A 55,409-nucleotide genomic window follows, 5' to 3' on the forward strand; every position below is an offset into this window, starting at 1 on the left:
TAAGATCACCGACGGCGACAAGCTGGCCGGCCGCCACGGCAACAAGGGCGTCATCTCCAAGATCCTGCCGGTCGAGGACATGCCGTTCCTGGAGGACGGCACCCCGGTCGACATCATCCTCAACCCCTTGGGCGTGCCCGGCCGAATGAACGTCGGCCAGGTGCTGGAGACTCACCTGGGGTGGATCGCCGCCCGAGGCTGGGACATCTCCGGCGTTCAGGAAGCCTGGGCCGAGCGGCTGCGCGACAAGGGCTTCGAGAAGGTCGCCCCGCGTACCAACATGGCCACGCCGGTCTTCGACGGCGCCCACGAGGAGGAGATCGTCGGTCTCCTCGACAACACCATCGCCAACCGCGACGGCGACCGCATGGTGCAGCAGAGCGGTAAGGCCAAGCTGTTCGACGGCCGCTCCGGCGAGCCGTTCCCGTACCCGATCGCGGTCGGCTACATCTACATCCTCAAGCTGCTCCACCTGGTCGATGACAAGATCCACGCCCGGTCGACCGGCCCCTACTCCATGATCACCCAGCAGCCGCTCGGCGGTAAGGCCCAGTTCGGTGGCCAGCGCTTCGGTGAGATGGAGGTCTGGGCTCTGGAGGCGTACGGCGCCGCCTACGCGCTCCAGGAGCTGCTGACGATCAAGTCTGACGACGTCCTGGGCCGCGTGAAGGTCTACGAGGCGATCGTCAAGGGCGAGAACATCCCCGAGCCGGGCATCCCGGAGTCCTTCAAGGTCCTCATCAAGGAAATGCAGTCGCTGTGCCTGAACGTCGAGGTGCTCTCCAGCGACGGCATGTCCATCGAGATGCGAGACACAGACGAGGACGTCTTCCGCGCGGCGGAGGAGCTCGGTATCGATCTGTCCCGGCGTGAGCCGAGCAGCGTGGAAGAAGTCTGAGGGGGAGATCGCAGAAAATGCTAGACGTCAACTTCTTCGACGAGCTCAGGATCGGCCTTGCGACGGCCGACGACATTCGTCAGTGGTCGCACGGCGAGGTCAAGAAGCCGGAGACCATCAACTACCGCACCCTCAAGCCGGAAAAGGACGGACTCTTCTGCGAGAAGATCTTCGGCCCGACCCGCGACTGGGAGTGCTACTGCGGCAAGTACAAGCGCGTCCGGTTCAAGGGCATCATCTGTGAGCGCTGTGGCGTCGAGGTGACTCGCGCCAAGGTGCGTCGTGAGCGGATGGGCCACATCGAGCTGGCCGCGCCCGTCACGCACATCTGGTACTTCAAGGGCGTCCCGTCGCGCCTCGGTTACCTGCTCGACCTGGCTCCGAAGGACCTGGAGAAGGTCATCTACTTCGCGGCTTACATGATCACGCATGTCGACACCGAGATGCGTGAGCGTGACCTGCCGTCGCTGGAGGCGAAGATCTCCGTCGAGCGGCAGCACATCGAGCAGCGCCGTGACGCCGACGTCGAGGCCAGGCAGAAGAAGCTCGAAGGCGACCTCGGTGAGCTTGAGGCCGCGGGCGCCAAGGGCGACCAGCGCCGCAAGGTCCGTGAGGGCGCCGAGCGCGAGATGCGTCAGCTTCGCGACCGGGCCCAGCGCGAGCTGGACCGGCTCGACGAGGTGTGGAGCCGCTTCAAGAACCTCAAGGTCCAGGACCTTGAGGGCGACGAGCTGCTCTACCGCGAGATGCGCGACCGCTTTGGCCGCTACTTCAAGGGCGGCATGGGCGCTCAGGCGATCCAGGACCGCCTGATCAGCTTCGACCTCGACGTCGAGTCGGAGAACCTGCGCGAGACGATCCGCAGCGGCAAGGGCCAGAAGAAGGCCCGCGCGCTCAAGCGGCTCAAGGTCGTGTCGGCGTTCCTCAACACCACCAACTCGCCGCGTGGCATGGTGCTCGACTGCATCCCGGTCATCCCGCCGGACCTGCGCCCGATGGTGCAGCTCGACGGTGGCCGGTTCGCGACCTCCGACCTGAACGACCTGTACCGCCGGGTCATCAACCGGAACAACCGCCTCAAGCGTCTGCTCGACCTCGGCGCGCCCGAGATCATCGTGAACAACGAGAAGCGGATGCTCCAGGAGGCCGTCGACGCGCTGTTCGACAACGGCCGTCGTGGTCGCCCGGTCACCGGTCCCGGCAACCGTCCCCTCAAGTCCCTCAGCGACATGCTGAAGGGCAAGCAGGGCCGGTTCCGCCAGAACCTGCTGGGCAAGCGAGTCGACTACTCCGGCCGTTCGGTCATCGTCGTCGGCCCGCAGCTCAAGCTGCACCAGTGCGGCCTGCCCAAGCAGATGGCGCTGGAGCTGTTCAAGCCGTTCGTGATGAAGAGGCTGGTCGATCTCAACCACGCCCAGAACATCAAGTCGGCCAAGCGGATGGTCGAGCGGGCTCGTCCGGTCGTGTGGGACGTGCTCGAAGAGGTCATCACCGAGCACCCCGTGCTGCTCAACCGCGCTCCGACGCTCCACCGTCTGGGCATCCAGGCGTTCGAGCCGCAGCTGGTCGAGGGCAAGGCCATCCAGATCCACCCGCTCGTCTGCACCGCGTTCAACGCGGACTTCGACGGCGACCAGATGGCCGTGCACCTGCCGCTGTCGGCTGAGGCCCAGGCCGAGGCGCGCATCCTGATGCTCTCGACCAACAACATCCTCAAGCCGGCCGACGGCAAGCCCGTGACGATGCCCACCCAGGACATGGTCATCGGCCTCTACTGGCTGACCACCCAGAAGGACGGCGCGGCGGGCGAGAGCCGGGTCTTCGGCTCGATCGCCGAGGCTCAGATGGCCTTCGACCGTCACGAGCTGGACATCCAGGCGAAGATCCAGATCCGGCTCAAGGACGTCCTGCCGCCCCGCGAGTGGGTCGCGCCGGAGGGCTGGGAGCAGGGTGACCCGATCCGTCTGGAGACGACGTTCGGCCGGTGCCTGTTCAACCAGACGCTGCCGGCGAGCTACCCGTTCGTCAACTTCCAGGTCGGCAAGAAGCAGCTGTCCGTCATCGTCAACGAGCTGGCCGAGACCTATCCCAAGGTCGACGTGGCCAACTCGCTTGACGCGCTGAAGGACGCCGGCTTCCGCTGGGCGACCCGCTCCGGCGTCACGATCTCGATCGACGACGTCGTCGCGCCGCCCAACAAGGCCACCATCATGGAGAACTACGAGCGCCGGGCCGACAAGGTCCAGCGTGAGTACGAGCGCGGTCTGATCACCGACGAGGAGCGCCGTCAGGAGCTCATCGAGATCTGGACGCACGCCACGGCCGACGTCGAGACCGACATGGTCAACGCCTTCCCGGCGACCAACCCGGTCTGGATGATGGTCAACTCCGGTGCCCGAGGCAACAAGATGCAGGTGCGTCAGATCGCCGGCATCCGTGGCCTGGTGTCCAACACCAAGGGTGAGACGATCCCGCGTCCGATCAAGGCCTCGTTCCGTGAGGGCCTGTCGGTGCTGGAGTACTTCATCTCCACCCACGGACAGCGGAAGGGTCTGGCCGACACCGCCCTGCGTACCGCCGACTCGGGTTACCTGACCCGTCGTCTGGTGGACGTGGCGCAGGACGTCATCGTGCGTGAGATCGACTGTGGCACCGACCGCGGGGTCCCGCTGCACGTCGCCGATCGGGACGCGTCGGGCAACCTGGTCAAGGCGGAGAACGCCGAGTCCAACGTGCACGGTCGCATCCTGGCCGAGGACGTCGAGGTCGACGGCAAGGTCATCGTGGCGGCGGGTGTCGACATCAACGACATTCACGTCACCGCGCTGGTCGACGCCGGCATCGAGACCGTCCGCACGCGGAGCGCGCTCGTCTGCGAGGCCAAGATCGGCGTCTGCGCGACCTGCTACGGCCGCTCGCTGGCGACCGGCAAGCTCGTCGACGTCGGCGAGGCGGTCGGCATCATCGCCGCCCAGTCGATCGGTGAGCCTGGCACGCAGCTGACGATGCGTACCTTCCACACCGGTGGTGTGGCGGGCGCCGACATCACCCACGGTCTGCCCCGTGTCCAGGAGCTCTTCGAGGCGCGCATCCCCAAGGGTGTCGCCCCGATCTCCGAGGCCGAGGGCAGGGTCCGCATCGACGAGACCGACAAGGCTCGCAAGATCGTCATCGCGCCGGACGACGGCTCGGAGGAGATCGCGTACCCGGTCTCGATGCGTTCGCGCCTGCTCATCTCGGACGGCCAGCGCGTGACGGTCGGCCAGCAGCTGGTCGCCGGTGCGGTCAACCCCAACGAGGTGCTGCGCATCCTCGGCCCGCGGGCCGTGCAGCTGCACCTGGTGGCCGAGGTCCAGCAGGTGTACCGCTCGCAGGGTGTGTCGATCCACGACAAGCACATCGAGATCATCGTGCGGCAGATGCTCAAGCGCGTGAACGTGCTGGAGTCCGGCGAGACCGACCTGCTGCCCGGCGAGCTCGTCGAGCGCCCGCGCTTCGAGCAGATGAACCGCGAGACGGTGGCGGAAGGCGGCTCCCCGGCCGCCGGTCGTCCGGTGCTCATGGGCATCACGAAGGCGTCGCTCGCCACCGAGTCGTGGCTGTCGGCGGCCTCCTTCCAGGAGACGACCAGGGTCCTGACGGACGCGGCGATCCACGCCAAGTCCGACTCGCTCCTGGGCCTGAAGGAGAACGTCATCATCGGTAAGCTCATCCCGGCCGGTACGGGCATGCCCCAATACCGCAACATCCGGGTCGAGCCCACCGAAGAGGCCAAGGCGGCCATGTACACCGTTGGTGGATACGACGGTTCCGCGGCCGACTACACCTTCGGCACCGGCAGCGGCGAGGCCGTTCCGCTGGAGGAGTACGACTTCGGTCAGTACAACCGCTAGTCAGCTCTTCGAAGCACCGCGTCCGGATCTTGGTGATCCGGGCGCGGTGCTTTGTTTTGTCGTTACGGCCAGCCCGGTGGGCCCCACCCGCCATACGGGGCCGGGCTCCCTCCAGGGGCACGCTCCTCCGGCTTACGGGGCTGGGCGCCGCTACGTGCGCGCTCTGGGCCGTCTGGGTGGTCGGGGGGGTAGCCGGGACCACTCCACGGGTCCCGATGCCTGGTGCGCCCATCCAGCGCGCGCACGGCCATGCGCCGGCCATCCTGGTGAACCGCGACCAAATACTCCGCGGGCCGGATATCATGAGCGTGGAGCAGTAGCCGGGCATGTATCGAAGAGGGCCCAGCGACCAGCGGTAGTGGCAAAAGCGTGTCCGCTTTGTCGCGCTGCTTTGACGTGTCGCATGGGCCTGGGTAGTCTAGAGCTTCGTGCCCGTCGTTAGCGGGCTCTCGACTGTGCGCTCATATACGGGAGCGCCAGACGGCTTCCTGGCTCGTTGTCCCTGCGGATGTGTCTGTGCGAAGAGCGCGACACGCCCGAGCGCGGGGGCGCCGAGACGGGGAAAACCAGCAGGTCATGACACCGGCAGAACCTGCGAAATGCACAAGACGTATTACCGGCCAGCACGAAACGGAGTGGCAGTGCCCACTATTCAGCAGTTGGTCCGCAAGGGCCGGCAGGACAAGGTCGCCAAGACCAAGACTCCTGCCCTAAGGGCGAATCCGCAGCGTCGAGGTGTGTGCCAGCGCGTTTACACCACGACCCCTAAGAAGCCCAACTCGGCACTGCGCAAGGTGGCCCGTGTTCGGCTCACCAACGGCATCGAGGTCACGGCTTACATCCCCGGAGTGGGCCACAACCTGCAGGAGCACTCCATCGTGCTCGTGCGCGGCGGTCGTGTGAAGGACCTGCCGGGTGTCCGCTACAAGATCATTCGCGGCTCGCTGGACACCCAGGGTGTCCGCAACCGCAAGCAGGCTCGCAGCAAGTACGGCGCGAAGAGGGAGAAGAGCTAACTATGCCTCGCAAGGGTTCTCCCGGCCGCCGTCAGCTCATGTCTGACCCGGTCTACAGCTCGCCGCTGGTCACCGCTCTGATCAACAAGGTGCTCCTGGACGGCAAGCGTTCCATCGCGCAGTCGATCGTGTACGGCGCCCTTGAGGGCTGCAGGGACAAGACGGGCAACGACCCGGTCGTCACCCTGAAGCGCGCGCTTGACAACGTCAAGCCGACCCTCGAGGTTCGCAGCCGTCGTGTTGGTGGCGCGACCTACCAGGTGCCGGTCGAGGTGCGCGCAGCGCGCAGCACGACCCTGGCCCTGCGCTGGCTGGTGCAGTACTCCCGCGCCCGCCGCGAGAAGACCATGACCGAGCGCCTCATGAACGAGCTCCTCGACGCCAGCAATGGCCTCGGAGCGAGTGTCAAGAAGCGCGAGGACACCCACAAGATGGCCGAGTCCAACAAGGCCTTCGCCCACTACCGCTGGTAATCCGGCGGGTTTCGACGAGACGACGAGGACGCGAGAGAAGTGGCCGCAACGACCGCTCTAGACCTGGCAAAGGTCCGAAACATCGGGATCATCGCCCATATCGACGCGGGTAAGACCACCACGACTGAGCGCATCCTGTTCTACACCGGCATCAACTACAAGATCGGTGAAGTCCACGATGGCGCAGCCACCATGGACTGGATGGAGCAGGAGCAGGAGCGTGGCATCACGATCACGTCCGCTGCGACGACCTGCGAGTGGGACGGTCACACGATCAATCTCATCGACACCCCGGGTCACGTCGACTTCACTATCGAAGTCGAGCGCAACCTGCGCGTCCTCGACGGCGCCGTAACCGTCTTCGACGGTGTGGCGGGTGTCGAGCCGCAGTCGGAGATGGTGTGGCGGCAGGCTGACCGCTACAACGTCCCGCGCATCTGCTTCGTGAACAAGATGGACCGCGTCGGCGCGGAGTTCCACCGCTGCGTCGACATGATGGTCACCCGCCTGGCTGCCACCCCGGCGGTCGTTCAGCTTCCCTGGGGCGTCGAGGCCGGTTTCAAGGGCGTCATCGACCTGGTGAAGATGAAGGGCCTGCTCTGGAGCGAGGACGCGGCCAAGGGCGAGATGTACGACGTCGTCGACATCCCGGCCGACCACGCCGAGGCTGCTCGCGAGTGGCGTGACAAGCTCGTCGAGACGATCGCCGAGAACGACGACGAGTTGATGGAGCTCTTCCTCGAGGCCGTCGAGCCCACCGAGGAGCAGCTGGTCGCGGGGATCCGCCGCGCCACGCTGTCCGGCGCCGTCAACCCGGTCCTCACCGGCACCGCGTTCAAGAACAAGGGCGTACAGCCCCTGCTCGACGCGGTCGTCGCCTACCTCCCCGCGCCGATCGACATTCCCGCCATCGCGGGCCACGCGGTCGGCAACGAGGAGAAGGTCATCGAGCGTCACGCGGACCCGAGCGAGCCGTTCTCCGCGCTGGCATTCAAGATCGCGAGCGACCCGCACCTGGGCAAGATCACCTACATCCGCATCTACTCGGGCACGCTCGAGACCGGTTCACAGGTTGTCAACTCTGTGAAGGGTAAGAAGGAGCGGATCGGCAAGATCTACCAGATGCACGCCAACAAGCGCGAAGAGCGCCCGTCGGCGATCGCTGGGCAGATCGTCGCCGTCATGGGTCTCAAGGACACCACGACCGGTGACACCCTGTCCGACCCGGCCAACCAGGTCGTGCTCGAGTCGATGACGTTCCCGGCTCCGGTCATCAACGTCGCGATCGAGCCCAAGACCAAGGGCGACCAGGAGAAGCTGTCGACCGCGATCCAGCGGCTGGCCGAGGAGGACCCGTCCTTTCAGGTCCGTCGTGACGATGAGACCGGCCAGACGGTCATCTGGGGCATGGGCGAGCTTCACCTTGAGATCCTCGTCGACCGTATGCGTCGCGAGTTCAAGGTCGAGGCCAACGTCGGCCGCCCGCAGGTGGCCTACCGCGAGACCATCCGCCGCACGGTGGACAAGGTCGACTACACCCACAAGAAGCAGACGGGTGGGTCCGGCCAGTTCGCGCGGGTCATCATCAAGCTCGAACCGCTGGGCGAAGGCAACGACGGCTACGAGTTCGAGAACAAGGTCACGGGTGGCCGGGTCCCGAGGGAGTACATCCCCTCGGTCGACGCGGGTGCCCAGGAGGCCGCCGAGTTCGGCGTGCTGGCCGGCTACCCGATGGTGGGCGTGAAGGTGACGCTGATCGACGGTGCCGCGCACGACGTCGACTCCTCGGAAATGGCCTTCAAGATCGCCGGCTCGATGGCCTTCAAGGAGGCCGCTCGCAAGGCCGACGCTGTACTTCTCGAACCGATGATGGCCGTCGAGGTCACCACGCCCGAGGACTACATGGGTGACGTCATCGGTGACCTCAACGGTCGCCGCGGGCAGATCCAGGCGATGGACGAGCGGGCTGGCGCCCGTATCGTCTCGGCGCTCGTACCGCTTTCTGAGATGTTCGGCTACGTGGGCGACCTGCGTAGCAAGACGCAGGGGCGCGCGAGCTACAGCATGCAGTTCGACTCCTACTCGGAGGTGCCCCCGGGCATCGCCAAGGAGATCGTCGCGAAGGTCCGGGGCGATTAGTCCCGGAACCCCCGGCCGGGCCTAGCCCAGCCGTCAAGAGGCTTCGGCCTCTGGTGGGGCGGTGCGAGCCGCCTCACCGCCTAGGGGTTCGGGATCACCCGGGCCCGAGTGTGTAGACGAAGTCAGACAGATTCTCAAGGAGAACCAGTGGGCAAGGCCAAGTTCGAGCGGAACAAGCCGCACATGAACATCGGCACCATTGGGCACATCGACCACGGTAAGACCACGCTCACCGCGGCGATCACCAAGGTGCTTCACGACCGTTTCCCCGAGCTGAACAAGGCGACGCCGTTCGACAAGATCGACAAGGCGCCCGAGGAGAAGGCCCGCGGGATTACGATCTCCATCGCGCACGTCGAGTACCAGACCGAGAAGCGTCACTACGCTCACGTGGACTGCCCTGGTCACGCCGACTACGTGAAGAACATGATCACCGGTGCCGCGCAGATGGACGGTGCGATCCTCGTGGTCGCCGCCACTGACGGCCCGATGCCGCAGACGAAGGAGCACGTCCTCCTGGCCCGCCAGGTCGGCGTCCCCTACATCGTCGTAGCCCTCAACAAGGCCGACATGGTCGACGACGAGGAGATCCTGGAGCTCGTCGAGCTCGAGGTCCGTGAGCTGCTCTCGGCTCAGGAGTTCCCCGGCGATGACCTTCCGGTCGTTCGCGTCTCCGCGCTCAAGGCTCTTGAGGGCGACTCGAAGTGGGCCGACAGCATCATCGAGCTGATGGACGCGGTCGACGAGAACGTGCCCGAGCCGCCCCGTGAGACGGACAAGCCGTTCCTCATGCCGGTCGAGGACGTCTTCTCGATCACCGGTCGCGGCACGGTCGTCACCGGCCGTATCGAGCGCGGTGTCGTCAAGACCAACGAGCAGGTCGACATCATCGGCATCAAGCCGGAGAAGACGACCACCACGGTCACCAGCATCGAGATGTTCAACAAGATCCTCGACGAGGGTCACGCGGGCGACAACGCCGCGCTGCTGCTTCGCGGCATCAAGCGCGACGACGTCGAGCGCGGCCAGTGCATCATCAAGCCGGGCACGACCACCCCGCACACCGAGTTCAACGGCCAGGTCTACATCCTGTCGAAGGACGAGGGCGGCCGCCACACGCCGTTCTTCAACAACTACCGCCCGCAGTTCTACTTCCGTACGACTGACGTGACCGGTGTCGTGCACCTCCCCGAGGGCACCGAGATGGTCATGCCGGGCGACAACACCGAAATGCGCGTTGAGCTGATCCAGCCCATCGCCATGGAGGACGGTCTCAAGTTCGCGATCCGTGAGGGTGGCCGCACCGTCGGCGCCGGCCGGGTCATCAAGATTATCAAGTAGCACGATCGCGGGGCGGCGGTCGTCCCTCGGATATCGAGGTCGACCGCCGCACTACGAGAGGGCAGAAGTCCCTACGGCTTCCGCCCTCAGGCTCCACGGGAAAGCCGTGATCTCGCAGTGGCTTCGGAGTGACCGAAGTAACTGCCGGATCACGGAAGAAAACGGCAGATCATCAACGTCTGTCACGTGGGGCTGTGCGGGCTCGTCCTGCACGAATAGCGGCAACAGGCCGCACGATACTTTTTCAGACGACAGCGAAGGACACCGAGGCCACTATGGCGGGACAAAAGATCCGCATCCGGCTTAAGGCCTATGACCACGAGGTCATCGATAGCTCGGCCAAGAAGATTGTCGAGACGGTGACGCGGACTGGCGCGAAGGTCGCGGGCCCGGTGCCGCTGCCGACCGAGAAGAACGTGTACTGCGTCATCCGCTCGCCGCACAAGTACAAGGACAGCCGCGAGCACTTCGAGATGCGCACGCACAAGCGGCTGATTGACATCATCGACCCGACGCCCAAGACCGTCGACTCGCTCATGCGGCTCGACCTCCCCGCGGGCGTCGACATTTCGATCAAGCTCTGAGGGAACGCACTGACATGGCTAAGACGATCAAGGGCGTCCTGGGCAAGAAGCTCGGCATGACCCAGGTCTTCGACACGGACAACCGGATGGTTCCGGTGACCGTGGTCGAGGCCGGTCCGTGCGTGGTTACCAGGGTCCGTACCGCCGACAAGGATGGCTATTCGGCCGTCCAGCTCGGCTTCGGACAGGTCGACCCACGGAAGGTCAACAAGCCGCTCGGCGACTACCTGCGTAAGCACGACATCACCCCGCGCCGTTACTTCGCGGAGATCCGCACCGACGACGCCAGCGACTACACCCTGGGCCAGGAACTCCTGGCCGACACCTTCGAGGCCGGCCAGTTCGTCGATGTGACGGGCAAGAGCAAGGGCAAGGGCTTCGCCGGTGTCATGAAGCGACACGGCTTCAAGGGCCTGAGCGCGTCGCACGGTACGCAGCGCAAGCACCGCTCGCCGGGTTCCATCGGTGGCTGCGCCACCCCGGGCCGCGTATTCAAGGGTCTTCGCATGGCTGGTCGGATGGGTAACGTCCGCACCACCGTGCAGAGCCTCAAGGTTCACGCCGTCGACGTCGAGAACGGTCTCATCCTGATCAAGGGTGCGATCCCCGGCGCCAACGGCAGCCTGGTCCTCGTCCGTACCGCTGCCAAGAAGGGGGCTGCCAAGTGACCAGCATTGACGTCCTCGACGCCAGCGGTTCCAAGGCCGGCACCGTCGACCTGCCCGAAGACATCTTCGGCGCCAAGGTCAACATTCCGCTGATCCACCAGGTGGTCGTGGCCCAGCTCGCCGCTCGCCGGCAGGGCACCCACAAGGCCAAGACCCGTGGTGAGGTCAGGGGCGGCGGCAAGAAGCCGTACCGCCAGAAGGGCACCGGTCGCGCCCGTCAGGGCTCGACCCGCGCGCCGCAGTTCACCGGTGGTGGCGTCGTCCACGGCCCGGTGCCGCGCGACTACTCGCAGCGGACGCCCAAGAAGATGAAGGTCGCCGCCCTGCGTGGCGCCCTGTCCGACAGGGCGAGCGGCGGTCGCGTGCATGTCGTGAGCGGTCTGGTCACCGGCGAGACGCCGAAGACCAAGGCGGCTCTCGAGGCCCTGCGTAAGATCACCCAGTCCAGGACCGTTCTCCTCGTCGTCGACGAGGCCGACGAGCTGACCTGGCTGAGCCTGCGCAACGCTCCCGAGGTCCACCTGCTGGACTCCGGGCAGCTCAACACCTACGACGTGCTCGTGCACGACGACGTGGTCTTCACCCAGGAGGCGTACGACCAGGTCGTGGCGCGGCTGTCGGCAGGGTCGGCCACTGCGAATGAAGGGGCTGACGCCTGATGGAGAAGATCGCCGACCCGCGCGACATCATCATCAAGCCGGTCGTCTCTGAGAAGAGCTACGGCCTGATCGATGAGAACAACAAGTACACGTTCCTGGTGCGCAATACCGCGAACAAGACCCAGGTCAAGATCGCTGTTGAGCAGATCTTCGGGGTCAAGGTCACCAGCGTGAACACGATCAACCGGACGGGCAAGCGCAAGCGCACCCGCACCGGTTTCGGCAAGCGTCCCGACACCAAGCGCGCCATTGTGAGCCTGGTCGAGGGCGATCGGATCGACATCTTCGGTCAGATCGGCTAGCAGCCATAGAAGTGGGCGGGCCGTAGGGCTTGCCAAGGGTAGAGACCGTCGCACGTTCGTGCGGCGGGCTCACCCATGTAACCGACGAAGGATGAACGAAAAAGATGGGCATCCGTAAGTACAAGCCGACGACTCCGGGTCGCCGCGGCTCGAGTGTCTCGGACTTCTCCGAGATCACCCGCAGCACGCCCGAAAAGTCGTTGCTTGCGCCCCTTCACAGCAAGGGCGGCCGCAACGTACACGGCCGGGTCACCGCTCGCCACCAAGGCGGCGGTCACAAGCGCGCCTACCGGATCATCGACTTCCGGAGGCATGACAAGGACGGCATCCCGGCGAAGGTCGCTCACATCGAGTACGACCCCAACCGCACCGCCAACATCGCTCTGCTGCACTACGCCGACGGCGAGAAGCGCTACATCATCGCGCCGACCGGCCTCAAGCAGGGCGACCGCATCGAGAACGGCGCCGGTGCCGACATCAAGCCGGGCAACTGCCTGCCGCTGCGCAACATCCCGACGGGTACCTTCATCCACGCGGTGGAGCTCCGTCCGGGCGGCGGCGCCAAGCTCGGCCGCTCCGCGGGCGCTCAGATCCAGCTGCTCGCCAAGGAAGGCCAGTACGCCACGCTGCGTATGCCGTCCGGCGAAATGCGCATGGTCGACGTGCGCTGCCGGGCTTCGGTGGGTCAGGTCGGCAACGCCGAGCAGGCCAACATCAACTGGGGCAAGGCCGGCCGTATGAGGTGGAAGGGCAAGCGCCCGACCGTCCGTGGTGTCGCCATGAACCCGGTCGACCACCCGCACGGTGGTGGTGAGGGTAAGACCTCCGGCGGTCGCCACCCGGTGAACCCGAAGGGCAAGCCCGAGGGCCGCACCCGCCAGGCCAACAAGTCCAGCGACCGGCTGATCATCCGCCGCCGGAGCAAGAGGAAGAAGCGGTAGGAGCAGCCGATATGCCACGTAGCCTTAAGAAGGGTCCCTTCGTGGACCTCCACCTCGCCAAGAAGGTGGATGTCCAGAACGAGAAGGGCACCAAGACCGTTATCAAGACGTGGTCGCGGCGCTCCATGATCGTGCCGGACATGCTCGGGCACACGATCGCCGTGCACGACGGCCGCAAGCACGTCCCGGTGTTCGTCACCGAGTCGATGATCGGCCACAAGCTGGGAGAGTTCGCCCCGACGCGTACCTTCCGCAGCCACGTCAAGGAAGATCGCCGCAGCCGGCGATAGACGCCTTCAGAAGCAGTTAAGAGGAGTAAGCGATGGAAGCCAGGGCTCAGGCGCGGTTCGTCCGCGTCACGCCCCTCAAGGCCCGCCGCGTGGTGGACCTTATTCGCGGGCTGCCCGCTTCGGAGGCGCAGGCCGTGCTGCAGTTCGCTCCCCAGTCGGCGAGCGAACCGATCTACAAGGTGCTCTCGAGCGCCATGGCAAATGCAGAGCACAACTTCGATCTCGACCCCCAGTCGCTCTTCGTGAGCCGCGCGTGGGTCGATGAGGGCCCGACGCTGAAGCGGTTCCGTCCGCGTGCCCAGGGTCGTGCCTATCGGATCAACAAGCGGACGAGCCACATCACTGTGATCGTGGAGTCCCGCGAGCCGAAGGGAAGGACCCGATAGTGGGCCAGAAGGTTAACCCGCACGGGTTCCGCCTCGGCATCACGACCGACTTCAAGAGCCGGTGGTACGCCGACAAGCTGTACAAGTCGTACGTCGCTGAGGACGTGGCGATCCGTCGCATGCTGCAAAAGGGCATGGAGCGGGCCGGCATCTCCAAGGTGGAGATCGAGCGCACGACCGACCGCGTTCAGGTCGACATCCACACCGCCCGGCCGGGCATCGTCATCGGCCGTCGCGGCGCGGAGGCCGACCGCATCCGCGGTGACCTGGAGAAGCTGACCAAGAAGCAGGTCCAGCTCAACATCCTCGAGGTGAAGAACCCCGAGATCGACGCCCAGCTCGTCGCGCAGGGTGTCGCCGAGCAGCTCTCCAGCCGTGTCTCGTTCCGTCGTGCCATGCGCAAGGCCATGCAGTCGGCCATGAAGAGCGGCGCCAAGGGCATCCGGGTGCAGTGCTCCGGCCGTCTTGGCGGCGCTGAGATGTCGAGGTCGGAGTTCTACCGCGAGGGCCGTGTGCCGCTGCACACGCTCCGCGCGGACATCGACTACGGCTTCTACGAGGCCCGCACCACCTTCGGCCGTATCGGCGTGAAGGTATGGATCTACAAGGGCGAGGCGCCCACCAGCCGCGCCGAGCGCGAGGCGGCCGCTGCCGGTGCCCGTGCCGGCCAGCGTCGTGACCGTGACGACCGCCGCGGTGGCGGCGGCGCAGGTGGCGGCGGCGGCGAGCGTCCGCGCCGTGGTGGCGCCGGTGGCGCCCGTCGCGGTGGCGGCCGTGGGGACCGCGCCCCCAGGACTGAGGCGGCCGCACAGGCTGCCCCCGAGACCGGCCCGGCTGCGCAGCCGGGTGCTGAAGGGAGCTGACCATGCTGATCCCGCGCAGGGTCAAGCACCGCAAGCAGCACCGGCCCGACCGCAGCGGTGCCGCCAAGGGCGGCACCAGGGTCGTGTTCGGCGAGTTCGGCATCCAGGCGATTGAGCACTCCTACGTGACCAACCGCCAGATCGAGTCGGCTCGTATTGCGATGACCCGTCACATCAAGCGTGGTGGAAAGGTGTGGATCAACATCTACCCCGACCGCCCGCTGACCAAGAAGCCGGCTGAGACCCGCATGGGTTCCGGTAAGGGTTCGCCCGAGTGGTGGATCGCCAACGTCAAGCCGGGTCGCGTCATGTTCGAGCTTTCCGGTGTCGCCGAGTCGGTTGCCCGCGAGGCGCTCACTCGCGCGATCCACAAGCTGCCCATGAAGTGCAAGATCGTTAAGCGTGAAGTTGGTGAGGCGTGATGGCTAAGGGCCTGACCGCCGGCGAGCTGCGAGTCGAGGACGAGGACACCCTGGTCCAGAAGCTCAAGGAAGCCAAGGAGGAGCTGTTCAACCTCCGCTTCCAGGCAGCGACCGGACAGTTGGAGAGCCACGGGCGGCTGCGTGCCGTCCGCCGCGAGATCGCCCGTATCTACACCGTGATGCGCGAGCGCGAGCTTGGCATCATCACGGTTGAGAAGGAGACGAGCGATGGCTGAGACCGAGACCACAGAGACCACCGAGACGAACGACGACTCGCGGAATTTCCGCAAGGTCCGTGAGGGCCTGGTCGTCAGCGACAAGATGGATAAGACCGTCGTCGTCGCCGTCGAGGACCGTGTCAAGCACCGTCTGTACGGCAAGGTCATTCGCCGTACGACCAAGTACAAGGCACACGACGAGGCCAACGCCTGTGGCGTCGGCGACCGTGTGCTTCTGATGGAGACCCGCCCCCTCTCCGCCACCAAGCGGTGGAGGGTCGTGGAGATCCTCGAGAAGGCCAAGTAGCCCTTCTCGGATATACCGCGCCTCGTGGGGGCCGCCAAGGCCCCCATGACGGTGTCCAAGGACGCGAGGCCCCGGCCTCGCGTCGCCTGCGGTGCGGCTCCAAGAGCTGTGGCCGGAGGAAAAAGACCATACAAGTTCCGCCAGGCTCGATCGGCAACGACGAGAACCAGCGCGACTCATCAGGAGAAGAAAAGTGATCCAGCAGGAGTCGCGGCTTAAGGTCGCCGACAACACGGGTGCGAAGGAGATTCTTTGCATCCGCGTTCTCGGTGGCTCGGGCCGACGCTACGCCGGTATCGGCGACGTGATCGTCGCCACTGTCAAGGATGCCCTGCCCGGTAGCACGGGCGTCAAGAAGGGCGACGTGGTCAAGGCCGTAATCGTCCGCACGGTCAAGGAGCGCCGCCGGCCCGACGGCTCCTACATCCGCTTCGACGAGAACGCCGCCGTCATCATCAAGGACAGCGGCGACCCTCGTGGCACCCGTATCTTCGGCCCGGTCGGCCGTGAGCTGCGCGACAAGAAGTTCATGCGCATCATCTCGCTCGCGCCGGAGGTGCTGTAATGGCGAAGCTGCATGTGAAGAAGGGTGACCTCGTCCAGGTCATCGCCGGTAAGGACAAGGGTGCCAAGGGTCATGTCATCGCCACCCTCCCGCGGGAAGACCGCGTGGTGGTCGAGGGCATCAACATGATCAAGAAGCACACGAAGGAGACCCACCAGGGTCCGCGCGGCGCCAAGACCGGCGGTGTGCAGACCATGGAGGCTCCCATCCACGTGAGCAACGTGAAGAAGCTCAAGGACGAGAAGCGCGACGACAAGCCCGCCGACAAGAAGGCCGAAGACAAGGCCGACGAGACGGGTGAGGACAGCTGATGACTGCCACGACTACTGAGACCGAGCGTCCGACGCCGCGCCTCAAGACGAAGTACCGCGAGGAGATCGCGGCCAAGCTTCGCGAGGACTTCGGCATCGAGAACGTCATGCAGATCCCCGGCCTGGTGAAGATCAAGGTCAACATGGGTGTCGGCGAGGCGGCTCGTGACTCGAAGCTCATCGAGGGGGCCGTTCGCGACCTCACCGTGATCACCGGTCAGAAGCCGGCCGTCGTCCGGGCGCGCAAGTCCATCGCCCAGTTCAAGCTGCGCGAGGGCATGCCGATCGGCGCGCACGTCACGCTCCGCGGCGACCGGATGTGGGAGTTCCTCGACAGGCTTCTGTCGCTGGCGCTGCCCCGCATCAGGGACTTCCGTGGCCTGTCGCCCAAGCAGTTCGACGGCAACGGCAACTACACGTTCGGTCTGACCGAGCAGGTCATGTTCCACGAGGTCGACCAGGACAAGGTCGACCGCCCGCGGGGCATGGACATCACGGTCGTGACCACCGCGAAGAACGACGACCAGGGCCGGGCGCTGCTGAAGCTCCTCGGGTTCCCCTTCAAGGAGGCCTGATCATGGCGAAGAAGTCGCTGATCGCCAAGGCAGGGCGTAAGCAGAAGTTCGAAGTCCGGGCGTACACCCGTTGCACGCGTTGTGGCCGGCCCCGCGCCGTCTACCGCAAGTTCGGGCTCTGCCGCGTGTGCTTCCGTGAGATGGCACACCGGGGCGAGCTGCCTGGCATCACCAAGTCCAGCTGGTAGTTACCCTTGGGGGCGACCACGTGTCGCCCCCGCGGGGCTGCTAGCCGTACATATGTAGAACTGTCAAACCAGGGTGCTCTCGCAGAGGGCACCCATGACCGCGCCGAAGGTCCACCGGTAGAGCTCCGCTTCACCGACTGGAAACCGCGGCGAGGAAGGCCACTGGCCATGACGATGACCGACCCGATCGCAGACATGCTGACGCGTCTGCGTAATGCGAACTCGGCGTACCACGACAGCGTGACGATGCCGTATTCGAAGATCAAGGCGCACATCGCCGAGATCCTCCAGCAGGAGGGCTACATCCAGGCTTGGACCGTCGAAGACGCCAAGGTTGGCAAGAACCTCGTGGTGGAGCTCAAGTTCGGGCCTACCCGTGAGCGGTCGCTCGCGGGACTGCGCCGGGTGTCGAAGCCCGGTCTGCGGGTGTATGCGAAGAAGGACAATCTGCCTCGAGTCCTGGGCGGGCTGGGCGTCGCGATCATCTCGACGTCCGCCGGTCTCATGACCGACAAGCAGGCCGGCAAGCGTGGTGTGGGCGGGGAAGTCCTCGCCTACGTCTGGTAGAGGGGAGGAACACAGCATGTCGAGAATCGGACGGCTGCCCATCCCTGTGCCGAATGGCGTAGACATCGCGATCAGCGGCCAGGATGTTCAGGTCAAGGGCCCGAAGGGCACGCTTTCTCATACGGTCGCCGAACCCATCGTGGTGGGTCGCGACGACGACGGCGCTATCGCCGTCACCCGGCCGAATGACGAGAACAAGGTCCGTGCGCTGCACGGCCTGTCGCGGACGCTGATCGCCAACATGGTGCAGGGCGTCACGCAGGGCTACTCCAAGACCTTGGAGATCGTCGGCGTCGGTTACCGCGTTCAGGCCAAGGGCCCGACGCAGCTGGAGTTCGCACTGGGCTTCAGTCACCCGGTCATCGTCGACGCCCCCGAGGGTGTCACCTTCCGTGTCGAGAGGCCGACCCTGTTCCACGTGGACGGCATCGACAAGCAGAAGGTCGGCGAGGTCGCGGCCAACATCCGCAAGTTGCGCAAGCCTGACCCGTACAAGGGCAAGGGCGTGCGTTACCAGGGCGAACAGATCCGCCGCAAGGTCGGAAAGGCTGGTAAGTAGGCATGGCTCCGAAGACTGCGTTCGGCAAGCACACGGCTGCCCGCAGCGTCTCGCGGGCCCGCCGTCACCGCCGCGTCCGCAAGAACGTCGTCGGTACGGCCGCGCGTCCGCGCTTGGTCGTCAACCGCTCGACTCGTCACCTGTTCGTGCAGATCGTGGACGACTCGGTCGGCCACACGCTGGTGAGCGCGTCCACCATGGACTCCGCGCTGCGCACGCTCGAGGCTGACAAGACCGAGAAGGCCAAGAAGGTCGGCGAGCTCCTCGCTCAGCGGGCCAAGGAAGCCGGGATCACCGCGGTTGTGTTCGACCGTGGTGGCAACCGCTACGCAGGGCGCATCGCCGCTCTGGCGGACAGCGCCCGCGAAGGCGGGCTCGAGTTCTGATGCGGGCCCGGGTATCGCAACTAATGGCAACTGAGATGAGGAACCACTGATGGCTGCAGCTCCGCGTCGCGGTGGCGGCACCGGTGGCGAGCGGCGTGACCGTCGTGACGATCGCCGCGGTGGCGCCGCCGACAAGGGCGTCTCGTACATCGAGCGCGTAGTGAAGATCAACCGAGTGGCCAAGGTCGTGAAGGGTGGTCGTCGCTTCAGCTTCACCGCCCTCGTCGTCGTCGGCGACGGCAACGGCCTGGTCGGCGTCGGCTATGGCAAGGCCAAGGAAGTCCCCGCGGCCATCGCCAAGGGTGTCGAGGAAGCGAAGAAGCACTTCTTCAAGGTGCCTCGCATCCAGGGCACCATCCCGCACACCGTGCAGGGTGAAGAGGCGGCCGGTGTCGTCTTCCTGCGTCCGGCCTCCGCCGGTACCGGCGTCATCGCCGGTGGCCCGGTGCGCGCCGTACTCGAGTGCGCCGGGATCCACGACGTCCTGTCCAAGTCGCTCGGCTCGGACAACCCGATCAACATCGTGCACGCCACGGTGGCGGCTCTGAAGGGTCTTTCCCGGCCCGAGGAGATCGCCGCCCGTCGTGGGCTGCCGATCGAGGACGTCGCTCCGGCCAGGATGCTCAAGGCTCAGCGCGAAGGCATCGCCGAAGCGGCGGCCGCCAAGGCGGTGAGCTAGTCATGGCACGCCTGAAGATCACTCAGGTTCGCTCGAAGATCGGTGGCAAGCAGAACCAGCGTGACTCGCTGCGTTCGCTTGGCCTGAAGCGAATCGGCGATGTCGTCGTCAAGGAGGACCGGCCCGAGATTCGTGGCATGGTCTCCGTGGTGACGCACCTCGTCGAGGTGGAAGAGGTCGACTAGTCATGACTGACAAGGCTCCGCTCAAGATTCACGATTTGCGTCCGGCCCCTGGCTCCAACAAGGCCAAGGTCCGCAAGGGCCGTGGCGAGGCGTCCAAGGGTAAGACGTCCGGTCGCGGCACCAAGGGCAGCCGTGCCCGCACGAACGTCCCCCTCGGTTTCGAGGGTGGCCAGGTGCCGCTGCAGAGGCGTCTGCCGAAGCTCAAGGGCTTCTCCAACGCGCTGTTCAAGACGACCTACCAGGTCGTCAATCTGGACAGGCTCGGCGAGTTGTTCCCCGACGGTGGCGATGTCACCGTCGAGACGCTGGTCGCCAAGGGTGCTGTCCGCAAGAACCAGCTGGTGAAGGTGCTTGGCACCGGCGAGATCTCGGTCGCGGTGAACGTGCAGGCTCACGCCTTCTCGTCCGCTGCGAAGGAGAAGATCGCCGCTGCTGGGGGTTCCGTTACCGAGCTGTAAGAGCTATTACGAGGCGTGGGGGCTCTGTCCATGGGCCCCCACGCCCGTAGTGCGTTAGAGTTCGCGAGACGGCAGGCTTCTGTCCGGCTCGTTTTACCAGAGACTTCTGATGGCAGATCCCCGCACCATCGCATACTCACACCGCCTTATAGGCGCGCAGGAGGGACCGTGCTGACCGCGTTTACCCGGGCGTTCCGGACGCCGGACCTGCGCAAGAAGTTGCTCTTCACTCTGGGCATCATCGCGCTGTTCCGTCTCGGCTCGGTTCTTCCGACTCCGGGCGTTCACGTCCAGAACCTTGCGTCCTGTTTTGATCAGGTCCGCAATGGTGAAAACGGCAATATCTACGGGATGGTGCAGCTGTTCAGCGGCGGCGCGCTCCTGAAGCTGTCGGTGTTCGCGCTGGGCATCATGCCTTACATCACCGCGAGCATCATCCTTCAACTCCTCGTCGTTGTGATCCCACGCCTCGAAGCCCTCAAGAAGGAGGGGCAGGCCGGTCAGACGAAGATCACCCAATATACGCGTTATCTGACGATCGGTCTGGGCATTCTGCAGTCGACGGCGTTCATCGCGCTGGCGCGCTCCGGTCAGCTCTTCCAGGGTTGCGACAAGGACGTCCTGCTTGACCCCGACAACATCTTCATGATCATCACCATGGTCGTCATCATGACGGCCGGCACCTCGGTGATCATGTGGCTGGGCGAGCTCATCACCGACCGTGGTGTGGGCAACGGCATGTCGATCCTGATCTTCACGCAGGTCGTCGCAGTCTTCCCGTCCGAGCTGGCCAGCATCTTCCAGGCCAACAAGTTCACCTTCACGGTCGTCATGGTGGTCGGCGTCTTCATGATCGCCGCCGTGGTCTTCGTCGAACAGGCGCAGCGCCGCATTCCGGTCCAGTACGCCAAGCGGATGGTCGGGCGCAGGATGTACGGCGGCACGTCCACCTACATCCCGTTGAAGGTCAACCAGGCCGGCATCATCCCGGTCATCTTCGCGTCCTCGCTGCTCTATCTGCCGCAGCTCCTGACCTCGCTCTTCGCCAACGCGGAGACTCCGAACGCGGTCGTGGAGTGGATCTCTCGAAACCTCACCAAGGGCGACACGCCCGTCTACATGATCACGTTCTTCGTCCTGATCGTGTTCTTCACCTACTTCTACGTGTCCATCACCTTCAACCCCACTGAAGTCGCCGACAACATGAAGAAGTACGGTGGGTTCATTCCGGGCATCCGTCCGGGCCGGCCGACGGCTGGCTACCTGAGTTTTGTGCTCACCCGCCTGACCGCCCCTGGCGCTCTCTATCTGGGTCTGATCGCCATGATCCCGATCGTCGCGCTCGCGGTGGCCGGAGCGAGCCAGAACTTCCCGTTCGGAGGGACGAGCATTCTGATCATGGTTGGCGTCGGCCTGGACACCGTGAAGCAGATCGAGAGCCAGTTGCAGCAGCGTAATTACGAAGGCTTCCTGCGGTAGTGCGTCTCGTTCTAGTCGGGCCCCCCGGAGCGGGTAAGGGGACACAGGCCCAGTACATCGCGTCGAACCTGTCAATCCCGAAGATCTCGACAGGTGACATCTTCCGTGCCAACGTCTCAGGGGGCACGGAGCTCGGCAAGCTCGCCAAGGCTTATATGGACCGTGGCGACCTGGTGCCCGACAAGGTCACCATCGCCATGGTCCGTGATCGCCTCGCCGAGGACGACGCGCAGGACGGTTTCCTGCTCGACGGCTTCCCCAGGAACGTCGCTCAGGCCGAGATCCTGCGCGACATGCTGAAGGAATGGGGCCAGGCGCTCGACCTGGTCCTGGAGCTCGTGGTGGACGACGACGAGGTGGTCAGGCGGCTGGCCGGCCGTCGCACCTGCAGCCAGTGCGGTCGCATCTGGCACGTCGAGTTCGACGACAAGAAGGACGACAGGTGCGACGCCTGTGGCGGCACGCTGTTCCAGCGTGACGACGACAAGGAAGAGACCGTCAGGCACCGCCTGGAGGTCTACCAGGAGCAGACAGCGCCGCTGGTGTCCTATTACGCGGACGAGGGCATCCTCGTGGGTGTTGACGCGACCGGCCCGGTCGAGGAGGTCACCCAGCGGGCCATGGAGGCAATCAGCCCTTTCATGGGGTAGGCCCGATGGCCGAGTGCGGAGGTGGCACGGATTTCCGTGCCACCTCGCGGCTATTGTGGGGGAATTGGTCTCCCACGACTGCCCGTTGAGACCCCGGGGGGTGCCACACGTGTTCAAGAAGAACAAGCATGGAATTCAGATCAAGACGGCCGAGCAACTCGACAAGATGCGAGCGGCCGGTCTGGTGGTCGGACGCACGCTCGACCTGCTGAAGCGTTCGGTCGAGCCGGGGATGACGCCCCTGGACCTCGACGCCATCGCCGAGAAGGCGATCAGGGACGAGGGCGCGATCCCGTCGTTCAAGGGCTACCAGGGGTTCCCCGCCACGATCTGCGCCTCGGTCAACGAGGAAGTGGTGCACGGCATCCCGACGGACGCCCGCGCGCTGCGCGAGGGCGACGTCATCTCCATCGACTGCGGCGCCATCCTCGACGGCTGGCACGGCGACTCCGCGGTCACGGTGCCGGTGGGGGAGGTGGACGCGAAGCTCACCGAGCTGATGCGGATCACCGAGGAGGCGATGTGGCACGGCATCGCCGCGCTGACCGTCGGCCGGCATCTGTCGGACATCGGGTACGAGGTGGAGCGCTACGTCAAGTCGCAGGGCCGCTTCGGCATCCCTCCGGAGTACGGCGGGCACGGCATCGGCACCGAGATGCACATGGACCCGTGGATCGCCAACCACGGCCGCCCCGGCAAGGGGCCGGTGCTGGAGGCCGGGATGTGCCTGGCCATCGAGCCCATGGTCAACCTGGGCACGGAGCGCACGCGCGTACTGGCCGACGATTGGACCGTCGTGACGATCGACGGTAAGCAGTCCGCACACTTCGAACACAGCGTCGCGGTGACACATAATGGTCCTTGGGTGCTTACCGCCCTCGATGGGGGCAAAGAGCGCTTGGCGCAGCCGTAGAACGAGCCGGGAGTGGTGGGTATGGCGCAGAGCCCCGAGATGCGTGCCTCGGACGTCGACCGCGATCGGGTGGCCGCCGTGCTCCGGGAGCACACCGCGCAGGGCCGCATCACGATGGACGAGTTCAACGAACGCCTCGAACAGCTCTACCAGAGCAAGACGTACGGTGAGCTGGCCCGGCTGACCTCCGACCTGCCGGACGTGGACCTGCGCAACCCGCCCGCCAAGCTGCCCGGCACCGCCCCGGCGCCCAAGAGCGGCATGCACTCGGGGATGCGCGCGGCCTGGGGGGCGTGGGCCGCGGCGAGCTCGATCAACTGGGTGATCTGGCTGATCGTGAGCATCACCTCCGGGCACGCGGTCTATCCCTGGCCGCTGTGGGTGATGGGCCCCTGGGGCGTGATTCTGCTGATGAGCACCATCTTCGGAAGTGGGCAAAAGCACCGTTGAGTGTGTAGTAGTGCACTGTGTGCATTCGTCCGCAGAAGGCCGGACATGACCTCCATAACGTAAGCGGTGCCCGGACAAAAAGGGACTGACCCGAGCAGTCCCAGTCCGGTACGGGGAACCGTCTTACAGGAGGACACAGTGCGTATCCGTAACCTGCTCGCCGGCACCGCTCTCGCAGGATCGATGGTCGCCGGAGCGCTGGCCATCGCTCCCGCCGCCCAGGCCGACGCCGCTACCGCCGCTCAGGCGCAGAGCGTCCAGGCCGCTCCGAAGCACTTCTTCGGTCCCTACTTCTCCAACGGCTCCGAGAACGGCGGCCACGAGTCGTACTTCAGGGGCTACTGGCAGAAGCGCGGCGGCAACTACTACTTCTACGGCGATCTGTACGACCGTCACCACAACGACGGCGACTACAGCTACGTGTGGTTCAAGTACTACGACAGCCACGGCAACTTCCACCGCAACTGGTACCGCTCCGACGACCGCCGTCACTTCGAGGGCATCCGCTTCAAGCGGGACTTCCAGATCCGCGTGTGCGAGGGTGACACGCGGAACAGCGGCTGCGGCAGCTACCACGACGTCTTCTAAGCGCATCAGGGGAGCTTCATCCCAGGAGGTGTGCTGACCAGCACGAGGCCCGCCGGTTACCCCGGCGGGCCTTCGTGCTGTCGCGGGCGCCAGGACTACAAGGATGGGGTAAACTCACTCGTGGTTGTGTCAGGACACCTGGCACGCGTTTCGCGTTTTAGTCTCAGGTGTCGTACACTCCTTACTCGGCTCACTATGACTATCACGCGTCGGCGCCCGTTGCCGGTCGCCGCTCTCTTCGAAGCGTGAGGTCGCGGCTGCTTAGTGAACCGGAGCCTCAGACGATCGATCAGTGAAACGCGAGGAATTTTGGCCAAAAAAGACGGCGCCATCGAGATCGAGGGCACTGTGGTCGAGTCGCTCCCGAACGCCATGTTCAGGGTGCAGCTTGACAACGGCCATAAGGTCCTGGCCCACATCAGCGGACGGATGCGGATGCACTACATCCGGATCCTGCCTGACGACCGGGTAGTCGTGGAACTGAGCCCCTACGACCTGAGTCGTGGGCGGATCGTCTACCGATACAAGTAAGACGTCTGAGGAACACGAAGGACAATGAAGGTAAAGCCGAGCGTTAAGAAGATCTGCGACAAGTGCAAGGTGATCCGCCGGCACGGTCGCGTCATGGTGATCTGCGACAACCTGCGCCACAAGCAGCGTCAGGGTTAGTCGCCGCAAGGCTTCTCCGAGTCCGCCCCAGCACGGGAGCGGGCTCGACGCATGAGAAGCCTGCAACAGTAATCGCGCGTCACACCTGAGCAGGCGGCCTGTTTCCAGGCCGTACCACCCAGGAGACCCCCGGTCGGAGGCCGGGGCCCTCACCCCGGGCATGGGGAGGGGACGTGAGGCGCAAGACCTCCGCCACAACGAAGGAGAATGCCCGACCATGGCTCGCCTGGTTGGCGTCGACCTCCCCCGCGAAAAGCGGCTGGAGATCGCTCTCACCTACATTTACGGAATCGGCCGTACCCGTGCGCTGGAGGTCCTCGAGGCCACCGGCGTCAGCGGCGACACCCGCGTCCATCAGCTCACCGACGCCGAACTCGTCCCGATGCGTGACTACATCGAGGCGAACTTCAAGATCGAAGGTGACCTGCGCCGCGAGGTTCAGGCCGACATTCGTCGCAAGATCGAGATTGGTTGCTACCAGGGCATCCGGCACCGCAAGGGCCTGCCTGTCCACGGTCAGCGCACCCAGACCAACGCGCGCACCCGCAAGGGCAAGAAGAAGACCGTGGCCGGCAAGAAGAAGCCCGGTAAGAAGTAGTCCTCGCAGCCGCGGGACCGAACACCTCAGGAGTGAAGGCAAAGGATGCCTCCTAAGAGCCGTCAGGGTGCGCCCAAGAAGGTGCGCCGCAAGGAAAAGAAGAACGTCGCTCATGGGCACGCCCATATCAAGAGCACGTTCAACAACACGATCGTTTCGATCACCGACCCCAGTGGGAACGTGATCTCCTGGGCCAGCGCCGGCCACGTGGGTTTCAAGGGCTCCCGGAAGTCCACCCCGTTCGCCGCTCAGATGGCCGCCGAGAACGCCGCCCGCCGCGCCATGGAGCACGGCATGCGTAAGGTCGACGTCTTCGTCAAGGGCCCCGGCTCCGGCCGTGAGACCGCGATCCGTTCCCTTCAGGCCACCGGGCTCGAAGTGGGCTCGATCCAGGACGTCACCCCGGTTCCGCACAACGGCTGCCGTCCGCCGAAGCGCCGCCGCGTCTGACACCCAGGAGAAACTGAGAAATGGCTCGTTATACGGGTGCGGACTGCAAGCTCTGCCGCCGGGAGAAGACCAAGCTCTTCCTCAAGGGCAGCAAGTGCGAGTCCGCGAAGTGCCCCATCGAGATCCGTCCTTACCCTCCGGGTGAGCACGGCCGCGGACGTCCCAAGGAGTCCGAGTACCAGCTTCAGCTTCGTGAGAAGCAGAAGACCCGCCGCATCTACGGCGTCCTCGAGAAGCAGTTCCACAACTACTACGAGGAAGCCTCTCGCAAGAGCGGCAAGACCGGTGAGGCGCTGCTCCAGATTCTGGAGAGCCGTCTCGACAACGTGGTCTACCGCGCCGGGTTCGCCCAGTCGCGCGACGCCGCTCGCCAGCAGGTCCGTCACGGGCACTTCCTGGTCAACGGCAAGAAGGTCGACATCCCGTCGTACCGTGTGCGCGAGCACGACATCATCGAGGTCCGCGAGACCAAGCGCAACCTGCTGCCGTACGAGGTGGCTCGCGCCACCGCCGGCGAGCGCTCGGTCCCGCCGTGGCTCGGCGTCGTGCCGGACAAGATCCGCGTCCTGATCCACCAGCTGCCGGTCCGCCAGCAGATCGACACCCAGGTTCAGGAACAGCTGATCGTCGAGTACTACTCGAAGTAAGCAGTAGTGGTTGAGGTGCGGTTCGCCGCGCCTCAACTAAGCTTTTATCGGAGTGGCGTCATATAGCGGGCGCCACACGAAAAGGGGAGAACCCGCATGCTGATCGCTCAGCGCCCGACTCTTCTCGAAGAGTCGATCGACGACACCCGATCCCGATTCGTCATCGAGCCGCTGGAGCCGGGTTTCGGCTACACCATCGGCAACTCGGTCCGCCGCACGCTGCTGTCGTCCATTCCGGGCGCGGCCGTGACGAGCATCCGGATCGAGGGCGTGCTGCACGAGTTCTCGACCGTTCCCGGGGTCAAGGAAGACGTCACCGACATCATCCTCAACCTCAAGGAACTGGTCGTCTCGTCCGAGCACGACGAGCCGGTCGTGATGTACCTGCGCAAGCAGGGCCCGGGTGAGGTCACCGCCGCCGACATCGCGCCTCCGGCCGGTGTCGAGGTGCACAACCCCGAGCTGCGCATCGCCACGCTCAACGGCAAGGCGAAGCTGGAGATGGAGCTGACCGTCGAGCGCGGTCGCGGTTACGTCTCCGCCGCCCAGAACAAGCAGCCGGGCCAGGAGATCGGTCGCATTCCGATCGACTCGATCTACTCCCCGGTGCTCAAGGTCACCTACAAGGTCGAGGCGACCCGAGTCGAGCAGCGTACCGACTTCGACCGCCTGATCCTGGACGTCGAGACCAAGCCGGCCATGAAGCCCCGCGACGCGGTGGCCTCCGCCGGTAAGACCCTCGTCGAGCTCTTCGGCCTGGCCCGCGAGCTCAACGTCGAGGCCGAGGGCATCGACATCGGCCCGTCGCCGACCGACGCCGCCCTGGCCGCCGACCTGGCGCTGCCGATCGAGGAGCTGAACCTCACCGTTCGCTCGTACAACTGCCTCAAGCGCGAGGGCATCCACACCGTGGGTGAGCTCGTCGCCCGCAGCGAGCAGGACCTTCTCGATATAAGGAATTTCGGCGCCAAGTCGATCGAAGAAGTCAAGCAGAAGCTGCACGAGATGACGCTGGCGCTCAAGGACTCCCCGCCCGGGTTCGACCCGAGCGCGGTGGCGGGCGCCGGTTACGACGACGACGACAGCGCGTACGTCGAGACCGAGCAGTACTAAGCCATCGCGAGGGCTCTTCCTCGCGAACCCCCGCGCCGGACGGCTCAGCCGCCCGGCGCGGGCGACAGTAACGGGTCGCAAGAGCGACTGCGACCCGGCCCGACTTCGGTACCTGGTACGGCCGGGGCGGGTTAACTCACAAGGAGAACGCAATGCCCAAGCCTCCCAAGGGTGCACGTCTTGGCGGCAGCCCGGCGCACGAGCGGCTGATCCTGGCGAACCTCGCCACGGACCTGTTCCGCCACGGCAAGATCCGCACCACGGTCGCCAAGGCCAAGCGCGTCCGTCCGCTGGCGGAGCGCCTGATCACCAAGGCGAAGAAGGGCGACATCCACAACCGTCGCCAGGTGCTGACGGTCGTCAAGGACAAGGGCGTCGTCCACCACCTCTTCACGGAGCTCGCGGTGACGTTCGCGGAGCGTCCGGGTGGTTACACCCGGATCACCAAGATTGGCGCCCGTAAGGGTGACAACGCTCCCATGGCAGTGATCGAGCTGGTGACCGAGCCCCTGAACCCGGTGCGCGTCTCGCGCTCGGAGGCCCCGGCCGCCGCTGCCGCTCCCGCCGCTGAGACCGAGGCGCCGATTGAGGAGCCTGCTGCCGAGACCGCCGCGTCGGACGAGGCCCCCGAGGCCCCCGCCGCGGAGGCCGCTGAGGCTGGCGAGACGAAGAAGGACGAGGCCTGATCCGTCAGGTCGGTTGAATCGGGCTCGGATCCCTCTTGTGGGGGTTCGGGCCCATTCGCGTTTCAGGTGGTCTGGGGAGGGTGATCGTGGTACGGCTCCGCCTTGATCTCGGCTACGACGGGACGGATTTCTCCGGGTGGGCCAGGCAGCCGGGGCTGCGTACGGTCCAGGGGGAGATCGAGCAGGCGCTCGGCCGGATCCTGCGGCTGACCGAGCCGCCGGCGCTGACCGTAGCCGGGCGTACGGATGCCGGGGTGCACGCGCGCGGGCAGGTGGCGCACGTGGATCTCCCGGTGGAGGCGCTGTCCGCCCTCGACCGCAACCACCGGCGATCCGCCGTCCGCGAACCTTCAGCGACCTTCCCCTCTGACGGCCCCACGTCGACTGGCCCGGTGTCAGATGGCTCTGTGCCGACCGGCCCCGTGCCGACCGACCCGGCGTCGACTGGCTCTGCGCTGACAGGCCCGGTGTCGGGGAATGTCGTAGGGGGTCTGGACGTGGATGAGCGGCTCGCTACGCTGTTGCGGCGGCTGGCTGGGGTGCTGGGGTCGGATGTGCGGGTTCATCGGGTCTCCGTGGCTCCTGAGGGCTTTGACGCGCGTTTCTCCGCGTTGTCCCGCCGGTACGCGTACCGGGTGAGTGACGCGCCCGGCGGGGTGGATCCGTTGCGACGCCGGGAGGTGGTCTGGCACAACCGCCCGCTGGACCTCGGCGCGCTGAACGCGGCGGCCGGACACCTGCTCGGTGAGCACGACTTCGCCGCCTTCTGCAAGAAGCGCGAGGGGGCCACCACGATCCGGCGGCTGCAACGGCTCGACTGGGTGCGGGAGGGCGACGGGGTGCTGGTCGCCACCGTGGTCGCCGACGCGTTCTGCCATTCGATGGTGCGGTCGCTGGTCGGGTCGCTCTTGTCGGCGGCCGACGGGCGCCGGCCCATGGAGTGGCCGGGCCAGGTGCTGACGCGGGCCGTGCGGGACTCCGGGGTGCACGTGGCGCCCGCGCACGGCCTGTGTCTGGAAGAGGTGAGCTACCCGCCGGACGCGGAACTCGCCGAGCGCGCCCTCGCGACCCGGCGTGTCCGTACGTTGGGCGATGTTCCGCCCGCCACCGACTGACCGACCAGCCGTAGCCGTGATCGGTCAGTCGGTGGTGAGGCGGCGTTCCAGGACCTGTGAGGTCTGGTCGCGGAAGGCGCCGCTGACCTTGCCGAGTGTCTTCTCCTTGGTGCCGGGCGTGTGGCCGTCGGCGTACGTGGCGTAGCTGAAGACGATGTACCGGCCCCAGACCAGGCCCGCCGCGTAGCCGCCGGCGATCTCCACTCGTTCGCCGCCCGTGCCGGCCGCCGAGGGGAGGCCGCGGAACCAGATGTTGCGGCCGAGGTTCTTGGCCTTGTCGGCGCTCATGGCCGCCTCTTTGGTCGGCAGCACGGCGATGCCGGTCGTCACGGCGTAGCGGCGCTTGGCGTCGACATAGGTCGCTCGTACGATCCGGCTGCACTTCTGGTCGCGCAGCGCGTCGGCGAAGGGACCGGAGGCGGCCTTCTCGCAGCTTGACGTCATGTCGGTCTTGACCTTGGAGAACACGGCGCCACCCGCTTCGATCTTCTTCTGCGGGAACGCCTCGGAGAGCGACATCTTGCGCGGGTCGGTCTCTTCGGAGTTGAGGACCGAGGTGGCCGGGACGACCGGGGTCGTGGTCGAGTCGGTGCTGACGATGGTGGGGGGTGCCGTCGTCGACGGCTCCTTGGCGACCGTCGTGGAGGCGGGCGGGGCCGGCGCGCTCACCGACTTGTAGGCGAAGAAACCGCCTGTGGCGACGCCTGCCAGCGCCAGTACGCCCAGGGTGATGAAGAGCGCCTTCCGGCCCGCCGGCTTGCCGGGTGGGACGCTGGCGGGCGGGGTCGCCTGGAACGGCGACTGCTTGAACGGCCCTTGCCCGTAGGTGACGGGCAGGCCCTGCGGCGGCGTGGGGCGGTCCTGCGACCCCGGCGGCAGGGACAGGGCCGGAGTGGGTTTCTGGCCCCATACCTCGAAGGGGAGGTCGGGGACCCGGCTCTCCTGCTCGGGTCCGCCGTGGGGGAGCGGGGGCCAGACCGGGACATCGCTGGGCTCTACCGGGTGTCCGGCGGAGGGGGAGTGCGGGTCGAACGCGGACGGAGCCGGGCCCGTGTCGAAGGCATGCGTTCGGGCGCTGGGGTCGAAGGCGCGCGCTGGGGTGGTGGGGGCGGAGGTGGCCGGAGTGGTCGCGTCGAACCCGGGCGCGGTCGTGTTCGCGTCGAAGTCAGGTGCGGTGGTGTTCGCGTCGAAGCCGGATTCGCCGAAGGGCCGGGCGGACGCGCCCCTCGCGTCGAAGGAGTGCGGGGCGGTCAGGTTCGGGTCGGTCTGGAAGTCCTCGGCGTCCTCCGAGGGGTCGTCCTCTTCGTAGTCGGGTGCGGGCTCTCCGAATGCGGGGCCCTTGGTGGTGGGGCCGCCGTATACGGACCGCTTGGCGCTGGAGTCGCCGGACGCGGGGGCGGCGGGCGGGATGAGGCCGCCCGGAAAGGTGGGGGCGTCGTCCGGTGGCTCCGAACTCTCCGACAGGACACTCCAAGGGGACGTCTGGTCTGCCGCGTCGTCGAGGTCCGGCTCCACGGTGAGCTCGCCCGTGGCGGCGGGCCAGGGCGGCATGGCGGGCGGGTCGGAGACGGGCGCGGGCCATACCTGCATGCCCGCGGCCGCGGCGGTGAAGGCCGGCGGCGGCTCCCACGCCGGCGCGCCGGGCACCACAGGATCGACCGCCCAGGTGGCGGGCTCCTCCGGGACGGGCGCGGGCCACGGGCCGCTCGACGGCGACCACGGGACGCCGGACTGGCCGGGTGCCGGGGGGTCTGGTTCCGGCTCCGCGGCCGGCCGCGAAGGCTGGGCGCCGGATGCCTGCGCGCCCGGTTCGGGTGCGGTGGGCTGCCATGAAGGTTGAGCACCAGGCAGCGGCGCGCCGGGCTGCGACGGGGGCTGAGCGCCGGGCTGGGCGCCAGGTGTCTGCGCGCCCGGCTCCGGTGCGGTCGGCTGTCCTGGCGGTCCGGAGCCGGTGGCCTGGGGGCCGCCGGGAGGCCGCGGGGAGGGGGACGGGGTGCCGGGCTGGGCGCCGAGGTTGCGGGGCAGGCGGCCGCGCATGGGGCGGGGCGGCCCCTGAGGGTCGGCGAACCAGTCGTACGGGGCGGCGTCGTCGCCGGCCACCTCCCACGGCTGCGCGCCGGGGAAGGCCGGCAGGCCGGGCAGGTCGGACTGGTCCTCGGCCTCGGCCGATGCCGGGTCCGCCGGCTGTGGTTCGAACGGTTGCCACTCGGCCGACGCGTCGAAGGCCGATGCCCCGGTCACTGTCTGCTCGGCATCCGGCGTACCTGGGAAAGCAGGCAGCCTTTCCGCCATGGGAGCAGGGCTGAACGGCGAATGGCCGCCCGGACGGGTTTCGGAGCCGTCGTCATCGGCACGGTCATAACTGGCATCGCTATAACCGGCGCTGTCAGAGCCGGAATCGGGGCCCGTGCCCGGTTCGGACGGAGCCGGCGATGCTTGATTGGACCCGGGCGCCTCTTGGGACGCCCGTGACTCGGGATATTGAATGGGCTGGCCGAAGCTCGGCGGTGGCGTCGCCGGTGCGGCCGAGCCGTCGGATTCCCTACGATCGTTCTCAGACCCAGGTTCCTGGCCACGCATAAGGGGGAGCCTAGCGAGAGTCGCGAGATCGTTATGCCGGTATGGGCGTTCCCGACTGGATCAGCGATGCTATTTGAGTACTTATGAAGGGGTTTAAGGGCGTTTATGCGCCCGAGTGGCCGGTCAGCGTGCGGGCGTCGAGGGCCTTGAAGACGGTGGCCTTGGTGATGTCGTCGACCGCCTGGAAGAGCTTCTTCTGCCCCTTCTTGTCGGGCTTGCTGCCGTCCTTGTTCTGGAACCAGATCATGACGGCGTAGTGGCCGTGCATCCAGATCTGCGTGCCGCCGCTGCCGGTGCCCAGGCTCTTGGTGAGCGAGTCCTTGCCGGCCAGCGGCTTGACGTAGTCGGTCTTGCTGCCGACCGACCGCACCTTGGTCGCGGTCTTGGTGGACTTGAGGTTGGCCACGCCGACCGTGCCCATCACCTTGCCGGCCTTGTCGCGGAAGGTGGCGCGGATGATCTGCGTGCACTTGCCGGCTTTGAGGGCCTTCTGGATCTTGCCGCCGATGACCCCGTCGGCGCACTTCTTGACCTTGCTGGTGGTCGTCATCGTGTAGGAGCGGCCGGCGACGGTGACCTTCTTGGCCGCGAAGAGCTCCTTGACCGTGAGCGGGTCGGGGTCGGTCTTGCGCTCGGCCGCGTAGCTGTACTTGCCGGGAGGCGCCGACGGCAGCGGCGCGGAGGTGCGGCGGGCCGCCTCAGTCTGTGCCTGCTGGGAGTCGCCCGACTTGAACATCACCACGAGGCCCGCGACGAGCACGCCGAGCACCGCGAGGCCGCCGAGCGTGAACCAGAGCGGTCCCCGCGAGCGTTTGCCCTCGTCATAGGGGCTCCAGGTCGTGCTGCGCCGCACCGGCTCGGCAGTCGGCTCGGCCGCCACCGGGTCCTTGGCCTTGGCCTTGCGGGGAGAGTTGGCCGCCGCGACCGGCTCGAAGGGGTTGCGGGTGCCGCCGGATTCGGCCGCGTCACGGGCCCTGCGAGAACGGCGGGGGGTGCTCTCCGTGCTGGTGTCACGTTCGTCGGGAAAACCCATGCGGCGACATTACCGTGAAGGCGGTCATGAATAACCGAAGTCCTGGGTCCACCAAGGTCCGCCCGGACCGGCCACCACGCCGACGCCGATGGACTCGATGCGGCAGTTGAGGATGTTCTGGCGGTGGTCGGCGCTGTCGAGCCAGCCGCGGACCGCCTCTTCCGGCGAGGTGTAGCCGCGGCCGATGTTCTCGGCGGCGCCCATGCGGTAGCCGGCGCGCTCCATCCGGTCCCACGGTGAGGAGCCGTCGGGGGAGTCATGGGTGAAGCGGCCGCTCTCGGCCATCTCGATGGAGTGCGCGCGGGCCGAGCGGGTCAGCCTCGCGTCCGTCCGGAGCGGGCCGCAGCCGCGCTTGACCCTGGCGCGGTTGGTGAGGCTGACGACCTTGGCCGCCATCGCCGGCGACACCTCGACGGTCTGCTCGCCGAGCACCCGCGTGGGGTCCTCCGCGGTGTAGCCGGGCACCGTGTTCTTGTCCGGGCTCTTGGTGGGCCGCATGCTGGCCCGGCCGCGCGGGATCCCGGTGGTGGTCTCCCTGGCGATGCGCCCGGCGTACGGCTGCGCCTTCTTGGGTTTGGGGGTGGCGGTGACCTTGGCCGCGGCGGCGGGCGGGGCCGTCTCGTTGAGGTAGATGTGGCCGGCGGGCTCCGCCTCGTCGGTCATCCGCCCGATCAACACGCCCGTGAAGAGGACCGCCATGAGGCAGGCGAGCACCCCCAGATGGTTCCGGCGCCGTGCGCTCCGCTGGGTGTGCCGGGTGTGAGAGTTGTGCCACATGCCACAGCCAACGATAGAGATGTCTGGTCCTGGGAAAGAAGGGATCCCAGGGAACCGAAATCGAACCGTTCTGTGTCAGGTAGACTCGACCTCGGGTTACCGGTCTTTTGACCAGCACCCTTAAGTGCGGGTAGCCTAATCAATCGTTGTGTGCATAGGTCCAGCGTGACCAATGCGCGGCGCGTCCGGCGTCATCTCCCATCATCAGCCCATCGGGCGGGGAGACGGAAGGTCCGGGCCGTCGTGTGCCCGCACCGACCGACCCTAGAGCTGTCGCTTCCGACAGCGCCGAAGACGCGAGCATAAGAAGGCTACGACCGTGCGCACGTACTCACCGAAGCCCGCCGACGTCCAGCGTCAGTGGTACGTCATCGACGCGACCGATGTCGTGCTGGGCCGGCTGGCCAGCCACGTCGCGATCCTGCTCCGCGGCAAGCACAAGCCGATCTTCGCCAACCATGTCGACACCGGTGACTTCGTTGTCGTCATCAACGCGGAGAAGATCGCGCTTACCGGCAACAAGCGTGAGCAGAAGAAGGCCTACCGTCACTCGGGTTACCCGGGCGGTCTGCGTTCCGTCAGTTATGGCGAGCTCATGGACAAGCGGCCGGACAAGGCCGTCGAGAAGGCCGTCAAGGGCATGCTGCCGAAGAACTCCCTCGGCCGGAAGATGGCCAAGAAGCTGAAGGTCTACGCGGGGTCCGAGCACCCGCACCAGGCCCAGCAGCCGGTGCCGTTCGAGATCACCCAGATCGCCCAGTAGTTTCCGAAAGATTTAGAGGAGAACCGTGGCTGAGCCCACCGGTGTCGAGACGGCCGTCGAGGCCGAGGTGGAAGGCTTCTCCGGCGAGGAGTTCCCTTCCGAGTACACCACCGAGTCCACCGCCAGCGCTGACGCTCCCGTGCGTAAGCCCGTCACCACGGGCAACTCGTACGGAACCGGCCGCCGGAAGGAGGCGATCGCCCGCGTGCGCATCGTCCCCGGCACCGGCAAGTGGACGATCAACGGTCGTTCGCTGGACGTCTACTTCCCCAACAAGGTCCACCAGCAGATCGTCAACGAGCCCTTCGTGGTGCTCGGCGCCGAAGAGGCGTTCGACGTCATCGCGCGCATCGACGGTGGCGGCGTGACCGGCCAGGCCGGCGCGCTCCGCATGGGCCTGTCCCGTGCGCTGACGGCCCTTGATGTCGAGGTCAACCGAGCGCCTCTGAAGAAGGCCGGCTTCCTCACCCGTGACGCCCGCGCCACGGAGCGGAAGAAGTACGGTCTCAAGAAGGCCCGTAAGGCTCCGCAGTACAGCAAGCGCTAAATTGGCGCGCCTTTTCGGCACCGACGGGGTTCGTGGGGTCGCTGGTCGCGATCTCACGGCGGAGCTCGCCATGGACCTTTCGGTCGCGGCGGCTCACGTCCTCGGCGATGCGGGCGCGTTCTCGGCCACAGGACGTCGTCCTGTGGCCGTCGTAGGCCGGGACCCGCGTGCCTCGGGGGAGTTCCTCGAGGCCGCCGTGGTCGCCGGCCTTGCGTCGTCCGGAGTGGATGTGCTGCGCCTCGGCGTGCTGCCCACCCCGGCCGTCGCCTACCTCACCGCCGCACTCGGCGCCGACATCGGCGTCATGCTGTCGGCGTCGCACAACCCCGCGCCGGACAACGGCATCAAGTTCCTGGCCCGCGGCGGCTTCAAGCTGTCCGACGCGGTCGAGGACGAGATCGAGCGACGGCTCGGCGAGGACTGGACCTTTCCCGTCGGCTCCGCCGTGGGCCGGGTCCGCGACGCGTACGGTGAGGCCGACCGCTACATCTCCCATGTGCTGACCACCGTCAGCGGCCGGCTCGACGGGCTGGACATCGTCGTCGACTGCGCTCACGGCGCGGCCCACATGGTCGCCCCCGAGGCGCTGGTGCGGTCCGGAGCCAGGGTGGAGGCGATCGGCGCGCGGCCAGACGGCCTCAACATCAACGCCGGCTACGGCTCCACCCACCTGCCCAAGCTGCAGCAGGTCGTCGTCTCGCGCGGCGCCGACCTCGGCATCGCCTACGACGGCGACGCCGACCGCTGCCTGGCGGTCGACCACACCGGTGCGATCATCGACGGCGACCAGATCATGGCGATCCTCGCGGCCGACATGCACGCCGAGGGCACGCTGGCCAAGGACACCGTGGTCGCGACCGTGATGTCCAACCTGGGCTTCAAGCTGGCCATGCGCGACACGGGCATCAACGTGGTGGAGACTGCGGTGGGCGACCGCTACGTGCTGGAACGCATGAAGTCCGGCGGCTACAACCTCGGTGGCGAGCAGTCGGGACACGTCATCATGCTCGACCACGCCACCACCGGAGACGGTCTGCTCACCTCGCTGCACCTGCTCTCGGTCGTGGCCCGGTCGGGCAAGTCGCTGCGCGAGCTGGCCACGGTGATGACACCGCTGCCGCAGATTCTGATCAACGTCAAGGACGTGGACCGGGGCAAGGCGTCGGTGCCCGAGCTCACCGAGGCCGTGGCGCTGGCGGAGAAGGAGCTGGGCGAGACCGGCAGGGTGCTGATCAGGCCCAGCGGCACCGAGCCGATGATCCGCGTGATGGTCGAGGCTTCGTCCGAGGAGCATGCCTCCGAGGTCGCGGGCCGGCTGGCCGACGTGGTGCGGGCCGCCTGCGTCTGAGTCTTTTCCGGTGAGGGGCACGGCACCGCCGTGCCCCTCACGCGTATTCTGCGGCTGGTGAGCGTGACTGTGTTGATCACCGGTGGGCGGGCCCCTGTGGCGTTGGACCTGGCCAGGAAGTTCGCCAGGTCGGGCGCGCGGGTGGTGGTGGCCGAGAGCTCGCGGGCGCAGCTCTGCGCGCGGTCCGCGGCGGTGGCGGTGAGCCATCGGGTGCCGCCGCCCAACCGGGCCCCCGAGGCGTTCACCGACGCGCTGGCCGACATCGTCACGCTGGAGGGCGTGCGGCTGGTCGTGCCCACCTGCGAGGAGATCTTCTGGGTCGCCCGGGGGCGGAAGCGGCTGCACTGCGAGGTGCTGGCCGAGCCACTCGGGACGCTGCGGGCGTTGCACAGCAAGTGGGAGTTCGTCCAGCTCGCGAGGGGGTTCGGGCTGCCGGTGCCGGAGACGGTGCTGGTGACGTCGCAGGACGACCTGGTGGGGATCCCACGCCCCTTCATTCTGAAGCCGGTTTTTTCGCGCTTTGGTACGAAGGTGCAGGTGGTGCGGGGAAATATCGGGTTAAGGGTGGATGAGGGGCCCTGGGTGGCTCAGGAGTTGCTCGGCGGGGAGCAGATCTGCACGTACTCCGTGGCCGTCAAGGGCAGGGTGGTGGCTCATGCCGCCTATGCGGTGGAGTTCACGGCTTCCGGGGCTTGTGTCAGTTTTGAGCCGGTGGAGCATGCCGAGGTGGATGCCTGGGTGACGCGGTTCGTGGAGCGGGCCAAGTTCAGCGGGCAGATCGCCTTCGATTTCATGGCCGGCGACCGGGTGGTGCCGATGGAGTGCAATCCGCGGGCCACCAGCGGGGTGCATCTTCTGGGCGACGAGCTGGCCGGGGTGTTGCTCGGTGATCTGCCGGACGAGCCGCTGCGGCCCGCGCCCGGCGCGCGGGCGATGATCGGGCTGGCGATGCTCGGCTTCGGGCTGGCCGGTGTGCGGTCCTGGCCGGAGTTGCGCCGGTGGGCGAGCGTGGTGTCGTCCGCTGACGACGTGATCGCGGTGAAGGGCGATCGGGGGCCGTTCGTGGCGCAGTTCGGGGTGCTGTGGGAGAACTGGATCCGTTCGCTGTGGACGCGACGGTCGCTGATCGAGTGCTCGACGTACGACATCGAGTGGAACGGTCGGTGAAGGCCGAGCTGTACACGAAGGACAACCTCGGCGAGCTGCCCTGGCCCGAGACCGAGGATGGCGCCTACGCGCGGGACTACCTGGTGCCGCTGGTCGAGAGCGGGACCGAGGCGTTCGTCGGCAATGTGGCCACGACCTACGGGGTCCTGCTCGTGGACGGGCGGGTGGTGCTGCCGGTGTCGGTCAACGACGGTGAGCAGGGGAACGCGTGGGTGTGCTCGCCGTACACGCACTATGTGACCTATGCCGGTGAGGAGCTGCGCGTGCTCCGTAGCGGGGTGCTGCGCGCGGTGCTGGCGGCGGCGCTGTCCGCGCTGGGGGCGCTGTGCCGGTGGTCGGAGCTGGACCGGGTGGTGCTGGTCAACAACTGGCTGCTGTCCACGAACCTCTATCCGGCGATCGAGCCCGCCCACGAGCAGGCCGCCATCCGGTTCCTGCGCGAGCGGTTTCCCGGGCACGCCGTCGGGTTCTGCTCGGTGAACCGGCGGATCGACGGCTGTGTGATGGTGCCCGGGCGGCGGGTCTACCTGGTGCGGCCGGGGGAGCAGGGGGCCCGGCAGCGCAAGAAGTGGCGGCGTGATCTGCGGCTGATCGAGCGCCGGGGGTATGAGGTGGTGCGGCCGGGCGAGGATGACGCGGCTCGGGTGGTCGAGCTCTATAACCTGCTTTATCTGGATAAATACTCGCGGAACAATCCGCAGTTCACCGAGCGGTTCGTCCGCGAGACCATGCGGGCGGGGACGATCACCTACTGGGCGCTGGCCAAGGACGGGCGGATCTCCGGGGTGCTCGGCTACTTCCACCGTGACGGGACGCTGACCACGCCGATCTTCGGGTACGACACCGCGCTGCCGCAGCAGGTCGGGCTGTACCGGATGCTGAGCGCGCTGGTCTATCAGATCGCTGTGGACGAGGGGCTCGCGGTCAACGACAGTGCTGGTGCGGGGGAGTTCAAGCGGCTGCGTGGCGGGGTGCCGGAGATCGAGTATCGGGCCGTGCACGTCGGGCATCTGCCGTGGCGGCGTCGTACGGGCTGGGTGGTGCTGGCCTGGCTGCTCGAACGGGTCGCGGTGCCGGTCATGCGGCGTTACGAGCTTTGAGGGAGTGGGATGGGGAGCGATCTGCTGGCTCAGGTGTTCGCCGCCTGCGAGCGTACGCCGGGGGCGACGGCGATCGTGGGGGCGCGGGGGCGGGAGCTGACGTTCGGCGGGCTGCGCGAGCGGGCGCTGCGCATCCGCGACCGGCTGGTGGCTGATGGGCTCGCGCGCGGGGACGGCGTGCTCTACGCCGTCGAGCCCTCGCCGGACGCGATCGCCGTGGCGCTGGGCGTGGTCGCCGCGGGCGGGGTGCTGGTGCTCGCCGATCCCGGTCTCGCGCCGGAGATCCTGGCGGCCCGGCTCCGGCTGGCCCGGCCGCGCTGGGTGGTGGCGGGGTCGCTGCTGTACGCCGTCACGTCGTTCGCGCCGCTGCGCGCCCTGGCCAGGCGCCGGGGCGTGCTCCTGCCCGGCCTCCGCGATCCGCTGCCGGAGCTGGATCTGCGCCACGCCTACACCGGCCGCTGGCTGCCCGGCGTGCCCAGGGACGCCGTACGGTTACGCGGCCTGAACGGGCCCCCGACCGGCGTCGGCCTCGGCGCCGGCCTCGGCGCCGGCCTCGGTGCCGGCGCGGGCGCGGGCGCGGGCGCGGGCGCGGGCGCGGCCGAGCCGACCGGGGCGAGCCGGGGCGACGCGGACGATCCGGCGGCGGTGATCTTCACCTCCGGCACCACCGCGCACCCCAGAGCTGTCGTGCACACCCGTGCGTCCCTCGCCGCCGGGCTGGAGATATTCAGGGACCGCTTCCCCGTCGAACCCGGCGACGTCGTCCACACCGACGGCCTGATGCTGGGCCTGCCCGCGCTCATCGGCGGCGCCACCTGGTCGATGCCCGGCCCGGACAAGCTGATCTTCGAGCGCCGGGTGACCCACCTGTACTGCGTGCCCGTCGAGCTGGCCGCCCTCGTCGAGCGGGTGGAGCGGCTGCCGGAGAGCCTGCGCCACCTGCTGCTCGGCTCGGCTCCCGCGCCGCCGGCCGTACTGCGGAAGGCGATCGCCGCCGCCCCCGGCGCGGAGGTGCTGAGCATCTACGCGATGACGGAGGCGCTGCCGATCGCATTGGCGAGCGCGGCGGAGAAGCTGGCCTGCACCGAGGGAGACCTGCTCGGTGCTCCATTGCCGGGTGTCGGCGTGCGGTTCACCGAGGATCAGGAGCTGATCGTCGGTGGCCCGCACCTGGCGCGCGGCTACCTGGGCGAGCCGCCGCACGACGAGGTGGCCACCGGCGACCTGGTCCGGATGGACGGACAGGGCCGCCTCGTGCTGCTCGGCCGGAAGAAGGACATGATCCTTCGCGACGGGTTCAACATCTACCCGAGCCTGTACGAACCGGCCATCGCAGCGCTGCCCGGCGTGGCCGACGCCGCCATCGTCGGCCTGGCCGATCCGGTCACGGGCGATGAGGAGGTCGTACTGGCGCTGGTGCCCGGCGACGGCTTCCAGGAGGCGGCCGTACGCGCCCGGCTGCCCACGTTGGTCGACGCGGGCGCGCTGCCCGATCGGATCGCGGTGCTCGCGGACTTCCCGCGATCCAGCAGGCGCAAGCTCGACCGGGCGGCGCTGCGTACGGCTATTCGTCGCCCGTGAGGGCGAAGACCCGCAGTCGCTGTCCCGCCCAGAGCACCGCGCCGAGCGTCACGATGATCAGCGCCGGTACGGCGAAGCCGAGCGTCACGTTGGTGTCCAGGAACGGGTTGTCGGAGATCTGGACCGCGATCGACTTGGCCCACTGCTGGATGGAGAACTTCTGCGCCCCCGGTACGACCGTGCCGACCACCGTCTCCCACAGCAGCGCGTAGATGATCCCGATCGTGACCGCGTGGCGGGTGATGGTGCCGAGCAGCAGGAACACCGCGACGTAGGCGAAGCCCGCGACCAGCGCGCCGAGCGCGAAGCCGGCCGCGAGGCCGTCCTCGTTGCCCACCAGCAGCCAGGCCGAGAAGTACGTCGGGACCGCCGCGAACACCGCCATCAGCGAGGCGGCCACCAGGAACTTCGTCTGCGCGATGACCGGCCGCGAGATCGGCTTGGACATCAGGTGGATGATCGTGCCGTCGTCGATCTCCGGGGCGATCACCCCGGTCCCCGCGATGAGGCCGAGCAACGGGAGCATTACCGCGATGGCGAAGTTGTCCATCAGCAGTTCGGCCGAGTGCGGATCGTTGCCGCCGAACAGGCGCAGCATGATCGCCAGGGCGATCAGCGCCAGCGGCAGCAGAAGCAGCAAGACGATCCGGCGCCTACCCAGGAGCGCCCGGTAAGTGATCCCTGCAACGACTGTATTCATTGCCTGACTCCGTGCAGGTTCATCAAGTACTCCGGTTGATCAGGTAGGCGAACACGCTCTCCAGGTCCTCGTCGGCGGGGGAGACCTGGTGCAGGCGGATGCCTTCGGTGCGGGCGACGCGCGGCAGCAGTCGCGCGAAGCGCCGGAACTCGGCCGCCCTGACCTCCAACCCGTCGGGGCCGAGCGCGACACCGCCCGCCGAGCTGTCGAGCATCAGGGCGGCGGCGAGCTTCCTGTCGTCGCTCGACCGGATCCTGAACAGGTGCGGCCGGTCGGTCATCAGCCGGCGGATCTCGCGGAAGTTGCCCGAGGCGGCGTGCCTGCCCGCGACCAGCACCTCGATCTGCTGGGCGACCCGCTCGACCTCCTCCAGGATGTGCGAGCTGAACAGGATCGTCTTGCCCGCCGTGCCCATCGAGCGGATCAGGTCCATCAGGTGCATCCGCTGGCGCGGGTCCATGCCGTTGAACGGCTCGTCGAGCAGCAGCACCGGCGGGTCGTGGACGAGCGCGGCGGCGACCTTCACCCGCTGGCGCATGCCCTTGGAGTAGGTCTCGACGCGGCGGTCCTTGGGCTCCTCCATCTCGACCGTGGCCAGCGCCTTGCGCGCGGCCTCGACCGGATCGGGCAGACCGTGCAGCCTGGCGGCGGACAGGACGAACTGCCAGCCGGTGAGGAACCCGTAGACACCCTCCCGCTCAGGAACCAGGCCGATGTTCCGGTAGATGTGATGATTTTTCCAGATCCGGGTGCCGTCCATCGTCACCGTGCCACCCGAGGGGGCCAGGAACCCGGCCATCATGTGCAGCAGCGTCGACTTGCCCGCGCCGTTGGGGCCGAGCAGGCCGGTGACGCCGGGGCGGATCGTCATCGTGACGTCGTTGACCGCCACCACGTTGCCGTACCAGCGCGAGACCTGTGCGAGCTCGATGTTCATTGGGCGGCCGCCTTCCGGTAGCGCGCCGCGAGCGCCGCCAGTCCGATCGCGATGAGCACGACCACGATGATCGCCGGGGCGGGCCCCGGCGGGTAGCCGCTGCCGTCCAGCGCGTTGGGCGTGGTGTCGAACAGCCACACCTGTACGGCGTCGACCAGCCAGAACGGGTTGACCAGCCAGGCCCAGAGGGCCCCCGACGTGTTGCCCGCCGACTGCAGCGTGCCGTAGATGACCGGGACGGAGGCCGAGGCCAGCAGGTAGACGGCGATGATGGAGGCGACGCCGAGCCCGCGCCTGGGCGTCAGCGAGGCGATGGCCAGGCCGAACGACGACAGCAGCAGCGCGAGCACCAGCGCCATGGCCAGAGCCCCGAGGTATTCCTTGGTCTGTGGCGGACCTTCGAGGTCGATGAGCAGCTCGCCCACGTAGATCAGCGTCATTGGCAGCGCGATCAGCAGGAACAGCGCCACGGTCATGGCGATGACCTTGGCGGTCACGTACTCGGCGATCGCGACCGGCCTTGACAGGTACAAGGGCAACACCCGGTAGCGCAGGTCGGGCGCGACGACCGTCGGCGACTGCGAGGCAAGGAAGATCGCCAGGACCGTCTGCATGGAGACCGCGAAGCTGCTGTAGCTCATGCCATGCTGCTTTATCAGGGCCATCATCGCGATCGACACGACCGCGGGCAGCAGCATGATGACGCCCAGGGCGAACGGCATGATCTTGCTGCGGGCCGTACGGCCGAGGCCGAAGACGCCGCGCAGGCTGTGGACGGTGAGCGCGCGCGTCGAATAGCCGCGGCCGAGTCGCGGACCGTCGTAGTGGCGGTAACCGATGTCATAGATCTCAGACATTCGCGGCCTCCTCCCGGAAGACGTCCTCGATGCGGTGGCGGCCCTGTTCCAGCCGGATCAGGCAGAGGTCGAGATCGACGGCCGCGTCGCGGATCGCGTCGAACGTCTCCGGACCCGCCACCTTGACCACCAGCAGGCGGCCGTGCTGGGTGGCGGTGTGGCCGAGCTCGGACAGCCGCTCGGCGAGTGGCTGCGTGCCCTCCTCGACCTCGACCGTGACGGTCTGCGTGGCCTGGGTGAACTCGGAGATCGCGGACGAGCGCAGCAGCCGGCCCGCGTCGATGACGATCACGTGGTCGCAGATCCGCTCCAGCTCGCCGAGCAGGTGCGAGGTGACGAGCACGCTGATGCCGAAGTCGGTGCCGATGCGCCTGATCAGCGACAGCATCTCGTCGCGGCCACGCGGGTCGAGCCCGTTGGTCGGCTCGTCGAGGAAGATCAGCTTGGGGTCGTGCACGAGCGCCTGCGCCAGCTTGACGCGCTGCTTCATGCCGGTGGAGTAGCCGCCGATGGCGCGGTAGCGCTCCTCGGCCAGCCCCACGTGGCGCAGCACGTCGGCGGCGCGCTCCCGGGCGGCCGTGCGCGGCAGCCCGGACATCTGGGCGAGGTGGACGACCAGCTCGGTGGCGGACACGTCAGGGGGGAGGCAGTCGTGCTCGGGCATGTAGCCCACGAACCTGCGGATCTCGGCGCCCTGGGTGGTCACGTCGAGATCGAGCACGCGCGCGCCGCCCCCGGTCGGTGGCAGTAAGCCCAGCAGGATCTTGATCAGCGTCGACTTGCCCGCGCCGTTCGCCCCGACCAGGCCGGTGACGCCGGCCCCGACGGTGACCGTCAGCTGGTCGAGTGCCGTGACGGTCGGGAAGCGTTTGGTGAGCCCCTCGGTAGCGAGGATGTGCATGGTCCGGACCCTACCGGCCGGGGATGGGGTGTGGCCTCGTTCACACGGATGAACGATGTCCTACTTGAGGCCAGAATTTCCGCTGGACCGCGAGGGTGACGGTGCCCGCGATGAGCATGCCGACGATGTTCAGCGCGAGCTGCGCGACCGACCCCGCGACCTCGTCCCAGTCGCTGAGCGCCAGCGCCACGGCCACGTAGCCGGCGGCCGGGACCGTGGTGACCGAGATGAAGACGCCGATCAGGGCCGACGACTTGCCCGCCGTGATCGACAGCACCCCGGCCGCGCCCGCCAGCAGCGCCACGATGAACGACCAGCGGTCGGGCTTGACGATGAACTGGACCTCCTCGTTGACCCGCAGGTTGGTCAGGTCGATCCAGCCCATCCAGCGCGAGACCAGCGCGCAGGCGAACGTGATCGCGATCGCCACCGCGAACCCGATGACCAGGGTCCTGACCGAGGTGATGATCAAATGGCCGCGGAAGCGGAGCAGACCGAAGCAGATGGCCGCGATCGCCCCGAACTCGGGGCCGAGCACCATCGCGCCGACGATCAGGATGGGGGAGTTCTGCAGGACGCCGATGCCCGCGAGCTGCGTGGCGATCGCGAGGAAGGCCAGGTACGCCCACGTGATGCGCGACTCGGCCTGCACCTTGTGGGCGAGCTCCGCCCAGACGACCGCGTCGTCGGGGTCGCCGGGAGCCTCCTCGACGGCGTCCGCGGCCACCTTGGACAGGGCCAGGTGAATCTGTTCGACCGCGATGGACCCCTCGTCCTGCACCCACTTGAGCCTGCTGATCACCTCGTTGGCCGCCTCGCGGGCGACGTCGCAGAGGATCAGATCGCCCACCGGCTCGCGGGCCGCGCCGGGCAGCACGGCGACGTTGGTGACGCCCGTGCACTCGTCGAGCACGGTCGTCACCTCGCCGGTACGGGCGGACGGGCAGATCAATCGCAGGTGTAGCACTTGGTCATTCTTGTCCATCGGATGTTGATGATGTGTTGACAGTGGTACGCGAGGCTTCCTCGCATGAGGCAGACGTTCAGGTGTCACGACGACGGCGAGGACTGCTGGTTCGCCGACATAGACGATCAGGGGTGCGCGGGCAGGTTCGCGGCCTACCTGTTCGAGGAGGTGTTCAGGTTCGGCGAAGCCGTACCCGCCTGACGGAGTGGTCGGCGCCTTTCTGCATGACCAGGCTGGCGCGGCCGCGCGTGGGGGCGATGTTCTCGACCAGGTTGCGCTCGTTGATGTCGCGCCAGACGTTGACCGCGAACTCCGTCGCCTCCTCGTCGGACAGGTCGGCGATGTACTTGAAGTACGACTGGGGGTCTTCGAAGGCGGTGCGGCGGAGCTTGTGGAAGCGGTCGACGTACCAGGCCCGGATGTCCTCCACCTTGGCGTCGACGTAGATCGAGAAGTCGAAGTAGTCGTTGACCGCGAGGGACGTGGGTGGGGCAGGCTGAAGCACGTTCAACCCCTCGATGATCAAGATATCCGGATTTTTCACCACTTGTTTTGCGCCGGGGACTATGTCGTATTCGAGGTGGCTGTAGATCGGGGCGTACACCTCGGACTGCCCGGCCTTGACCTCGGCCACGAACCTGACCAGCGCCCTGCGGTCGTAGCTCTCCGGGAACCCCTTGCGATGCATGATCCCCTTGGACTCCAGCACCGCGTTGGGGTAGAGGAAGCTGTCGGTGGTGAGCAGCTCCACGTGCGGGTGCTCCGGCCAGCGGGCCAGCAGCGTGTGCAGCAGCCGCGCCGTCGTCGACTTCCCGACCGCGACGCTGCCCGCGATGCCCAGGATGTACGGCACGCGCTGCCCCGGATGCTCGAGAAACGCGCTCAGCACGCTACTGCGTTGTTTGGACCCGGTGAAGTGGAGATTCAGCAGCCGGGTCAGTGGGAGGTAGATGTCGGTGACCTCGGTGAGGTCGATGGGATCGTCGACGCCACGCAGCTCTTCCAGCTCTTCCGCGGTGAGAGTCAAGGGCGTGTTCTTGCGGAGTTCGCTCCACTGCTCCCTGCTCAATTCAACGTAGCCGTTGTTCACCTTGGCAGCGTAGCGACGACGTCCAAACGCGCTCTCGACCGGGTGCCCGTCTTTATCCACAGCCTGTGGATAAAGACATGGGATTACTTTGTCGCAGTTCTGGGTATGGCGGCGGCTCCCGCCTGGGATCTCGGTGAAACGGGGCATGCGGCGATTTGTCAGAGGCTACTGTTCGGATACCTAGCCCTGGGAGGCCTTGTGGATCGTCGTCGCTTTCTGACCAGAGCAGGTCTGGCCGCCGCGGCCGGCATCGCCGGGCCGTTCGCCGGAGTCGCCTGCGCGGGCGCCAGAGGCGGCGTCGCCCGGGCGACCGGGTACGGACCGCTGAAGGCGGTGCGCGACGCGCGTGACGGGAAGGTCAGGCTGTACCTGCCTGACGGGTTCAAGTACCGCTCCTTCAGCCCGGCGGGCAGCAAATACTCCGACGGCTCCATCGTGCCGGGCAAGCACGACGGGATGGCCGCCTTCCGCGGGCCGCGTGACACCGCGATCCTGGTGCGCAACCACGAGGTCGCCGGCCCGGTCGGCGCGTTCGGGAACAAGGACAAGGCCTACGACCCGGCGGCCGGCGGCGGCACCTCGACCCTCCAGGTCACCCGTTACGGCGAGGTGCTCAAGAGCGCCCCGTCGCTGAACGGCACCATGATGAACTGCTCGGGCGGCCCGATGCCCTGGAACGCCTGGGTGAGCTGCGAGGAGACCGTCAACGGCCCCGACGTGGCCAACGACTTCAACGGCAACGACAACAGCAAGCTGACCCGCAAGCACGGCTATATCTTCGAGGTGCCGGTGTCGGGGACCTCCAATGCCAAGCCGATCAAGGCGGCGGGCCGGTTCGCGCACGAGTCGGCCGCGTTCGACCCGCAGGCCGGGGCCCTCTACCTGACCGAGGACTGCTTCGCGTTCGCCTCCGGCTTCTACCGCTACACGCCGCCGAAGCACCCGCTCAAGGCCGGGCGGCTGCTCGACGGTGGCCGGCTGCAGATGCTCGCGATCAAGGGCTCCCCGCGCAAGGACCTGTCCAAGGGACAGCGGGCCGGCGCCACGTACAACACGGTATGGGTGACCATCGACGACCCCGACCCCACCTTCACCGGCAAGCCGTCGAACGACGAGGCCGTCCAGGCCGTCGGCAAGCAGGGCCGGGCCGAGGGCGCGGCGATCTTCTCCCGGCTCGAAGGGGCCATCTACCACCAGGGCACCGTGTACTTCTGCTCCACCCAGGGCGGCGCCACCGCCGAGGGTGACACGCCGCCGTCCGGGTTCGGCAAGGGACGCGGGCAGGTGTGGGCGTACGAGACGTGGACCGGGCGGCTCAGGCTCGTGTACGAGTCGCCGCGCTCGTCCGTGCTGGACCTGCCCGACAACGTGACGGCCAGCCCCCGCGGCACGCTGGTGCTCTGCGAGGACGGCGACGGCGACAACTTCCTGCGTGGCCTCACCAAAAAGGGGGAGATCTTCGACTTCGCCCGCCTGGAGCCGGTGGAAGGAGACCCGGGCGCGGAGTTCGCGGGCTCCACCTTCGGCCCCGGCGGTCACACCCTGTACGTCAACATCCAGTCCAAAGAGGGCATGTCTTTCGCCATCTGGGGACCCTGGCAGCGGGGCTCGTTCTAACCGGCCAGCTCCGCGACCGCGGCGGCCACCTGGTCCACCTCCTCGTCGGTGTTGTAGTAGTGCGGTGACAGACGCAGGCACCAGTCGACGTCTTTGTCGCCGAAGTCGAACTGCGCGAACTCCCGGAAGCTGAGCGCCGAGTTGATCCCCCGCGCGTCCATCTCCGCCTTGAACGGCTCCGGCCGCCACCCCTCGATGGTGAAGGTGACGATGGCGCCCAGCTCGGGGCCCTGTTCGAGCACCCGTACCCCTGAAACGGCGTCGAGCAGGACGCGCAGCCGGGCGGCGAGCGCGGGTGAGCGGCGCGCGATGGCCTCGACGCCGACCCCGCGGGCGTAGCGGGCGGCGGCCGCGCAGCCCAGCACGGTCGCGTACGGGAACTCCCACTCCTCGAACCGCGAGGCGGACTCGGCGGGCTGGTAGCGGTCCGGCCCGGTCCAGCGGGCGCCGTGCATGTCGATGAACAGCGGCTCGTAGCCCGCCTTCAGGACCCGGTCCGACACGTACAGGAAGCCGGAGCCGCGCGGTCCGCGCAGGAACTTCCGGCAGGTGGCGGTGAGCAGGTCGCAGCCGATCTCGGCCACGTCGATGGGGCGCTGGCCGATCGACTGGCACGCGTCGACCATGTACAGCAGATCCAGTTCGCGGCAGTGGCGGCCGATCTCGGCGACCGGCTGGACCAGCCCGGAGTTGGTGGGGATGTGGGTGGCGCTCACCAGCCGGGGGCGGTGCGCCCGCATGAGCGCGGCCATCGCCGCCACGTCCACGCCGCCCTCCGGCGCGTCCGGCGCGTGCACGACGCGCACGCCGAAGCGCTTGCGCAGTGACAGGAACGCGATCTGGTTGGAGATGAAGTCGTTGCGCGTGGTCAGGATGACGTCGCCGGCCTCGAACGGGATCGCGGACAGGGCCGTGGCGAAGGCGTGGGTGGCGCTACCGGCGAACGCGATGTTCCCCGGCTCGCAGTTGATCAGGCCGGCGAGCTCCGTGTAGAACTCGCGGACCTGGCCGGCGCGGGCCGCCGCCGCCTCGTAGCCGCCGATCTGGGCTTCCAAACGCAGGTGTTCGAGCATCGTGGCCAGCACCGGAGTGGCCAGCAGCCCGCACCCGGCGTTGTTGAAGTGCACGACCTGCGCACACCCTGGGGTGTCAGCCCGCAGGCTCTCGACGTCGAGTAGCGGTTCAGGGCTTGTGCTGAAAGCGCTATTATCCAGTTTCATGACGGATAGTAGCAGTTCGGCGGAGCTGGCGGTGCGGCTGCGTGCCCTGCTGTCCGGGATGGCGCCGGGCGACCGCCTGCCCAGCAGCCGTGACCTGGTCCAGCGCTACCGGGTGGGTCCGGTGACCGTGTCGCAGGCCATCGCCGCGCTGGCCGCCGAGGGCGCGGTGATCACCCGGCCGGGCAGCGGCACTTTCGTGGCGCCGCGCGCCAGGGCGGGCGCCGCGGTCGCCGACACCGCCTGGCAGACGGTCGCGCTCACCGACCGGGCCGTGGACACCCGCTCGCTGACCGACGCGCTCGGCCCGCCGCCCGCCGGGACGATCATGCTGGACGGCGGCTACCTGCACCGATCGCTGCAGCCGGCGCGGGCACTGACCGCGGCGCTGGGCCGCGCGGCCCGCCGCCCCGACGCGTGGGACCGGGCGCCCGCGAGCGGCCTGTCGCCGTTGCGCGCGGTGTTCGCCGCCATGGCGGGTGGCGGCGTCACCCCGGACGATGTGCTGATCACGGCGGGCGGGCAGAGCGCGCTGTCGATGGTGTTCCGCGCCATCGCCGGCCCCGGCAACCCGGTGCTGGTGGAATCGCCCACCTACCCCGGAGCCATGGCCGCCGCCCGCGCGGCCGGGCTCAGCCCGGTGCCCGTGCCCATGGATGCCGACGGCCTGCGGCCCGACCTGCTGGCCGAGGCGTTCGAGCTGACCCGCGCGCGGGCGCTGTACTGTCAGCCGGCCCACCACAACCCGACCGGCGCGGTGCTGGCGCCCGAGCGGCGCCGCCAGGTGGTCGAGGTGGCCAGGGCGGCGGGCGCGTTCGTGATCGAGGATGACTTCGCCAGGCACCTCGGCCATGGCGGGCCCGTGCCGCCGCCGCTGGTGGCCGGCGACCGTGACGGCACCGTCGTCTATCTGACCTCGCTCACCAAACCGGCCGCGCCGAGCCTGCGTATCGGAGCGCTGATCGCGCGCGGGCCCGTGATGGCGCGGCTGCGGGCGGTCCGCCTGGTCGACGACTTCTTCGTCACCCGACCGCTCCAGGAGGCGGCGCTGGAGCTGGTCAGCTCGCCGGCCTGGGAACGGCACCTCCGCACGCTGGCCACGGCTCTGCGGGACCGGCGCGGGGAGCTGGCCGCCGCCATCTCGCGCGGACTGCCCGGCTGGACCATCACGCGGGTGCCCGCCGGCGGGCTGCATCTGTGGGTCCGCCTGCCCGAGGGGCTGGGCGACACGGCGGTGGCCGGCGCCGCCCGGCAGCTCGGGGTCGCGGTCAGCGCGGGCAGCCGCTATTTCGCCACCGAGGTGCCCGCCGCGTGGCTGCGCCTCGGGTTCGCCGCCACGGCCGACTCCGCCGAGCTGGTCGAGGGCGTACGGAGGCTGGCCCGCGTCTGTTGAAGGCGACCAAGGGGTTGTTCATACTCCGAGGGACACCCGCGATAGGAGGGCGCCTCGTGCTGTACATCTTCGGCTTCGAGCGGATCGGCGTGGCGGTGAGCGATCTCTACTTCGTCGACCCGAACCCGGGCAAGGGTCAAGAAGGAGCCGAGCACGGCGTACGTCTCGAAGTACGGATGCTCGAACAAGGGCAGCTGAAAGGGTCCATCTATTCGGCGCGGCCCATCAACGTCGACCGGCCCATCTGGCGCGTTGATTTACTGGAATCGGTCGACGGCCGCCCCGGCAGCTTCGACCGGACCCATCATCATCCGGTCTTCACCGAATGGAACCCGGGCCCTCGCGTGTTCGACAGGGATCTGTCGAGTGATCCCCTTCAATGGCTGGCGGGCAAGCTGGCGGACCTGGACGCCGTGCTGGAGAAGGCGGGGGTGGAGCACGACGAGTCGATCGCCGCGGACGTGGCCGAGCTGCGCGCGTACGTCCCCGAGATCATCGACAGCGTCAGCCGCCTGCTGGCCAGGGTGGGGAAGGGTGAGCTCGGCACGGCGCCCGACGAGGGGCCGGCCGACAGCGTCCGAGCCAGTTGGCTGTAAGCGCGCCCGTTAGCCTTGGGGGATGATCCTGGGTATCGGCGTGGACGTCGTCGACATCGCGCGGTTCGAGTCGGCGCTGGAGCGCACGCCGGGGCTGCGCGAGCGGCTGTTCACCGAGGTCGAACGGCCGCTCGCGGTGCATTCGCTGGCGGCCAGGTTCGCCGCAAAAGAGGCCGTGGCCAAGGCGCTCGGCGCGCCGAAAGGGCTCGGGCATCTGGAGGCCGAGGTGCGCTGCGACGAGAGCGGCAAGCCCGCGCTCCACGTCACCGGCAAGGCCGCCGAAGTCGCCTACGGCCTGGGCGTCAAGCGCTGGCACGTCTCGCTCAGCCATGACGCCGGTGTGGCGATGGCCTACGTGATCGCGGAAGGATAGCTTCGGATCATGCGTACCGCCTACACCGCCGACCAGATCAGGACCGCCGAGCGCGCGCTGATGGCGCGGCTGCCCGACGGCACGCTCATGGACCGCGCCGCGACCGGGCTCGCCGCCGTCTGCGCCGGCCTGCTCGGCAAGGTGTACGGCACGCGCGTCCTGCTGCTCATCGGCAGCGGCGACAACGGCGGCGACGCCCTCTACGCCGGGGCCCGGCTGGCCGCACGCGGCGCCCGGGTCGAGGCGGTCCTGGCGGGCGCCAAGACCCACGAGGGCGGTCTGGAGGCGTTCCGCCGGGCGGGCGGCACGATCGCCGGGGCGGACGCCCTCGACCGGGCCGAGCTGATCGTCGACGGGCTGGTGGGCATCGGGGCGACCGGCGCGTTGCGGGAGCCGTACGCACGGCTGGCCGAGGCGGCCAACGCGGCACCCGGTCTGGTCGTCGCGGTGGACGTGCCCAGCGGCGTCGACGCGAGCACCGGGCAGGTGGACGGGGCGGCCGTCGCGGCCCAGGTGACGGTGACCATGGGCGCTCGCAAGACCGGGCTGCTCGTCGATCCGGGCGCGAGCTACGTGGGCGAGCTCGAGCTGATCGACATCGGGCTCGACCCCTACCTGCCCGACCCCGACGTGGTGGCGCTCTCCCATCGTGACGTCGACGGCCTGCTGAAGCACCCGATGGGTGAGTCCGACAAATACCGCAGGGGCGTCCTGGGCGTGGCGGCGGGCAGTAACCGCTACACGGGCGCCGCCGTGCTCGCCGTGGGCGGGGCGCTGCGCGCGGGCGCGGGGATGGTGCGTTACGTGGGGCCGCAAGAACCGGTGGCCCAGGTACGCGCCCGCTGGCCCGAGGCGGTCATCACCGAGCTGAGCGAGCCGTCGATCGACGAGGTCGGCCGCGTGCAGGCATGGGTGCTGGGGCCGGGTCTGGGCACCGGCGACTGGGCGCACGAGCTGGCCGCCAGGGTGCTGGCCAGTGACGTGCCCGTTCTGATCGACGCCGACGCCCTGACCCTGGTCGCCGGGGACAGGGCGCTGCTCCGCCGTACCGCGCCGGTGCTGATCACGCCGCACGCGGGGGAGCTGTCACGGCTGCTGGGGGCCGACCGCGCGGCGATCGAGGCGGGGCGGCTCGAACACGTCCGCCGGGCGGCGGCGGAGCTGGGCGTGACCGTGCTGCTCAAGGGCTCGACCACGGTCGTGGCCGCGCGGGACATGCCGGTACGGGTCAACGGGACCGGCACCGCGTGGCTGGCCACCGGCGGCACGGGCGACGTGCTCTCCGGCGTGGCCGGCGCGCTGCTGGCGCAGGGGCTCGACTGCTACGACGCGGGTTCGTGCGGCGCCTACCTGCACGGGCTGGCGGGGCGGATCGCGGCCGACGACGCCCCGCTGACCGCCGCCGACGTGGCCGAGGCGGTGCCGGCGGCGATCCGTATGCTGCGGGGTTCTCCCAGGTGGGCCGGAGGGTGAATCCCGTTCGGTCGGCCGGCCTCAAGAGGGCGAATCGCGCTCGACCGCGCGAGCGAGCTGCCAGACTGGGGGGATGACATCCCCGATGGCGACGCCCGCGGAGGCGCAGGTCGATCTGGCCGCGATCAGGCACAACGTGTCGCTGCTCAAGGAGCGCGCGGGCGGCGCCGAAGTGCTGGGGGCCGTCAAGGCCGACGCCTACGGGCACGGGATCGTCCCGACGTCCGAGGCCGTGCTGCAGGGCGGCGCGAGCAGGCTCGGCACCGCCTACATCCGTGAGGCGCTCGCGCTGCGGGCCGGTGGCATCACCGCGCCGCTGCTGTCATGGATCATCACGCCGGGGGAGCCGCTCGACGAGGCGCTCGAAGCCGAGATCGAGCTGTCGGCGGCCGACGAGGGGCTGCTCGACGAGATCGCCGCCGCCGCGCGGCGCACCGGGCGGACCGCCAGGACGCACCTTGAGGCCGACACCGGCATGAGCAGGGGCGGCGCACCGCTCGCCGCCTGGCCGGGGCTGCTGGCCAGGGCGCTCGCCCTCCAGGCCGAGGGCGTCATCGAGATCGTCGGCCTGTGGTCGCACTTCGCCTGCGCCGACATGCCGGGGCATGGCTCGATCGACCGGCAGATCGAGGCGTTCGAGGCGGCGCTCAAGCAGGCCGAGCAGGCCGGCGCCGCCGGATCCCACGTCATCAGGCACCTGGCCAACTCCGCCGCGATCCTGACGCTGCCGCGCACCCACTACGACATGGTCCGGCCCGGCATCGCGATGTACGGGCTCAGCCCGGTCCCCGAGCTGGGCGACTTCGGGCTGCGGCCGGCGATGACGCTGGTGGCGCGGATCGCGCTGGCCAAGCGGGTGCCGGAGAGCTCAGGAGTGTCCTACGGACACCTTTATGTCACGAGTTCCGAGACCACGCTTGGGCTGGTGCCGCTCGGGTACGCCGACGGGATCCTCAGGCACGCGACGGGGCGGGCGGAGGTGCTGGCCGGGGGTCGCCGCAGGGCGATAGCCGGCCGGGTGTGCATGGACCAGTTCATGATCGACATGGGCGACGACCCGCTGGCCGCGGGGGACGAGGTCATCCTGTTCGGGCCAGGCGGGAGGGGTGAGCCGACCGCTCAGGAGTGGGCGGATAATCTCGGCACGATTACGCATGAGATCGTGACCAGGATCGGTTCGCGGGTGCCGCGGGTGTATAGGGGATCAGGGACATGACGACGACAACACGGCGGAAGGTCGGGATCGCCGGCGCGATCGTCGGTGCCGCTTCGGCCGGTGTGGCCGCCGCGGCGCTGGCCAAACGCTACGCGGTGGGCCGCATGAGGCTGCGCCCCGACGCCGAGGCGAGCGAGCGGTTCGGCGAGCTGCGCGGCCGGGACCGCACGCTCATCACCTCCGACAGCACGGCCCTGCACATCGAGATCGACGGGCCCGAGGACGCGCCGCTGACCATCGTGTTCTGCCACGGCTACTGTCTCAGCCTGGAGTCGTGGCACTACCAGCGCCGCGACCTGCGCGACAACTACCGCATGGTGCTGTGGGACCAGCGCTCCCACGGCCGCTCCCAGCGCGCGACCGCCGAGGACAGCACGATCGACCGGCTGGGCGACGACCTGGCCGAGGTGATCGACCGTTTCGTACCCGGCCCGTGCGTGCTGGTCGGCCACTCCATGGGCGGCATGACGATCATGGCGCTCGCCGACCGCCACCCCGAGCTGTTCGGTGACAAGATCCGCGCGGTCTCGCTCATCGCCACCTCGGCGGGCAAGCTGGCCGAGCTCACGCTGGGCCTGCCCGCGCTGCTGTCCAAGGTCGTGCACAAGATCGCCCCGCCGACGATCTCGATGCTGGGCAAGCGGGGCTCGTTCGTCGACAAGACCCGCCACGCGGGCAGCGACATCGCGTTCCTGATGACCCGCCTCATGGGCTTCGGCGACTCCAAGAACGTCAGCCCGACCCTGGTCGACTTCGCCGAGACGATGATCAGGGCGACGCCGACCGAGGTGTTCGCCGACTTCTACCCGGCACTGATGAACCACGACAAGCTGGCCGCCCTGCACGTCCTCGACCCGGTGCCGACCGCGATCCTGGTCGGCGACAAGGACTGGCTGACGCCGCCCGAGCACAGCAAGGCGATCGCCGCCGCGCTGCCCAAGGCCCAGCTCACCGAGGTGCCGGACACGTCGCACCTGATCCAGTTGGAGCGCCCGGGCGTGGTCAACGACGCGCTGCGCGACCTGATCAAGCGGGTGGAGCTGTAGTGGCGGAGAGGCTCCCGACGGCCGAGGACATGCGCGCGTACGGCGCACGCCTGGCCGCAACGCTGCGCCCCGGCGACCTGCTCATCCTGTCCGGCCCCCTTGGCGCGGGCAAGACCACGCTCGTGCAGGGCATCGCCGAAGGGCTCAAGGTACGCGGCCCGATCACCTCGCCCACGTTCGTGATCGCCAGGGTGCACCCGTCGCTCCGGCAGGGCCCGCCGCTCGTCCACGCCGACGCCTACCGGCTGGGTGGTGACCTGGAGGTCGACGACCTCGATCTCGACGCCTCGCTCGAGGAGTCGGTGACGGTCGTGGAGTGGGGCGAGGGACTGGTCGAGGGGCTGTCCGAGGACCGGCTGGAAATCCACATCGACCGCGAGGGCGGCGACGACGCCCGCGTCGTGACGCTGCGCGGCGTCGGTGCGCGATGGGCCGACACGCCGTCCGAACCTGCGGAAAAGTAAATTCTGCCCTGTCTTCTGGCAAAGCTGTCACCCTTGACCTACCTCACCATCGACAGAAATCATGATCATTGGTAAGGGTTCGCCCAGAAAATCTGGGTATCAGGAGGGGCGGCGTCCATTTTTTGGTGGATGCTTGGTGAAGGACGGCGCGGAGTGGGGTGCGGCGGTGCTCAGGGTCAGGCGAGTCGCGTACGCGGGAGCCATCGTCATGATCGGCGCGGTCGGCTGCTCGGCCTCCGCCCAAACCACACCGACCGCCACACCATCAGCCACGGCCAGCACCACCCCCACGCTCGGCGCCACCCCGACCGCCAGCAGGAAGCCCATCCTCGTCCAGCTCAGCCCCGCGAAGGTCACCGCGGGTGAGAACTCCAAGGTGTGGATCTTAGCCAACTGCCCGGTCCCCACCGGCGGCCCCGCACACACGGGCACCGC

At 67.9% G+C, this 55,409-nt stretch carries 65 protein-coding genes and 1 pseudogene (1 of these 66 running past the window's edge); 56 read left to right on the plus strand and 10 right to left on the minus strand.

Going from position 1 to position 55,409, the window contains the following annotated elements; translation table 11 throughout:
• The 40 genes and pseudogenes from KLK06_RS00005 to KLK06_RS59445 all read left to right on the plus strand — a co-directional run.
• Positions 1-898 (plus strand): annotated as a pseudogene (locus tag KLK06_RS00005) (DNA-directed RNA polymerase subunit beta); the annotation flags it as partial.
• A gap of 17 nt (positions 899-915) precedes the next feature.
• Positions 916-4,791 carry a DNA-directed RNA polymerase subunit beta' gene (locus KLK06_RS00010; protein WP_214633168.1) on the plus strand — a complete coding sequence of 1,292 codons (3,876 nt, stop codon included), beginning with the start codon at positions 916-918 and terminating at the stop codon, positions 4,789-4,791.
• 641 nt (positions 4,792-5,432) lie between these two features.
• Positions 5,433-5,807, plus strand: coding sequence for a 30S ribosomal protein S12 (rpsL, locus tag KLK06_RS00015; protein WP_214633169.1), 375 nt, complete (start codon positions 5,433-5,435; stop codon positions 5,805-5,807).
• Positions 5,808-5,809: 2 nt separating this feature from the next.
• On the plus strand, positions 5,810-6,280 hold the full coding sequence (gene rpsG, locus KLK06_RS00020) for a 30S ribosomal protein S7 (RefSeq protein ID WP_138670613.1): 471 nt from the start codon (positions 5,810-5,812) through the stop codon (positions 6,278-6,280).
• A gap of 39 nt (positions 6,281-6,319) precedes the next feature.
• On the plus strand, positions 6,320-8,419 hold the full coding sequence (gene fusA / locus KLK06_RS00025; protein ID WP_214633170.1) for an elongation factor G: 2,100 nt from the start codon (positions 6,320-6,322) through the stop codon (positions 8,417-8,419).
• Positions 8,420-8,566: 147 nt separating this feature from the next.
• Entirely contained in the window at positions 8,567-9,760 is a 1,194-nt protein-coding gene (gene tuf, locus KLK06_RS00030) for an elongation factor Tu (RefSeq protein WP_214633171.1), read from the plus strand.
• A 275-nt stretch (positions 9,761-10,035) separates the two neighbouring features.
• Positions 10,036-10,344 (plus strand): 30S ribosomal protein S10, encoded by a 309-nt coding sequence (rpsJ, locus tag KLK06_RS00035; protein WP_012887830.1) that lies wholly within the window; start codon positions 10,036-10,038, stop codon positions 10,342-10,344.
• A 14-nt stretch (positions 10,345-10,358) separates the two neighbouring features.
• Complete coding sequence (gene rplC, locus KLK06_RS00040) at positions 10,359-11,012, plus strand: 50S ribosomal protein L3 (protein WP_214633172.1); 654 nt, start codon at positions 10,359-10,361, stop codon at positions 11,010-11,012.
• Positions 11,009-11,671, plus strand: a complete 663-nt coding sequence (gene rplD / locus KLK06_RS00045; protein ID WP_214633173.1) for a 50S ribosomal protein L4 — start codon at positions 11,009-11,011, stop codon at positions 11,669-11,671. The genes rplC and rplD overlap by 4 nt, the downstream gene beginning before the upstream one ends.
• A complete protein-coding gene (gene rplW, locus KLK06_RS00050) occupies positions 11,671-11,973 on the plus strand; it encodes a 50S ribosomal protein L23 (protein WP_214633174.1) in 303 nt (100 codons plus the stop codon). The genes rplD and rplW overlap by 1 nt, the downstream gene beginning before the upstream one ends.
• Positions 11,974-12,077: 104 nt before the next feature.
• A complete protein-coding gene (gene rplB, locus KLK06_RS00055) occupies positions 12,078-12,914 on the plus strand; it encodes a 50S ribosomal protein L2 (RefSeq protein ID WP_214633175.1) in 837 nt (278 codons plus the stop codon).
• 11 nt (positions 12,915-12,925) lie between these two features.
• Positions 12,926-13,204: a 30S ribosomal protein S19 gene (gene rpsS, locus KLK06_RS00060; protein ID WP_214633176.1), complete on the plus strand. Its 279-nt coding sequence runs from the start codon at positions 12,926-12,928 to the stop codon at positions 13,202-13,204.
• 32 nt (positions 13,205-13,236) lie between these two features.
• Positions 13,237-13,590 (plus strand): 50S ribosomal protein L22, encoded by a 354-nt coding sequence (gene rplV / locus KLK06_RS00065; protein ID WP_214633177.1) that lies wholly within the window; start codon positions 13,237-13,239, stop codon positions 13,588-13,590.
• Positions 13,590-14,453, plus strand: a complete 864-nt coding sequence (gene rpsC / locus KLK06_RS00070) for a 30S ribosomal protein S3 (RefSeq protein ID WP_214633178.1) — start codon at positions 13,590-13,592, stop codon at positions 14,451-14,453. Before rplV ends, rpsC begins: the two co-directional genes overlap by 1 nt.
• 2 nt (positions 14,454-14,455) lie before the next feature.
• Positions 14,456-14,875, plus strand: a complete 420-nt coding sequence (gene rplP / locus KLK06_RS00075; RefSeq protein WP_214633179.1) for a 50S ribosomal protein L16 — start codon at positions 14,456-14,458, stop codon at positions 14,873-14,875.
• Positions 14,875-15,111 (plus strand): 50S ribosomal protein L29, encoded by a 237-nt coding sequence (gene rpmC / locus KLK06_RS00080; RefSeq protein ID WP_214633180.1) that lies wholly within the window; start codon positions 14,875-14,877, stop codon positions 15,109-15,111. Before rplP ends, rpmC begins: the two co-directional genes overlap by 1 nt.
• Positions 15,104-15,400: a 30S ribosomal protein S17 gene (gene rpsQ / locus KLK06_RS00085; protein ID WP_214633181.1), complete on the plus strand. Its 297-nt coding sequence runs from the start codon at positions 15,104-15,106 to the stop codon at positions 15,398-15,400. The genes rpmC and rpsQ overlap by 8 nt, the downstream gene beginning before the upstream one ends.
• 193 nt (positions 15,401-15,593) lie before the next feature.
• Complete coding sequence (gene rplN, locus KLK06_RS00090) at positions 15,594-15,965, plus strand: 50S ribosomal protein L14 (RefSeq protein ID WP_026214151.1); 372 nt, start codon at positions 15,594-15,596, stop codon at positions 15,963-15,965.
• An 8-nt stretch (positions 15,966-15,973) separates the two neighbouring features.
• Positions 15,974-16,276 carry a 50S ribosomal protein L24 gene (gene rplX, locus KLK06_RS00095; protein ID WP_250904779.1) on the plus strand — a complete coding sequence of 101 codons (303 nt, stop codon included), beginning with the start codon at positions 15,974-15,976 and terminating at the stop codon, positions 16,274-16,276.
• Positions 16,276-16,851 carry a 50S ribosomal protein L5 gene (gene rplE / locus KLK06_RS00100; protein WP_214633183.1) on the plus strand — a complete coding sequence of 192 codons (576 nt, stop codon included), beginning with the start codon at positions 16,276-16,278 and terminating at the stop codon, positions 16,849-16,851. Before rplX ends, rplE begins: the two co-directional genes overlap by 1 nt.
• Before the next feature lie 2 nt (positions 16,852-16,853).
• Positions 16,854-17,039: a type Z 30S ribosomal protein S14 gene (locus KLK06_RS00105; RefSeq protein ID WP_090769707.1), complete on the plus strand. Its 186-nt coding sequence runs from the start codon at positions 16,854-16,856 to the stop codon at positions 17,037-17,039.
• 168 nt (positions 17,040-17,207) lie between these two features.
• Entirely contained in the window at positions 17,208-17,606 is a 399-nt protein-coding gene (rpsH, locus tag KLK06_RS00110) for a 30S ribosomal protein S8 (protein WP_192789898.1), read from the plus strand.
• 16 nt (positions 17,607-17,622) lie between these two features.
• Positions 17,623-18,165, plus strand: coding sequence for a 50S ribosomal protein L6 (rplF, locus tag KLK06_RS00115; protein ID WP_214633184.1), 543 nt, complete (start codon positions 17,623-17,625; stop codon positions 18,163-18,165).
• A gap of 2 nt (positions 18,166-18,167) precedes the next feature.
• The gene (gene rplR, locus KLK06_RS00120; protein ID WP_214633185.1) at positions 18,168-18,551 is read left to right on the plus strand and encodes a 50S ribosomal protein L18; all 384 of its coding nucleotides are present in this window, start codon (positions 18,168-18,170) and stop codon (positions 18,549-18,551) included.
• 49 nt (positions 18,552-18,600) lie between these two features.
• Positions 18,601-19,230 (plus strand): 30S ribosomal protein S5, encoded by a 630-nt coding sequence (gene rpsE / locus KLK06_RS00125; protein WP_049572667.1) that lies wholly within the window; start codon positions 18,601-18,603, stop codon positions 19,228-19,230.
• 2 nt (positions 19,231-19,232) lie between these two features.
• Positions 19,233-19,415 carry a 50S ribosomal protein L30 gene (rpmD, locus tag KLK06_RS00130; protein WP_080043226.1) on the plus strand — a complete coding sequence of 61 codons (183 nt, stop codon included), beginning with the start codon at positions 19,233-19,235 and terminating at the stop codon, positions 19,413-19,415.
• A 2-nt stretch (positions 19,416-19,417) separates the two neighbouring features.
• Positions 19,418-19,873, plus strand: a complete 456-nt coding sequence (gene rplO, locus KLK06_RS00135; RefSeq protein WP_214633186.1) for a 50S ribosomal protein L15 — start codon at positions 19,418-19,420, stop codon at positions 19,871-19,873.
• 30 nt (positions 19,874-19,903) lie between these two features.
• A complete protein-coding gene (gene secY / locus KLK06_RS00140) occupies positions 19,904-21,352 on the plus strand; it encodes a preprotein translocase subunit SecY (protein WP_374197092.1) in 1,449 nt (482 codons plus the stop codon).
• Entirely contained in the window at positions 21,352-22,002 is a 651-nt protein-coding gene (locus KLK06_RS00145) for an adenylate kinase (protein ID WP_214633188.1), read from the plus strand. Before secY ends, KLK06_RS00145 begins: the two co-directional genes overlap by 1 nt.
• 109 nt (positions 22,003-22,111) lie before the next feature.
• Positions 22,112-22,915, plus strand: a complete 804-nt coding sequence (map, locus tag KLK06_RS00150) for a type I methionyl aminopeptidase (RefSeq protein WP_214633189.1) — start codon at positions 22,112-22,114, stop codon at positions 22,913-22,915.
• Between the two features lie 21 nt (positions 22,916-22,936).
• Positions 22,937-23,365, plus strand: coding sequence for a DUF1707 domain-containing protein (locus tag KLK06_RS00155; RefSeq protein ID WP_214633190.1), 429 nt, complete (start codon positions 22,937-22,939; stop codon positions 23,363-23,365).
• A gap of 138 nt (positions 23,366-23,503) precedes the next feature.
• On the plus strand, positions 23,504-23,953 hold the full coding sequence (locus KLK06_RS00160; RefSeq protein ID WP_214633191.1) for a hypothetical protein: 450 nt from the start codon (positions 23,504-23,506) through the stop codon (positions 23,951-23,953).
• 309 nt (positions 23,954-24,262) lie between these two features.
• Positions 24,263-24,484 carry a translation initiation factor IF-1 gene (infA, locus tag KLK06_RS00165; RefSeq protein WP_012887858.1) on the plus strand — a complete coding sequence of 74 codons (222 nt, stop codon included), beginning with the start codon at positions 24,263-24,265 and terminating at the stop codon, positions 24,482-24,484.
• A 24-nt stretch (positions 24,485-24,508) separates the two neighbouring features.
• Complete coding sequence (gene rpmJ / locus KLK06_RS00170) at positions 24,509-24,622, plus strand: 50S ribosomal protein L36 (protein WP_003956441.1); 114 nt, start codon at positions 24,509-24,511, stop codon at positions 24,620-24,622.
• Between the two features lie 217 nt (positions 24,623-24,839).
• On the plus strand, positions 24,840-25,220 hold the full coding sequence (gene rpsM / locus KLK06_RS00175) for a 30S ribosomal protein S13 (RefSeq protein ID WP_214633192.1): 381 nt from the start codon (positions 24,840-24,842) through the stop codon (positions 25,218-25,220).
• Positions 25,221-25,265: 45 nt separating this feature from the next.
• Positions 25,266-25,670: a 30S ribosomal protein S11 gene (gene rpsK, locus KLK06_RS00180; protein WP_012887860.1), complete on the plus strand. Its 405-nt coding sequence runs from the start codon at positions 25,266-25,268 to the stop codon at positions 25,668-25,670.
• A 20-nt stretch (positions 25,671-25,690) separates the two neighbouring features.
• Positions 25,691-26,317 (plus strand): 30S ribosomal protein S4, encoded by a 627-nt coding sequence (gene rpsD / locus KLK06_RS00185; protein WP_214633193.1) that lies wholly within the window; start codon positions 25,691-25,693, stop codon positions 26,315-26,317.
• A 96-nt stretch (positions 26,318-26,413) separates the two neighbouring features.
• Positions 26,414-27,430, plus strand: a complete 1,017-nt coding sequence (locus KLK06_RS00190; protein ID WP_214633194.1) for a DNA-directed RNA polymerase subunit alpha — start codon at positions 26,414-26,416, stop codon at positions 27,428-27,430.
• 152 nt (positions 27,431-27,582) lie between these two features.
• A complete protein-coding gene (rplQ, locus tag KLK06_RS00195; protein WP_214633195.1) occupies positions 27,583-28,116 on the plus strand; it encodes a 50S ribosomal protein L17 in 534 nt (177 codons plus the stop codon).
• An 86-nt stretch (positions 28,117-28,202) separates the two neighbouring features.
• On the plus strand, positions 28,203-29,231 hold the full coding sequence (locus KLK06_RS59445) for a tRNA pseudouridine synthase A (RefSeq protein WP_308168039.1): 1,029 nt from the start codon (positions 28,203-28,205) through the stop codon (positions 29,229-29,231).
• 24 nt (positions 29,232-29,255) lie between these two features.
• Here the strand turns inward: KLK06_RS59445 and KLK06_RS61235 are convergent, their stop codons facing one another.
• The 3 genes from KLK06_RS61235 to KLK06_RS00220 all read right to left on the minus strand — a co-directional run bounded on the left by KLK06_RS61235 (position 29,256) and on the right by KLK06_RS00220 (position 33,621).
• Entirely contained in the window at positions 29,256-31,472 is a 2,217-nt protein-coding gene (locus tag KLK06_RS61235; RefSeq protein ID WP_214633196.1) for a hypothetical protein, read from the minus strand.
• A gap of 442 nt (positions 31,473-31,914) precedes the next feature.
• Entirely contained in the window at positions 31,915-32,844 is a 930-nt protein-coding gene (locus KLK06_RS00215; RefSeq protein WP_214633197.1) for a hypothetical protein, read from the minus strand.
• Between the two features lie 24 nt (positions 32,845-32,868).
• On the minus strand, positions 32,869-33,621 hold the full coding sequence (locus KLK06_RS00220; RefSeq protein WP_214633198.1) for a CAP domain-containing protein: 753 nt from the start codon (positions 33,619-33,621) through the stop codon (positions 32,869-32,871).
• Between the two features lie 319 nt (positions 33,622-33,940).
• On the opposite strand from KLK06_RS00220, the gene rplM reads away from it, so the two are divergent.
• The 6 genes from rplM to KLK06_RS00250 are packed head-to-tail and all read left to right on the plus strand — an operon-like array spanning position 33,941 to position 40,127.
• Positions 33,941-34,384, plus strand: coding sequence for a 50S ribosomal protein L13 (gene rplM / locus KLK06_RS00225; protein WP_214633199.1), 444 nt, complete (start codon positions 33,941-33,943; stop codon positions 34,382-34,384).
• Between the two features lie 25 nt (positions 34,385-34,409).
• Positions 34,410-34,931: a 30S ribosomal protein S9 gene (rpsI, locus tag KLK06_RS00230; RefSeq protein WP_214633200.1), complete on the plus strand. Its 522-nt coding sequence runs from the start codon at positions 34,410-34,412 to the stop codon at positions 34,929-34,931.
• A gap of 1 nt (position 34,932) precedes the next feature.
• Positions 34,933-36,279: a phosphoglucosamine mutase gene (gene glmM, locus KLK06_RS00235; RefSeq protein WP_214633201.1), complete on the plus strand. Its 1,347-nt coding sequence runs from the start codon at positions 34,933-34,935 to the stop codon at positions 36,277-36,279.
• Between the two features lie 57 nt (positions 36,280-36,336).
• Positions 36,337-37,446: an ATP-grasp domain-containing protein gene (locus KLK06_RS00240; RefSeq protein WP_214633202.1), complete on the plus strand. Its 1,110-nt coding sequence runs from the start codon at positions 36,337-36,339 to the stop codon at positions 37,444-37,446.
• The gene (locus tag KLK06_RS62145; protein ID WP_214633203.1) at positions 37,443-38,546 is read left to right on the plus strand and encodes a GNAT family N-acetyltransferase; all 1,104 of its coding nucleotides are present in this window, start codon (positions 37,443-37,445) and stop codon (positions 38,544-38,546) included. The genes KLK06_RS00240 and KLK06_RS62145 overlap by 4 nt, the downstream gene beginning before the upstream one ends.
• Before the next feature lie 9 nt (positions 38,547-38,555).
• Positions 38,556-40,127, plus strand: coding sequence for a class I adenylate-forming enzyme family protein (locus KLK06_RS00250; RefSeq protein WP_214633204.1), 1,572 nt, complete (start codon positions 38,556-38,558; stop codon positions 40,125-40,127).
• Here the strand turns inward: KLK06_RS00250 and KLK06_RS00255 are convergent.
• Genes KLK06_RS00255 through KLK06_RS00275 form a run of 5 tightly spaced genes read right to left on the minus strand, consistent with a single transcriptional unit; the run spans position 40,111 to position 44,507 of the window.
• Positions 40,111-40,827, minus strand: a complete 717-nt coding sequence (locus KLK06_RS00255) for an ABC transporter permease subunit (RefSeq protein WP_214633205.1) — start codon at positions 40,825-40,827, stop codon at positions 40,111-40,113. The two genes, KLK06_RS00250 and KLK06_RS00255, sit on opposite strands and share 17 nt — an antisense overlap.
• A gap of 22 nt (positions 40,828-40,849) precedes the next feature.
• Positions 40,850-41,764 (minus strand): ABC transporter ATP-binding protein, encoded by a 915-nt coding sequence (locus KLK06_RS00260; RefSeq protein ID WP_214633206.1) that lies wholly within the window; start codon positions 41,762-41,764, stop codon positions 40,850-40,852.
• The gene (locus KLK06_RS00265) at positions 41,761-42,621 is read right to left on the minus strand and encodes an ABC transporter permease (RefSeq protein ID WP_214633207.1); all 861 of its coding nucleotides are present in this window, start codon (positions 42,619-42,621) and stop codon (positions 41,761-41,763) included. Before KLK06_RS00265 ends, KLK06_RS00260 begins: the two co-directional genes overlap by 4 nt.
• Positions 42,614-43,522, minus strand: coding sequence for an ABC transporter ATP-binding protein (locus KLK06_RS00270; RefSeq protein ID WP_214633208.1), 909 nt, complete (start codon positions 43,520-43,522; stop codon positions 42,614-42,616). Before KLK06_RS00270 ends, KLK06_RS00265 begins: the two co-directional genes overlap by 8 nt.
• Positions 43,523-43,562: 40 nt before the next feature.
• Positions 43,563-44,507, minus strand: a complete 945-nt coding sequence (locus KLK06_RS00275) for a DUF389 domain-containing protein (RefSeq protein ID WP_250904707.1) — start codon at positions 44,505-44,507, stop codon at positions 43,563-43,565.
• A gap of 45 nt (positions 44,508-44,552) precedes the next feature.
• On the opposite strand from KLK06_RS00275, the gene KLK06_RS00280 reads away from it, so the two are divergent.
• The gene (locus tag KLK06_RS00280; RefSeq protein WP_214633209.1) at positions 44,553-44,690 is read left to right on the plus strand and encodes a hypothetical protein; all 138 of its coding nucleotides are present in this window, start codon (positions 44,553-44,555) and stop codon (positions 44,688-44,690) included.
• On the opposite strand, the gene coaA is transcribed toward KLK06_RS00280, so the two are convergent.
• Positions 44,662-45,579, minus strand: a complete 918-nt coding sequence (gene coaA, locus KLK06_RS00285; protein ID WP_214633210.1) for a type I pantothenate kinase — start codon at positions 45,577-45,579, stop codon at positions 44,662-44,664. The genes KLK06_RS00280 and coaA overlap by 29 nt on opposite strands.
• 198 nt (positions 45,580-45,777) lie before the next feature.
• On the opposite strand from coaA, the gene KLK06_RS00290 reads away from it, so the two are divergent.
• Complete coding sequence (locus KLK06_RS00290; RefSeq protein ID WP_214633211.1) at positions 45,778-47,196, plus strand: alkaline phosphatase PhoX; 1,419 nt, start codon at positions 45,778-45,780, stop codon at positions 47,194-47,196.
• On the opposite strand, the gene KLK06_RS00295 is transcribed toward KLK06_RS00290, so the two are convergent.
• Complete coding sequence (locus tag KLK06_RS00295) at positions 47,193-48,323, minus strand: aminotransferase class V-fold PLP-dependent enzyme (protein ID WP_308168040.1); 1,131 nt, start codon at positions 48,321-48,323, stop codon at positions 47,193-47,195. The genes KLK06_RS00290 and KLK06_RS00295 overlap by 4 nt on opposite strands.
• Positions 48,324-48,414: 91 nt before the next feature.
• On the opposite strand from KLK06_RS00295, the gene KLK06_RS00300 reads away from it, so the two are divergent.
• From KLK06_RS00300 to KLK06_RS00335, 8 genes are all read left to right on the plus strand, one after another.
• Positions 48,415-49,806, plus strand: coding sequence for a PLP-dependent aminotransferase family protein (locus tag KLK06_RS00300; RefSeq protein ID WP_214633213.1), 1,392 nt, complete (start codon positions 48,415-48,417; stop codon positions 49,804-49,806).
• Between the two features lie 56 nt (positions 49,807-49,862).
• Positions 49,863-50,402, plus strand: coding sequence for a hypothetical protein (locus tag KLK06_RS00305; protein ID WP_214633214.1), 540 nt, complete (start codon positions 49,863-49,865; stop codon positions 50,400-50,402).
• A gap of 22 nt (positions 50,403-50,424) precedes the next feature.
• Complete coding sequence (locus KLK06_RS00310) at positions 50,425-50,775, plus strand: holo-ACP synthase (RefSeq protein ID WP_214633215.1); 351 nt, start codon at positions 50,425-50,427, stop codon at positions 50,773-50,775.
• Between the two features lie 9 nt (positions 50,776-50,784).
• Positions 50,785-52,248 carry an NAD(P)H-hydrate dehydratase gene (locus KLK06_RS00315; protein WP_214633216.1) on the plus strand — a complete coding sequence of 488 codons (1,464 nt, stop codon included), beginning with the start codon at positions 50,785-50,787 and terminating at the stop codon, positions 52,246-52,248.
• A 73-nt stretch (positions 52,249-52,321) separates the two neighbouring features.
• Complete coding sequence (gene alr, locus KLK06_RS00320; RefSeq protein ID WP_250904708.1) at positions 52,322-53,464, plus strand: alanine racemase; 1,143 nt, start codon at positions 52,322-52,324, stop codon at positions 53,462-53,464.
• Positions 53,461-54,510: an alpha/beta fold hydrolase gene (locus KLK06_RS00325; protein WP_214633217.1), complete on the plus strand. Its 1,050-nt coding sequence runs from the start codon at positions 53,461-53,463 to the stop codon at positions 54,508-54,510. Before alr ends, KLK06_RS00325 begins: the two co-directional genes overlap by 4 nt.
• Positions 54,510-54,974, plus strand: coding sequence for a tRNA (adenosine(37)-N6)-threonylcarbamoyltransferase complex ATPase subunit type 1 TsaE (gene tsaE / locus KLK06_RS00330; protein ID WP_308168041.1), 465 nt, complete (start codon positions 54,510-54,512; stop codon positions 54,972-54,974). The genes KLK06_RS00325 and tsaE overlap by 1 nt, the downstream gene beginning before the upstream one ends.
• 136 nt (positions 54,975-55,110) lie before the next feature.
• On the plus strand, positions 55,111-55,409 hold the 5' portion of the coding sequence (locus tag KLK06_RS00335; RefSeq protein ID WP_214633218.1) for a hypothetical protein. Its footprint extends 403 nt past the window's final position; 299 of the gene's 702 nt are visible here — the first part of the coding sequence; the start codon lies at positions 55,111-55,113; its stop codon lies beyond the right edge, outside the window.

It is taken from the genome of Nonomuraea sp. NEAU-A123 (assembly GCF_018603905.1).
Classification (GTDB): domain Bacteria; phylum Actinomycetota; class Actinomycetes; order Streptosporangiales; family Streptosporangiaceae; genus Nonomuraea.

Coding starts and splice junctions, on each gene's coding strand:
- KLK06_RS00260 (WP_214633206.1), bottom strand. CDS start 41,764: ATGAACATCGAGCTCGCACAGGTCTCGCGCTGGTACGGCAACGTGGTG.
- rplC (WP_214633172.1), top strand. CDS start 10,359: ATGGCTAAGACGATCAAGGGCGTCCTGGGCAAGAAGCTCGGCATGACC.
- rpsG (WP_138670613.1), top strand. CDS start 5,810: ATGCCTCGCAAGGGTTCTCCCGGCCGCCGTCAGCTCATGTCTGACCCG.
- KLK06_RS00215 (WP_214633197.1), bottom strand. CDS start 32,844: ATGGGTTTTCCCGACGAACGTGACACCAGCACGGAGAGCACCCCCCGC.
- rpmJ (WP_003956441.1), top strand. CDS start 24,509: ATGAAGGTAAAGCCGAGCGTTAAGAAGATCTGCGACAAGTGCAAGGTG.
- rpsE (WP_049572667.1), top strand. CDS start 18,601: ATGGCTGCAGCTCCGCGTCGCGGTGGCGGCACCGGTGGCGAGCGGCGT.
- KLK06_RS00300 (WP_214633213.1), top strand. CDS start 48,415: ATGACGGATAGTAGCAGTTCGGCGGAGCTGGCGGTGCGGCTGCGTGCC.
- rplR (WP_214633185.1), top strand. CDS start 18,168: ATGGCTCCGAAGACTGCGTTCGGCAAGCACACGGCTGCCCGCAGCGTC.
- rpsK (WP_012887860.1), top strand. CDS start 25,266: ATGCCTCCTAAGAGCCGTCAGGGTGCGCCCAAGAAGGTGCGCCGCAAG.
- rplW (WP_214633174.1), top strand. CDS start 11,671: ATGGAGAAGATCGCCGACCCGCGCGACATCATCATCAAGCCGGTCGTC.
- rpsJ (WP_012887830.1), top strand. CDS start 10,036: ATGGCGGGACAAAAGATCCGCATCCGGCTTAAGGCCTATGACCACGAG.
- KLK06_RS00265 (WP_214633207.1), bottom strand. CDS start 42,621: ATGTCTGAGATCTATGACATCGGTTACCGCCACTACGACGGTCCGCGA.
- KLK06_RS00010 (WP_214633168.1), top strand. CDS start 916: ATGCTAGACGTCAACTTCTTCGACGAGCTCAGGATCGGCCTTGCGACG.
- rpsS (WP_214633176.1), top strand. CDS start 12,926: ATGCCACGTAGCCTTAAGAAGGGTCCCTTCGTGGACCTCCACCTCGCC.
- rplP (WP_214633179.1), top strand. CDS start 14,456: ATGCTGATCCCGCGCAGGGTCAAGCACCGCAAGCAGCACCGGCCCGAC.
- rplO (WP_214633186.1), top strand. CDS start 19,418: ATGACTGACAAGGCTCCGCTCAAGATTCACGATTTGCGTCCGGCCCCT.
- rpmC (WP_214633180.1), top strand. CDS start 14,875: ATGGCTAAGGGCCTGACCGCCGGCGAGCTGCGAGTCGAGGACGAGGAC.
- KLK06_RS00190 (WP_214633194.1), top strand. CDS start 26,414: ATGCTGATCGCTCAGCGCCCGACTCTTCTCGAAGAGTCGATCGACGAC.
- KLK06_RS00280 (WP_214633209.1), top strand. CDS start 44,553: ATGAGGCAGACGTTCAGGTGTCACGACGACGGCGAGGACTGCTGGTTC.
- rplE (WP_214633183.1), top strand. CDS start 16,276: ATGACTGCCACGACTACTGAGACCGAGCGTCCGACGCCGCGCCTCAAG.
- secY (WP_374197092.1), top strand. CDS start 19,904: ATGGGCCCCCACGCCCGTAGTGCGTTAGAGTTCGCGAGACGGCAGGCT.
- rplB (WP_214633175.1), top strand. CDS start 12,078: ATGGGCATCCGTAAGTACAAGCCGACGACTCCGGGTCGCCGCGGCTCG.
- KLK06_RS00270 (WP_214633208.1), bottom strand. CDS start 43,522: ATGCACATCCTCGCTACCGAGGGGCTCACCAAACGCTTCCCGACCGTC.
- KLK06_RS00220 (WP_214633198.1), bottom strand. CDS start 33,621: ATGTGGCACAACTCTCACACCCGGCACACCCAGCGGAGCGCACGGCGC.
- alr (WP_250904708.1), top strand. CDS start 52,322: ATGACATCCCCGATGGCGACGCCCGCGGAGGCGCAGGTCGATCTGGCC.
- KLK06_RS00105 (WP_090769707.1), top strand. CDS start 16,854: ATGGCGAAGAAGTCGCTGATCGCCAAGGCAGGGCGTAAGCAGAAGTTC.
- rpsD (WP_214633193.1), top strand. CDS start 25,691: ATGGCTCGTTATACGGGTGCGGACTGCAAGCTCTGCCGCCGGGAGAAG.
- KLK06_RS00255 (WP_214633205.1), bottom strand. CDS start 40,827: ATGAATACAGTCGTTGCAGGGATCACTTACCGGGCGCTCCTGGGTAGG.
- rpsQ (WP_214633181.1), top strand. CDS start 15,104: ATGGCTGAGACCGAGACCACAGAGACCACCGAGACGAACGACGACTCG.
- rpmD (WP_080043226.1), top strand. CDS start 19,233: ATGGCACGCCTGAAGATCACTCAGGTTCGCTCGAAGATCGGTGGCAAG.
- KLK06_RS00325 (WP_214633217.1), top strand. CDS start 53,461: ATGACGACGACAACACGGCGGAAGGTCGGGATCGCCGGCGCGATCGTC.
- rpsH (WP_192789898.1), top strand. CDS start 17,208: ATGACGATGACCGACCCGATCGCAGACATGCTGACGCGTCTGCGTAAT.
- KLK06_RS00310 (WP_214633215.1), top strand. CDS start 50,425: ATGATCCTGGGTATCGGCGTGGACGTCGTCGACATCGCGCGGTTCGAG.
- rplF (WP_214633184.1), top strand. CDS start 17,623: ATGTCGAGAATCGGACGGCTGCCCATCCCTGTGCCGAATGGCGTAGAC.
- KLK06_RS00315 (WP_214633216.1), top strand. CDS start 50,785: ATGCGTACCGCCTACACCGCCGACCAGATCAGGACCGCCGAGCGCGCG.
- KLK06_RS00275 (WP_250904707.1), bottom strand. CDS start 44,507: ATGGACAAGAATGACCAAGTGCTACACCTGCGATTGATCTGCCCGTCC.
- KLK06_RS00250 (WP_214633204.1), top strand. CDS start 38,556: ATGGGGAGCGATCTGCTGGCTCAGGTGTTCGCCGCCTGCGAGCGTACG.
- rpsM (WP_214633192.1), top strand. CDS start 24,840: ATGGCTCGCCTGGTTGGCGTCGACCTCCCCCGCGAAAAGCGGCTGGAG.
- KLK06_RS00155 (WP_214633190.1), top strand. CDS start 22,937: ATGGCGCAGAGCCCCGAGATGCGTGCCTCGGACGTCGACCGCGATCGG.
- rplQ (WP_214633195.1), top strand. CDS start 27,583: ATGCCCAAGCCTCCCAAGGGTGCACGTCTTGGCGGCAGCCCGGCGCAC.
- rplV (WP_214633177.1), top strand. CDS start 13,237: ATGGAAGCCAGGGCTCAGGCGCGGTTCGTCCGCGTCACGCCCCTCAAG.